Annotated in this window: 41 protein-coding genes, 1 pseudogene and 2 CRISPR repeat arrays (1 of these 44 running past the window's edge); of the genes and pseudogenes, 26 read left to right on the top strand and 16 right to left on the bottom strand. The window is 44.6% G+C overall.

Annotation, left to right across the window (positions count from 1 at the left end; genetic code table 11):
- From QUA02_RS11195 to QUA02_RS11180, 4 genes are all read left to right on the top strand, one after another.
- On the top strand, positions 1-1908 hold the 3' portion of the coding sequence (locus QUA02_RS11195; protein ID WP_333027559.1) for a hybrid sensor histidine kinase/response regulator. Its footprint begins 219 nt before the window's first position; the window shows 1908 of its 2127 coding nt (coding positions 220-2127); its start codon lies beyond the left edge, outside the window; the stop codon is at positions 1906-1908.
- Positions 1909-2110: 202 nt separating this feature from the next.
- The gene (map, locus tag QUA02_RS11190; RefSeq protein WP_333027633.1) at positions 2111-2938 is read left to right on the top strand and encodes a type I methionyl aminopeptidase; all 828 of its coding nucleotides are present in this window, start codon (positions 2111-2113) and stop codon (positions 2936-2938) included.
- Between the two features lie 206 nt (positions 2939-3144).
- On the top strand, positions 3145-3837 hold the full coding sequence (locus QUA02_RS11185) for a response regulator transcription factor (RefSeq protein WP_332980088.1): 693 nt from the start codon (positions 3145-3147) through the stop codon (positions 3835-3837).
- Between the two features lie 611 nt (positions 3838-4448).
- Positions 4449-4808, top strand: a complete 360-nt coding sequence (locus tag QUA02_RS11180) for a hypothetical protein (RefSeq protein ID WP_333027555.1) — start codon at positions 4449-4451, stop codon at positions 4806-4808.
- Positions 4809-5166: 358 nt separating this feature from the next.
- On the opposite strand, the gene QUA02_RS11175 is transcribed toward QUA02_RS11180, so the two are convergent.
- Positions 5167-5442: a hypothetical protein gene (locus tag QUA02_RS11175; RefSeq protein WP_333027551.1), complete on the bottom strand. Its 276-nt coding sequence runs from the start codon at positions 5440-5442 to the stop codon at positions 5167-5169.
- Positions 5443-5450: 8 nt separating this feature from the next.
- Here QUA02_RS11175 and QUA02_RS11170 point away from each other — a divergent pair, with 8 nt between their 5' ends.
- Positions 5451-10658 (top strand): WD40 domain-containing protein, encoded by a 5208-nt coding sequence (locus QUA02_RS11170; RefSeq protein WP_333027548.1) that lies wholly within the window; start codon positions 5451-5453, stop codon positions 10656-10658.
- Between the two features lie 671 nt (positions 10659-11329).
- Entirely contained in the window at positions 11330-13603 is a 2274-nt protein-coding gene (locus QUA02_RS11165) for an FdhF/YdeP family oxidoreductase (RefSeq protein ID WP_333027545.1), read from the top strand.
- A gap of 31 nt (positions 13604-13634) precedes the next feature.
- On the opposite strand, the gene QUA02_RS11160 is transcribed toward QUA02_RS11165, so the two are convergent.
- The 3 genes from QUA02_RS11160 to QUA02_RS11150 form a co-directional block, all read right to left on the bottom strand.
- Positions 13635-14282, bottom strand: coding sequence for a hypothetical protein (locus QUA02_RS11160; RefSeq protein ID WP_333027542.1), 648 nt, complete (start codon positions 14280-14282; stop codon positions 13635-13637).
- 140 nt (positions 14283-14422) lie between these two features.
- Entirely contained in the window at positions 14423-14941 is a 519-nt protein-coding gene (locus tag QUA02_RS11155; RefSeq protein WP_333027539.1) for a deaminase domain-containing protein, read from the bottom strand.
- A gap of 327 nt (positions 14942-15268) precedes the next feature.
- Positions 15269-16498: a glycosyltransferase family 2 protein gene (locus QUA02_RS11150; RefSeq protein WP_333027536.1), complete on the bottom strand. Its 1230-nt coding sequence runs from the start codon at positions 16496-16498 to the stop codon at positions 15269-15271.
- Positions 16499-17034: 536 nt separating this feature from the next.
- On the opposite strand from QUA02_RS11150, the gene QUA02_RS11145 reads away from it, so the two are divergent.
- Positions 17035-19557, top strand: a complete 2523-nt coding sequence (locus tag QUA02_RS11145; protein WP_333027534.1) for a protein kinase domain-containing protein — start codon at positions 17035-17037, stop codon at positions 19555-19557.
- A 336-nt stretch (positions 19558-19893) separates the two neighbouring features.
- Here QUA02_RS11145 and QUA02_RS11140 read toward each other — a convergent pair whose 3' ends face one another.
- The gene (locus QUA02_RS11140) at positions 19894-20217 is read right to left on the bottom strand and encodes a TMEM14 family protein (protein WP_333027531.1); all 324 of its coding nucleotides are present in this window, start codon (positions 20215-20217) and stop codon (positions 19894-19896) included.
- A gap of 126 nt (positions 20218-20343) precedes the next feature.
- On the opposite strand from QUA02_RS11140, the gene QUA02_RS11135 reads away from it, so the two are divergent.
- The 4 genes from QUA02_RS11135 (at position 20344) to QUA02_RS11120 (ending at position 24109) form a co-directional block, all read left to right on the top strand.
- Positions 20344-21648, top strand: a complete 1305-nt coding sequence (locus tag QUA02_RS11135) for an ATP-binding protein (RefSeq protein ID WP_333027530.1) — start codon at positions 20344-20346, stop codon at positions 21646-21648.
- A gap of 237 nt (positions 21649-21885) precedes the next feature.
- A complete protein-coding gene (locus tag QUA02_RS11130; RefSeq protein ID WP_333027527.1) occupies positions 21886-22332 on the top strand; it encodes a tellurite resistance TerB family protein in 447 nt (148 codons plus the stop codon).
- Positions 22333-22485: 153 nt separating this feature from the next.
- The gene (locus tag QUA02_RS11125) at positions 22486-22905 is read left to right on the top strand and encodes an acyl-CoA thioesterase (protein WP_333027524.1); all 420 of its coding nucleotides are present in this window, start codon (positions 22486-22488) and stop codon (positions 22903-22905) included.
- Positions 22906-23137: 232 nt separating this feature from the next.
- Entirely contained in the window at positions 23138-24109 is a 972-nt protein-coding gene (locus QUA02_RS11120; protein ID WP_333027521.1) for a putative 2-dehydropantoate 2-reductase, read from the top strand.
- Positions 24110-24224: 115 nt separating this feature from the next.
- Here QUA02_RS11120 and QUA02_RS11115 read toward each other — a convergent pair whose 3' ends face one another.
- From QUA02_RS11115 to menA, 6 genes are all read right to left on the bottom strand, one after another.
- A complete protein-coding gene (locus QUA02_RS11115) occupies positions 24225-25658 on the bottom strand; it encodes a 2-succinylbenzoate--CoA ligase (protein WP_333027520.1) in 1434 nt (477 codons plus the stop codon).
- A 76-nt stretch (positions 25659-25734) separates the two neighbouring features.
- Positions 25735-26769: an o-succinylbenzoate synthase gene (locus tag QUA02_RS11110; RefSeq protein ID WP_333027518.1), complete on the bottom strand. Its 1035-nt coding sequence runs from the start codon at positions 26767-26769 to the stop codon at positions 25735-25737.
- Positions 26770-26921: 152 nt separating this feature from the next.
- Positions 26922-27722 (bottom strand): 2-succinyl-6-hydroxy-2,4-cyclohexadiene-1-carboxylate synthase, encoded by an 801-nt coding sequence (gene menH / locus QUA02_RS11105; RefSeq protein WP_333027516.1) that lies wholly within the window; start codon positions 27720-27722, stop codon positions 26922-26924.
- A 27-nt stretch (positions 27723-27749) separates the two neighbouring features.
- Complete coding sequence (locus QUA02_RS11100) at positions 27750-28157, bottom strand: retropepsin-like aspartic protease family protein (protein WP_333027514.1); 408 nt, start codon at positions 28155-28157, stop codon at positions 27750-27752.
- Between the two features lie 5 nt (positions 28158-28162).
- Positions 28163-28408 (bottom strand): hypothetical protein, encoded by a 246-nt coding sequence (locus tag QUA02_RS11095; protein ID WP_333027512.1) that lies wholly within the window; start codon positions 28406-28408, stop codon positions 28163-28165.
- Between the two features lie 142 nt (positions 28409-28550).
- Positions 28551-29447: a 2-carboxy-1,4-naphthoquinone phytyltransferase gene (gene menA, locus QUA02_RS11090; RefSeq protein ID WP_333027510.1), complete on the bottom strand. Its 897-nt coding sequence runs from the start codon at positions 29445-29447 to the stop codon at positions 28551-28553.
- A 381-nt stretch (positions 29448-29828) separates the two neighbouring features.
- Between menA and QUA02_RS11085 the strand changes: the two genes are divergently transcribed.
- Positions 29829-31265, top strand: a complete 1437-nt coding sequence (locus QUA02_RS11085; protein ID WP_333027508.1) for an isochorismate synthase — start codon at positions 29829-29831, stop codon at positions 31263-31265.
- A 70-nt stretch (positions 31266-31335) separates the two neighbouring features.
- On the opposite strand, the gene QUA02_RS11080 is transcribed toward QUA02_RS11085, so the two are convergent.
- On the bottom strand, positions 31336-31635 hold the full coding sequence (locus QUA02_RS11080; RefSeq protein WP_333027507.1) for an antibiotic biosynthesis monooxygenase family protein: 300 nt from the start codon (positions 31633-31635) through the stop codon (positions 31336-31338).
- Between the two features lie 73 nt (positions 31636-31708).
- Here QUA02_RS11080 and menD point away from each other — a divergent pair, with 73 nt between their 5' ends.
- Entirely contained in the window at positions 31709-33694 is a 1986-nt protein-coding gene (gene menD, locus QUA02_RS11075; protein WP_333027506.1) for a 2-succinyl-5-enolpyruvyl-6-hydroxy-3-cyclohexene-1-carboxylic-acid synthase, read from the top strand.
- Positions 33695-33807: 113 nt separating this feature from the next.
- On the opposite strand, the gene grxC is transcribed toward menD, so the two are convergent.
- Positions 33808-34122 carry a glutaredoxin 3 gene (gene grxC, locus QUA02_RS11070; protein WP_333027503.1) on the bottom strand — a complete coding sequence of 105 codons (315 nt, stop codon included), beginning with the start codon at positions 34120-34122 and terminating at the stop codon, positions 33808-33810.
- A 264-nt stretch (positions 34123-34386) separates the two neighbouring features.
- Here grxC and QUA02_RS11065 point away from each other — a divergent pair, with 264 nt between their 5' ends.
- A complete protein-coding gene (locus QUA02_RS11065) occupies positions 34387-34602 on the top strand; it encodes a hypothetical protein (RefSeq protein ID WP_333027501.1) in 216 nt (71 codons plus the stop codon).
- A gap of 173 nt (positions 34603-34775) precedes the next feature.
- Here QUA02_RS11065 and QUA02_RS11060 read toward each other — a convergent pair whose 3' ends face one another.
- Positions 34776-35651: a helix-turn-helix transcriptional regulator gene (locus QUA02_RS11060; RefSeq protein WP_333027498.1), complete on the bottom strand. Its 876-nt coding sequence runs from the start codon at positions 35649-35651 to the stop codon at positions 34776-34778.
- An 88-nt stretch (positions 35652-35739) separates the two neighbouring features.
- Here QUA02_RS11060 and cas3 point away from each other — a divergent pair, with 88 nt between their 5' ends.
- The 12 genes from cas3 (at position 35740) to sipA (ending at position 53563) form a co-directional block, all read left to right on the top strand.
- Complete coding sequence (gene cas3, locus QUA02_RS11055; protein WP_333027496.1) at positions 35740-37845, top strand: type I-D CRISPR-associated helicase Cas3'; 2106 nt, start codon at positions 35740-35742, stop codon at positions 37843-37845.
- A 28-nt stretch (positions 37846-37873) separates the two neighbouring features.
- Positions 37874-38134 (top strand): DUF433 domain-containing protein, encoded by a 261-nt coding sequence (locus QUA02_RS11050; RefSeq protein WP_333027494.1) that lies wholly within the window; start codon positions 37874-37876, stop codon positions 38132-38134.
- Entirely contained in the window at positions 38131-38514 is a 384-nt protein-coding gene (locus tag QUA02_RS11045; protein WP_333027491.1) for a DUF5615 family PIN-like protein, read from the top strand. The genes QUA02_RS11050 and QUA02_RS11045 overlap by 4 nt, the downstream gene beginning before the upstream one ends.
- Complete coding sequence (cas10d, locus tag QUA02_RS11040) at positions 38511-41780, top strand: type I-D CRISPR-associated protein Cas10d/Csc3 (protein WP_333027489.1); 3270 nt, start codon at positions 38511-38513, stop codon at positions 41778-41780. Before QUA02_RS11045 ends, cas10d begins: the two co-directional genes overlap by 4 nt.
- Before the next feature lie 45 nt (positions 41781-41825).
- Positions 41826-42839, top strand: a complete 1014-nt coding sequence (gene cas7d, locus QUA02_RS11035) for a type I-D CRISPR-associated protein Cas7/Csc2 (protein WP_333027487.1) — start codon at positions 41826-41828, stop codon at positions 42837-42839.
- A gap of 5 nt (positions 42840-42844) precedes the next feature.
- Positions 42845-43552 (top strand): type I-D CRISPR-associated protein Cas5/Csc1, encoded by a 708-nt coding sequence (gene cas5d, locus QUA02_RS11030; protein ID WP_333027485.1) that lies wholly within the window; start codon positions 42845-42847, stop codon positions 43550-43552.
- A gap of 126 nt (positions 43553-43678) precedes the next feature.
- Entirely contained in the window at positions 43679-44515 is an 837-nt protein-coding gene (cas6, locus tag QUA02_RS11025) for a CRISPR-associated endoribonuclease Cas6 (RefSeq protein ID WP_333027483.1), read from the top strand.
- A gap of 85 nt (positions 44516-44600) precedes the next feature.
- Positions 44601-44840, top strand: coding sequence for a hypothetical protein (locus QUA02_RS11020; RefSeq protein ID WP_333027480.1), 240 nt, complete (start codon positions 44601-44603; stop codon positions 44838-44840).
- 36 nt (positions 44841-44876) lie between these two features.
- On the top strand, positions 44877-45470 hold the full coding sequence (gene cas4, locus QUA02_RS11015; RefSeq protein WP_333027478.1) for a CRISPR-associated protein Cas4: 594 nt from the start codon (positions 44877-44879) through the stop codon (positions 45468-45470).
- A gap of 27 nt (positions 45471-45497) precedes the next feature.
- Positions 45498-46499 (top strand): type I-D CRISPR-associated endonuclease Cas1d, encoded by a 1002-nt coding sequence (gene cas1d, locus QUA02_RS11010; RefSeq protein WP_333027475.1) that lies wholly within the window; start codon positions 45498-45500, stop codon positions 46497-46499.
- Between the two features lie 2 nt (positions 46500-46501).
- Complete coding sequence (cas2, locus tag QUA02_RS11005) at positions 46502-46777, top strand: CRISPR-associated endonuclease Cas2 (protein WP_333027474.1); 276 nt, start codon at positions 46502-46504, stop codon at positions 46775-46777.
- Positions 46778-47028: 251 nt separating this feature from the next.
- Positions 47029-51157: direct repeats of the CRISPR family, unit length 36 nt; unit sequence CCGAAAAATACCTAAAACCCTATCAGGGATTGAAAC.
- A gap of 104 nt (positions 51158-51261) precedes the next feature.
- A CRISPR array of direct repeats spans positions 51262-52946; the repeat unit is 36 nt; unit sequence CCGAAAAATACCTAAAACCCTATCAGGGATTGAAAC.
- 377 nt (positions 52947-53323) lie between these two features.
- Positions 53324-53563: a regulatory protein SipA gene (sipA, locus tag QUA02_RS11000; RefSeq protein WP_333027473.1), complete on the top strand. Its 240-nt coding sequence runs from the start codon at positions 53324-53326 to the stop codon at positions 53561-53563.
- Between the two features lie 130 nt (positions 53564-53693).
- Here sipA and QUA02_RS10995 read toward each other — a convergent pair whose 3' ends face one another.
- Together QUA02_RS10995 and QUA02_RS10990 are read right to left on the bottom strand one after the other, a co-directional pair.
- Positions 53694-57047, bottom strand: a complete 3354-nt coding sequence (locus tag QUA02_RS10995) for an EAL domain-containing protein (RefSeq protein WP_333111908.1) — start codon at positions 57045-57047, stop codon at positions 53694-53696.
- A 354-nt stretch (positions 57048-57401) separates the two neighbouring features.
- A pseudogene (locus QUA02_RS10990) lies at positions 57402-57671 on the bottom strand (hypothetical protein); the annotation flags it as partial.

The raw sequence follows: 57671 nt of genomic DNA, 5'->3' as shown, positions 1-57671 counted from the left end.
ATTCGGTCTAGAGATCGATCGCGATCGACTCCGATTATTTTTATCACAGCATTCAGCAGTAATGACACCCACGTGTTTAAAGGTTATTCTCTGGGTGCGGTGGATTACCTCTTCAAACCCTTGGAACCGGAAATATTGACATCGAAGGTGCAGGTATTTGTGGAATTGTTCCAAAAAACAGTCGAGGTGAAGCGGCAAGCAACACAGTTAGCTGCTGTTAATAGTGAACTAACTAAAAGTGAAGAGCGGTTTCGCACTTTGTGTGCTTGTTCGCCGCTGGGAATTTACTTAGCTGACGTTGAAGGCCGCTGTACTTACATGAATCCCCGCTGTGAAGCGATTTCCGGGTTAATTTTGGAGTCAAGTTTGGCAGAGGTTTGGCAGCGATCGGTTCATCCAGACGATCGCGATCGCGTAGTGGCACATTTGTCAGCATGGATAGAAGAAGGGCAGGAATATTCTAACGAGTTTCGATTAGCTGTTAGCGAAACTGTGCGTTGGATTAACGTGCACTCGTCGCCAATGTTTTCGGATTTGGGAACATTGATCGGTCACGTGGGCACGGTTAGAGATGTCACTGACCGCAAGCAAGCAGAGGAAGAGCGGGGTCGGCTAATCCACGAGCAGGTGGCGCGGCAAGAAGCTGAGAGAGCCAACCAGATGAAGGATGAATTTCTAGCCATTCTTTCTCACGAACTCCGCACTCCTTTAAATGCAATTCTCGGCTGGTCCAGGCTGCTTCGCGCGAAAAAATTTGACGGAGAAACTATTGATAAAGCTCTCGAAACAATTGAGCGCAATGCTAAATCTCAAGCTCAACTTATCGAAGATATTTTAGATGTTTCGCGGATTCTGCGAGGCAAACTAAATTTAAACAAGCATCCGATTCGGTTGGAATATATAATTGAGATGGCAATTGATTCTTTGCGGCCGCTGGCTGAGGAAAAATCAATACTCCTAGAATTAACGTACAGTCCAAATGTAGGTGAAGTTATCGGCGATTTCGATCGCTTGCAGCAAATTGTGTGGAATTTGCTGTCAAATGCGATTAAGTTTACTCCCCAAGACGGTAAAGTAGAGGTGCGGTTGGAGTCCGTTGGCGATCGGGCTCAAATTCAGATAATTGATAGCGGAATTGGTATCGCTCCTGATTTTTTGCCTTATGTTTTCGATCGCTTCCGCCAAGCTGATAGCAGCACAACTAGGTCTTACGGGGGTTTGGGACTGGGATTGGCGATCGTCCATCACTTGGTGGAACTGCACGGCGGTAAGGTTGGCGCAGAGAATAATCCGGGCGAGGGTGCGAAATTTACGGTTTCTCTGCCAGTTGCTGAGCGGAACGCGCAAGGTGCAGGGGATGATTGGTCTATCGTCAATGAGGCGACAGAGGAGCTCCCAACTCTTGTTAATTTGCAATTGCTGGTGGTGGATGATGAAGATGACACGCGGGAGTTTTTGATTACTTTACTGGAACAGGAAGGAGCTACGGTGCGATCCGCGACATCGGTGGCCGAGGCTCTAGCTGCACTGGAGAGTTATTGGCCGGATGTGCTGCTGAGCGACATTGGAATGCCTGGAGCAGACGGCTATCAGTTGATCGCGCGGGTGAGAGAAATGGAAGTGCTCAAGGGTAGACAGATGCCTGCGATCGCCCTGACGGCCTACGCGAGAGAGTCCGAGCGCCAGCAAGCGCTGGAAGCTGGTTTCCAGATGCACTTATCTAAACCTGTTGAGGCAACTGAGTTAATTGCCTCAATTGCTAACCTCGCAGGAACGCTCAAAAATACAGTTAGGCTAAAACCTGTTGAATCATTCAACTTAGGAGGCGAGAGCGAGAGGGAGGGGGCTCCAAGCGACTCGGCGGTTGAAACCGCGTCTTGTCATACGAAGTCTGTCTCCGCAGACTAACAGATCGAGGGAGGCTCACGCACTCAAAACTATTTCTATCCCCCTAATCCCGTGCCGAGTTGTGAGAAAAATATTAAGCTAGCTAAAGGACTAGCGATCGACAGTTCGGAACAAGACACCCGTTTTGACCCAAAAAGCCGGATATTTGCCGTTTTTTGCTTCAACCTCCCGTCAAAGTACAAAATTACCCGCCAATCAATACATGAATATTTTTAGCAGTCTGCTTTCTGGGCCAACTCAAGCACCCCAAGTCAAAAAACAGCGTCGAGGCATTGAAATTAAGTCGGAACGCGAAATCGAAATTATGCGGCAAGCAGCGAAAATCGTTGCAACGGTACTCAAAGAAATTTCCCTGATGGTGAAACCGGGAATGACTACTGCTGATTTGGATGCTTATGCGGAAAAACGCATCCGCTCGATGGGGGCAACTCCGAGTTTTAAAGGCTATCACGGTTTCCCCGGATCGATTTGCTCTAGCATTAATAACGAAGTTGTTCACGGCATCCCCAGCGGCAAAAAAGTAATTCGGGCCGGAGATGTTCTCAAGGTAGATACGGGGGCATATTACCAAGGTTTTCACGGCGATTCTTGCATCACGATCGCAGTTGTGGAAGTCACTCCCGAAGCGGCAAAATTAATCCGAGTAGCAGAAGAAGCTCTCTACAAAGGTATCGAACAAGTGAAAGCAGGAGCTTATTTGTTGGATCTGGCGGGTGCGATCGAAGATCATGTCAAAAGCAACGGTTTTAGCATCGTTGAGGAGTTTACCGGCCACGGTGTCGGGCGAAATTTGCACGAGGAACCGTCGGTTTTCAATTTCCGTACCCGCGAAATGCCGAACGTGAAATTGCGATCGGGTATGACATTGGCGATCGAACCGATTCTGAATGCGGGTTCTAAGTACACTCGGACGCTTTCTGACAAGTGGACTGCTGTAACGGTTGACAATGCTATGTCGGCTCAGTTTGAGCATACTGTGTTGGTGACCCAAACCGGTTACGAAATTTTGACCGATCGTTCAAAAGTTTAAGTCGGAACGGTTCAAGAATAATTTTGAGTTTTGAGTTGTAAGTTGGGAATTAAAGATTTAATCAGTTTTTAATCGTTCGATCGAAACAAAACTCAAAACTCTTGAGTTTAACAACAATTTTTTGAGTCCCTTCGATGGATGGAGTGACAAGAATAGTTAAATTCGGCTAAGTTAAAAGATAGTGGTAAAGCGTAAGGGTAACAGATATGTCAGCACGATTACTATTGGTAGATGACGAACCGGGCTTGCGGGAAGCGGTACAAGCTTATTTGGAAGATAGCAATTTTGCGGTTGAGGTTGCCAGTAATGCTCGGGATGGGTGGGAACTCTTGCAGCAGACTAATCCCGATTTGGTGATTTCAGATATTATGATGCCGCAGGTGGACGGTTATCAATTTCTCAAGCAAGTGCGGGAAGATCCTCGCTACAAGGCTTTACCCGTGGTGTTTTTGACGGCTAAGGGCATGACGGGCGATCGCATTCAAGGCTATCAAGCAGGTTGCGATGCTTATCTTTCTAAGCCTTTCGATCCCGATGAGTTGGTGGCAATTGTCACAAATTTGCTGGCCCGCCGCGCGGCTGCTAAGGAGCTCGGCGAAAATGCTGAAAGTCCCGATATTGCTGCTTTAGCAAGCCAAATGGCGAGAATTGAGTCTTTGCTGAGCGGGCGGAGTTCGATCGCCCAAAGTCCTTCGCCGATTAAAATTGATTTGACTCCCCGAGAACAAAGTGTTTTGGATTTGGTTGCTCAAGGTTTGATGAATAAAGAAATTGCTCGCCGCTTGGAAACTAGCGTGCGGAATGTGGAAAAGTACGTCAGCCGTTTGTTTAGCAAGACGGGTACTAACAGCCGTACAGAGTTGGTTCGCTTCGCTCTCGAACACGGCTTGACTAAGTAGGAGCCCTCTCGACTTTGCTGGAGGCTCTTCCTCGCCGATCTGCGTTACCGGGTTCTTCCTGGTAACGAGAATTCTGCAAAAAATTAGAAATGTTAAGATAAAAGTATTGACAGATATCCGGTGACTGTGGTAGAGGACATCAGCTTGCTGGCAGCGCGGGAGTGCGAAAACTAATGCGCGATTCTCTACGGGATAGCTACGCTCGCGGGTACTTCTCAGCGCTTTGGTTCTGAGATGGACACTCGCAAAAGCTCGGGAATTACTTAACGGAAATACCTGACGGTTTAAGAGTTTTCACGTAGTAAAGAGAAAGGAAAACAGTTGGCCGGATACCCTCTGTCAAGCAAAGTTGTCGCGAAGTGTCACAGATGGGGTTATATTTTGTCAGCAAAGAAACCACTATCAATTAATGACTCTGCTCAAAAACGGATACAAGCCCCCGACAGGAGTCGCAAGCAGCCCCAAATTTTAGACCAAAGTTCAACTTCTCAGATTCATCTGTGGAGTAAATCTCAAATCTAAAATCTAAAATCGGCTGACAGCGCTCTAAAGTAGCGGCGGATGTTGAATTTATAGCAGCACCAAAGTTTAGTTTATACCAGGAGGATAGCATGAGGAAAATCAGGGCGCTACAAAGGATAAGTGCCATAGTAGCACTGCCGATCGTACTAATGGCAAATACAGCTCAAGCTTTTGCCGCCGATACCGGTCAGAAAATAGAGCCAATTAAGAAAGTTTCGGATTTCGGCGATGAGCTTGATTTTGAGATTGCGACACCAACAACAATCAGCATTGAAGAAAGCGAGGATTGGGATGAACCTGATTTTGCAGCTAATTTAGATATGGAGATTAGTAAATTTATGACAAACAATCTTCAAGCTGTAATTGATGAGCCACCGCCCGTAGTTTATCTCAGCGCGGCGAGGGGTCAGTCAACCAAGGAATGCCGGATTTCAGCGATCTGCGAATAACTGGGATTTGTGCGATTTGTGCGATGGCTGGCGAGCTTGCAGCCCGTGCTACGACTCTTTTTCTCGGTACAATTCTCGCTGTGCGATGGTAAAAAATTCAGTAAAATCCAGTAGATTTTGCTGCGAATATGCGAATAACAGAGTATGTATTTTTTCGGGTATGCTTTAATTCGATCGGCTACAACAATAAGTATGCAGGCTGAAATCAACTTAACTAATTGATGGTTCCCTGTGATGGGAAATTGCCAAAACGGGCAGAAATCAACTTAACCATGTGATTGTTTGCTGTGATTTGCGATCGCAAAAACTGGTACAACTAAGCTTATAGCAACCGCAAAAACGGTTAGTTATGAAGTTCTTAATTGCACTTTGTCCCGGCGGTCGATTCCTTTTTCCTGACATCCGTTACATCCGTTACAGAATCCGTTGCCGAACTTCCATCCGTTACATCCGTTACATCCGTTACATCCGTTACAGAATCCGTTGCCGAACTTCCATCCGTTACCTCCGTTACATCCGCCCTTACGAATCCGTTGCCGAACTTCCCTCCATCCGTTACATCCCGTACATTGCCCGTTGCCGAACTTCCTTCTCTCGGCAATTTACAGCATCTATTCTGAGAATAATTTTCCAATATTAATTATGATTAATTCGCACTGCAACCAAGACACCGCAGCACAGCAAAACAAAAGTTCGCTGCAAACTCTCTCCCGGACTTTGAGAATGTCTCAGGGGCAATTTTCCCTGATTTTGGTTCGATGTAATTACAGTGCGATGAGAGAAGAAACTGTACGGCAATTGCGGGAAGATTCTGGTATCGAGATTCGAGAAATTGTCCTCCCGACATCTGTTAAAACTCTTTACACGACGATAGAAACCGAACTTACTGACAGCCAGCCGCCAGCTTTAATGGTGTTTGGATTGGAATCGGTAAGCGCGATCGATCGGGTGCTGACTTCTACCAACTACGTGAGGGAAGAATTTAGGAATAATTTTCCCTTCCCGGTGGTGCTGTGGGTGACAGACAAAATTTTAAAAAAACTGATTCGGTTAGTAACAGATATCGAGACTTGGACGACAACTGTTGAATTTGTGCTGGGTCCAGACGAGTTGGTGGATTTCCTGGGCAAAAGTGCCGATCGCATTTTTTCCGACATTTTAGAAAACGGCAATTGGCGTTTAAGTAATTCTGCCATTATCGGAGCCAATTCTTTGACTGAATTAGAGTCTGCCAGCCAAGACTTGCAAACTTGCAACATCAGGTTAGAACCAGCTATTGAAGCGAGTTTGCAATTTATTCGCGGTCGGCACGAATATGCTTGTCACCGCATCCCTGCTGCTGTTGAATTGTATCAAAAAAGTCTCACTTTTTGGAAGTATCAAGTACCATTTATTGGAGCGAAAACAGAATTTAGCGATTTGTTATTTACCGTTCATCCTGCACCGGTATTAGAGGGAATTATGCTATTCCACATCGGCCTTTGCTACCGCTTCCAAGCAGAACACCACCGCAACGGCAACCGTCCTTACTGGACAGAAGCTAAGAATTATTTTCAGCAATGTATTGATGTTTTAGAGGGCGCGAGACAGTCGGATGCCGTTGGTATATTCATCAATCAACTCGGCGAAGTATTGCAGCATTTAGAAGATTGGGATGCACTCTGGAATTTAGCTATCAAAGCTCGGAGGTTACATCAAAACATGGAAAATTCAGCAGTTAATTTGGCTCAAGATTACGGCTTTTTGGCTAGAGTAGCCTTAGAGCAGAAGAACTGGCAAGGGGCGAAAGAATGGGCTTTAGTCGCTCTAGAGGTTCTCAACTCAAATTTAGAAGCGACGGGACAGGGAACGCCTGTAAAGTCGCAGCATCAAGGCTTGTATCTGTTAATTTTAGCAGAGGCCCAGAGCCAGTTGGGTGAGATTGAGGAGGCGATCGCGCATTTAGAGCTTGCTCGCTCGGAAACCGAAGCTTGCTACAACCCGCAACTGTATTTGCGGGTTTTAGAAATGCTGCGATCGCTCTATTTTCAGCGAGGAGAATATCTCGAAGCATTTCAAATTAAGCAAGATTATCGAGCGGTGGAACACACGTATCGGTTCCGAGCTTTTATTGGAGCCGGAAAGTTGCAGCCGCACAGAGAAGCGATTAATCCCGCCGCCGAAACTGTTGCCACCTCTGCTACTATTGCTGACGAAATTACTGCTTCGGGCAGAGAAGAAGACCTCAACCGCTTGATATATAGGATGAACAATACCCCAGACAAACTGACAGTAATTTACGGTCAGTCTGGAGTTGGCAAAAGTTCAATAGTCACCGGGGGATTAGTGCCGGCTCTCAAAGAAAAAAAAATAGAAATGCGTACTGTTTTGCCGGTAGTGCTGCAAGTTTACAACAACTGGCCGCGGGAATTGACCAGACAGTTATCTGCTGGTAAAGCTGAAATATTCGATCGGGAAATTTCCGAAGCAGTACCGGGAGCGGAGGAGGTAGATTTTCCAGTAGAAGCAGGCGCAGTCAAGGGAAATCTTGTTTCGGGATTTAACGGCGGCTCTGCTGGGAAAAATGAGGATAAAATTGAGCAGTCACAGCCTGTAGAATTAATCTTAGAACAACAGGCGATCGAATACGAAAAAATTATCAAGGAACTGCAAACAAATTCAGAACATCTAGTGACTGTTCTGATATTTGACCAATTTGAAGAATTCTTTTTCGTGTGGAAAGAGCCAGCGGCAAGGCAGATATTTTTTGATTTTTTGCGGAAATGCTTGAAAATCAAATATTTAAAAGTCGTCCTGTCTTTGCGGGAAGATTACCTGCACTATTTGCTGGAATTTTCCCGACCGAAAAATCAGACACAATTTATCAACAATGATATTTTGGCGGACATTCTCAGCAAAGATATTCTGTTTTATTTGGGAAATTTTTCGCTGGGCGATGCGCGATCGGTAATTCGCACTTTAACTGAACGATCGCAGTTTTACTTAGAACCGGAGCTGATCGAAGAATTAGTCAAAGATTTAGCTGGAGAATTGGGAGAAGTCCGCCCGATCGAACTACAACTTGTCGGCGCTCAACTGCAACAAGAGGACATTAGAACTTTAACTCACTATCAGGAACTAGGCAACAATCCGCAACAAAAATTAGTCGAAAGATTTCTCGAAGAAGTCATCAAAGATTGCGGCCCAGAAAATGAAGTAGCGGCGCGCCGAGTTTTGTATTTGCTGACAGATGAAGATGAGATCCGTCCCCTAAAAACCCGCGCCGAATTAGCCTCTAATTTAGCGACATTTGCCGAAGCTGAGAAATTAGATTTAGTCTTAGAACTGTTAGTAAAATCCGGTTTAGTTTTTCGGTGGACGGAACTACCGGCAGAGCTTTACCAGCTCGTTCACGACTATCTAGTTAGTTTCATCCGCCAGCAGCAGGAATCAGATAAAAAGGCAGAATTCGACGAACTGCGAAAGCAAAACCAAATTAACCGAGATGAAATTGACCAAATTCGCAAAGACAGAGAGCGAGATGCTTTGCTGTCGGAATCTAGAGACAAACAGCGTCAAGCTAGAGACAAACAGCACGAAGCGGAAGCTCAACTTTATCAAGCTCGGAGATGGCAATTGCGGGCGGCGGTTCTAGGAGTGCTTGTACTCGGAGGTGTTTCGGCGATGGCATTCGAGCAAGCAAAATTAGCAGAAAGCGCGCGGCAAGAAGCAGAAAAAAGTCGGACTGATGCCCTAAATTCGGCGTCGCAAGCTTTGGTGCTTTCTAATGAAAAAAATCAATTAGGAGTGTTGGGAAATAGTATCAAAATCGGCCGCGATTCTCTGAAAAGTACAGCGCTGCCTGCGGACACTAAAAATCAAATTGCTGAAAGACTCAGACAAGCAGTTTCTGGGGTGCAAGAACGCAACCGTTTCGAGCAGCACAGCAAGTTTGTTTTAGATGTGAGTGTCAGTCCCGACGGCAATTCAGTTGCTTCGGCAAGTGCTGACAAAACTGTTAAATTGTGGAGCAAAGAAGGTAAGTTATTAAAGACTTTCAATCACGGCGATAGCGTGACGAGTGTTAGTCTTAGCCCGGATGGTAAAACGATCGCAACTGGTTGTGCCGATCGTAAAATCCGAATTTGGCAAGCGGATAATGACAAAAGTCCGATCGCAACTTTAGAAGGTCACCAAGATATCGTCACCAGCGTTAGTTTCAGCCCCGATGGCAAAACCCTCGCTTCCTCAAGTCACGACAAGACTGTCAAAATCTGGAACATTACCAGCAAAAAATTGCTGCAAACTTTGAAGGGACACAAAGATTGGGTACTCGGTGTCAAATTCAGTCCCGACGGCAAAACAATTGCCTCAGCAAGTGCTGACAAAACTGTCAAACTTTGGAACCGAGAAGGTAAAACTCAAAAATTTCAAATTAATCCCAAAACTTTAAACAAGCATTCTGACATCGTTTACAGCGTAAGTTTCAGTCCGAACAATCAAGAAATCGTCACCGCAAGTGCCGATACTACAGTCAAAATCTGGAACCGAAAAGGTGAGGAAATTAGAACTCTCAAAGGACACAACGATGAAGTTGTCAGTGCTAGTTTCAGTCGCGACGGCGAAAAAATTGTCACGGGCAGTGCAGATGATACGGTGAAAGTTTGGAACCGCAGCGGCACTTTGTTGAGCACTTTTCGAGGACACCAAGATGATGTGAGGGCCGTAACTTTCAGCCGCGATGGCACTATTGCTTCGGCAAGCAAAGACAAAATGGTGAAAATTTGGAATCCTGACAGGACTCCTTTGAATAAGATTTTATCGGGACACGGTGACTGGGTTTATAAAGTCAGTTTTAGTGCTGACGGAAAAACAATTGCTTCTGCTAGCGGGGACAAAACGGTGAGACTTTGGCGCGCTGAAGGCAGTTTATTCAAAACCTTAGCAGGTCACAAGGATTCTGTTACCTGGGTGAGCATTTCACCTGATGATAAAACTGTTGCTTCGGCCAGCGATGACAAAACGGTGAAAGTCTGGAGTTTAGACGGGAAACTGTTAGATACTCTGAACCACAGCGGCATTGTTAGAAGCGTCAGTTTTAGTCCAGACGGCAAGACTATTGCTGCCGCAAGTGCCGATCGCAATTTGTACCTCTGGCGCTGGAACGGTTCTAAAGCAACTTTGCTGGCCAAACTCGACCACAGCAACCCGGTAATTAGTGTTAGTTTCAGCCCAGACGGCAAAACTATCGCTGTGGCTACGGCTACTGATGATAAATCAACTGCGAACAAAAATGCTTTTGAAAGTGCGGGAGCAAATAAGGTTTACCTGTGGCAATTTAATGGTTCCGAGGCGAAGATTCTAAAAACTCTCGCTCACCCAGATAGCGTTAAAGATGTGAGTTTCAGTCCTGACGGTAAGACAATTGCTACTGCTTGTGCTGACAAAAAAGTTTACTTGTGGCGGTTTGATGGAAAAGGCGCAACAATAGCGGAAAAACTCGACCACAGCGATACTGTGGAAAGCGTGAGTTTCAGTCCCGACGGCAAGTTGATTGCGGCGGCGAGTGGGGGAAATACTGTTAAGCTGTGGAATTTTGACGGCCAAAAGGCTATTCTATCTAAGACTTTGGAATCGAGCGATCGGGTGTTGAGTGTTAGTTTTAGTTCTGACAGCAAAACTCTGGCTTTTGCTAGTAGGGATAGGACTGTAATTCTCTGGCCTTTGGAGAATTTGGAACTGAATAATATTATTGCTCGGAGTTGCGAATGGGTGGAAAATTATTTGCAGAATGACCCAAATGTCGCTGAGGGCGATCGAATGCTTTGTCTGGGGTTTGGGAAGCAGGCGTTAAATAAGGGGAAGCGGTAATCGGTGACAGCAAAATGATCGTTATGGGAAACTCAGTCCGCTGTGATTGGATAGATTACTTTTTCAGTTTGAGAACCATCTTCATTGTCGGTTATAAAAGAATGAAATTCTAACATAGGCACATCATTTTTTCTCTGCAACCTCAAGATTTCCCAAATAGGAGGGTTATCTTGTATCTTAATTGTCATGACCATTAGCCAATCTGGTATTTCTAAACCTTTAATTATCCGCTCAGCTATGTGATTTTCACCTTGATTCCAGAATGTCGTTGTGATTACTTTGGTGACACTTGCCTCATCATCAATTATCCTTACTCTGGTATTTAATACCAGTTTGCGATCGACATCTAAGTAATCAATTTCTTTATCGTATTCGGAAACACAATTCCATGCAACTTTCTCGTCTGGCTCTAGATCGAAATAATCCTCTGGTGAGATTTCAATAGTATGCCACTCAGTATCATTAATGAACCTGTAGTCTATAAAAATACAGACTGAAATAAGTTAACTCCCAATATGTTTTCGCTTGTTTAACGTGTAAAATTGGAGGCAGAGCCTCGTAACGAGTAAAAATTCCCAATTCCAATTTAAAAAATCTATCTCTTGGCTAATTTTATGATAGTACATTTAGGGTAAAATTTCAGTAATAAAATCAACTCCGAGGTAAACCGCATGGACACCAACTCCCAAAATGTGCAACCAATCCCGCCATTCAGCGAGACAAACGAGGAAACGCCAGAGATAGGCGGCGGTTTACCCGTAATTGAGTTTTGGGCAGAGCATACTTTGTCTCCCGAAGGCCCGAAACTTTGGAAAACTTTGCTGCACAAAAGTGCTTGTTTGTCCTGTTCTTGGGGCACTGGCGGACAGAAAGGAGGCTTTACCAATGAAGAGGGCGAAAAACTTCAGCGCTGCATGAAAAGCGTGGAAGCAATCTCTGCTGAAATTAAGCCGGCTATCTCAACTCACTACTTTGAACAGCAGAGTATTAATCAACTCCAGCAGTTAACTTCGATGGAAGCAGACAGGCTGGGAAGGTTGAGTTTTCCGATGATTTTGCGGGCTGGTTCGTCTCATTACGATCGCATTTCTTGGCAAGAAGTTTATCAGATTGCCGAAGCTGCCTTTCGCAAAACCCCCGAACGAGTCGCATCTTACAGTTCCGGCCGCTCTTCCAACGAAGCGGCTTTTCTGCTGCAATTGATGATGCGGGCGATGGGTTCTAATAACTTAGCAGATTGTTCGGATCTCTGCCACGCTCCCTCGACAACCGGGCTAAACGAAATGTTTGCCACCCGCACCTCGGTAGTGAGTCTAGAAAACTTAAAGCAAGCAGATTGCGTCGTGCTCGCGGGTGCGAATTCTTCCTACAACCATCCCCGTTTGATGAACGAATTGATTAAAATTCGCGACAAAGGCGGTAAAATAATTGTAATTAACCCGGTGATGGAAATCGGGTTAGTCAAGTTTGGTTCTCCAGCATTTCCCGTCAAGTCGCTCATCCCCGGTTCCGATATTTCTTCCCTATACTTGCAACCAATTCCCGGCAGCGACACGGCGCTTTTTCTCGGCATTCAAAAAGCTGTAATCGAACAAGGATTGCTGGAAGAAAAATACTTGCAAGCTTATACAGAAGGCTGGGAAGCAGCAGTCCAACACGCCCGCGAAACTTCTTGGGAAACTATTACTGAAACCTGCGGAGTTTCCCGCGCAGAAATAGAGGCAGCAGCCAAAATTATCGGCAGTTCAAAGCGGGTTGTCTTCGGTTGGGCGATGGGAATTACCCAACACTATAACGGCGTAGATAATGTTTTCAGCATTGCCAATACTGCCTTAATGACAGGAAATGTCGGCAAAGAAGGGGCGGGATTAATGCCCGTGAGAGGGCACTCAAACGTCCAAGGATTCGGCTCTATGGGCGTCACTGTGAAGCTGAAAAAAGAAATCCAGGCCGCTCTAGAAAAATTGTTAGGGCGTCCCCTCAGCCCTGTTAAGGGTTACGAAACTCGATCGCTAATTGAAGCAGCAGATGCAGGCAAAGTCGATACGCTGATCTGTCTTGGCGGCAACTTGTATGGGGCAAATCCAGATTCAAATCAGGCAAAACGCGCTTTAGGTAAAATTGAAACTATTATTTACCTCGCAACTAAACCGAACTTAGGGCATTTTAGCGGGTTAGCAAAGCACAATACAATTGTGATTCCCGTGCTTAATCGCTTTGAAAATCCCCACAAAACAACCGTGGAATCTGGTAATAATTTTGTGCGTTTCAATGACGAGGGAGAAACTCATCTCAAAAATGCCGATCTGATTTCAGAGGTAGAATTCTTGACGGAATTAGCTAGCAGAATTCACGGCGAGTTTCCGGTTCATTGGCGCCTACTTCAAGACACAAAATACGTGCGCCAACTAATTGCTCAAACTATTCCGGGCTATGAAAAATTAGGGACAATTGATAAAACAAAAGAGGAATTTACGATCGCAGGTCGCATTTTTACGGAACCTAAATTTCCTACAGAGTCTGGGAAAGCGCAGATGTTTGTTACACCTTTACCAGTCCTGAAACTACCCGCAGCCCAAGAGTTTGGAGCATCAGAATCGGTGCGGGGTTTAGTTGTAGCATTGATGACGGGACGCAGCTACTCTCAGCACAATACTGTCGTCTACAAAATTGATGATAAGTACCGGGGAATGCCGCACCGCAACTGCATTTTGATGAACAGTGCGGATGCTGAAAGTGCGGGTTTGAAGGAACATCAGCGGGTTACGGTGCAGGGAAATGTGGGGAAAATGGAAAATGTCGAGGTGATTTACGGGGCGGTGCGTGCGGGTGCTGCTTTGATGTTTTATCCTGAAGTTAATGTGATTTTTCACCCGGAGATTGAAAAGCGATCGGGCACGCCTGCTTACAAGCGCGTACCTGCTTTTGTTTATGCAGAAAGGTAAAAACAGAATACTATTGATTGCCTCATCGCAATTACGCACACTGACTCAACGGCGGAAATTCCCATTTTCCCGAATATAAAGTAGATGGCAGCTTTAAACAATAGGCAGCAGGAATTACCTCGATCAACCACCAATTAAACATATCTCGTCGGGCAGCAGCAAAACCAGAAATTGCATCTCCGGTAATGGCATCATACATAATATCTAAGATGGCATTATAGGCTGTTTTGGTGTTGAGTGTTTGCAGCAAGCCGTAGAAAATATTATAAGCTTCGTTACTAGCTTGATATTTTCCAATTTTGTCGATATGAGGAAACAATGTATCTGCCCAAGTTTCTGGAATTTCACCACCATCCTTCAACCAACAAAATATAATTCCTTCAACAATATCAGTCTTGTTTTCTTCAGGAAAGTAATGTTTAATGGTCGGTTTAGCTGCTAATGCTATTCCATAAGCCATGTAGACATATCGCTGATGGGATATTGCATCATTAGGCATTCCAAAGGCCGTCATTACTTCTACAAAAGCTTCTTCTACATCGCTGTTTCCGCCTCTTTCATATAAATCGTCATATTTTCTGTCCCAAACCGTGCGAAGTGTTTGCTGTAATTGAACGGGAATATCGGAGTTGCTGGGCAATCTAAAATCGGTGTAGTGGCCTATGTCAAACTGTATCATTGACTTTTCATCCTTATATTTTTCATTTGATCGTATACTAAGATAAAGCTTATTTTAAGCTTCAGATCACTTCCATTCTACCTTACCCAGAGAAGCCAGTAAAGCCTTGCTTGGCTCTACTGGCTTTTGATCCTATATTTCTACGGATATGGCTCCTTGTAGAAGATAATCACTTCAATGTTCGGGAACAATCTACCAAAGTCTTCATCGCAAGTAGTGTTACAGCCAGAACACATCTCTATCTCCGTGTAGAGGTAAAGCCTTCCTGTCGCATCCGAAGGTACACTATCTCCTTCCAAGTCTTCTGCAAGTGCATTGAAGAGCTTGTACTCGGCGTGTTCTTGGTTGTAATTATTATTGAGCGATCCTCTGTCAATTCTTTGCTCAAAAAACAACTTTGGCCCATTGTCTTTGCCTGGAATATTCAGAGGGTTTTTCTTGCTAGTAGCTTCTTTTCTATAAACTCTACCCGTTGGGAGTTCTAGTTTGGCAACAGCAACATTACCAGAACTGGCTTTTTTAATATGAGTCGATCGAACTTCTTGAGCCTTAGTCCGCAATTCCTCTACGATGTCCGCATGGCACTCAGGTATGCCTTGGGGATACTCGTAATGAGGTGTGTTTCTATAGGGGTTTCCTGTAGTTAAGTTGTTTGTCACACGATTAATTTTAATTTTACCAATAATTTTATATATAACCTGACTTAGACATAAGCTTAAAGCCTCGTGTGATATCAATTCCGGCTGCGTTGGAATGATATAGAGGACACGGCAGTGCCGTTTCCCTACTCCAGATTAATTGTAGGGACGGCACTGCCGTGTCCTGATTTCGGGTTATATTAATTCCGATGCAACCGGAATTGATATGACTCAGGTATTTTGATTCTACCGTACTATATAGAACTTGTCACAATCTAAGTTGTTAGCCAATTCTTCAAAAAAGCGATCGCTCTGGGATATCTCGAAATGCGATCGCTACAATTTCTATTAAGTATTCGGATTTTGTAAGGCTCTACCGCGCCAAGTCCACCCCCAACCTGTTTCGGTTTTAATCGCAGAACCGATCGCAATCGCCGCCACTAACGCACCTCCCAAACCTCCAAACCACCAGTATTTCGTGGGACAGTCGGAAATCTCGGCACCCAAACGTCGCAAATTGTAATGCTGCAAAATTACGATTGCGGATAAACAGATCGTTAACAAGGTAATTGGCAATTGGTAATTGGTAATCGGTAATTGGTAATTGGTAATTATGTTTGCAACTTCGCCATTTGCCAGCAAAATAGCTAATGCCAACCACGGCATAGGATAAAGAAATAACATAATTGCGGCCATGTAAACCATCATCCCCCAACTGCGGTTAGCGCCGAGATACAGATTCTTTGTCCAGCCTTCCCACAATGCGTTCCAAGACCGATACATTTGCACGGATGCCAAATTTGACCCGGCATAAAGTCCGAGCTTTAAACCCGCACGTTTGATGCGCCTAGCTAATTCCACATCTTCCACAATTTCGCTTGCAACTGCTTCGTGACCGCCGATTTTTTCGTAGGCCGATCGCCTAAATAGCATAAACGGGCCGCCGGCAAAAGCGCTGTCTGTTGTCGGATCGTTGACTGCGGTGAAGTCGAAGCAAACTGCTAGGTGATTGAACATTATCGGCTGCACCAACCACTCGGCAAAACACTCGCAAACCAGCGCTGGCATACAGGTGAACAAGTCTATTTTCTCGGTTTCTGCTGTGGCGATAGCGGTTTCGATCGCCCCCGGTTTGAGCCGCACGTCGGCATCGATAAATAATAAGAAGTCTCCGGTTGCTACTTGAACAGCTTGGGCGCAGGCCCAGTTTTTGCCCGCCCAATATTGGTTCGCAGGTCGCGGCTGACCTGCTAATATTTTTAGGCGGGGGTCGCCCGGCTGCTGTTGCAGGGTTTGGGCGATCGCTAGCGTGTCGTCTGTCGATCGATCGTCTACAATTAAAACCTCTAGGTTGTCCGCAGACAGCGGTGTACTCTCCAAAATGGCGATCGCGCAATCCCGAATATTCTCGGCTTCGTTGTATGCTGGTACGATTACCGAAACTTTTGGCATCCGAGAGGGCTCCGGCGGAGCCGAACTTCTGTCGGTTCTAGGCGCATTTTTGACCGATCGGCGCAAATTCTTAGTGTAAGCTCTACTTACTATGAGAGAAAAAATTAGCAGGGTTAACAATATCAAAGCGAACTGACCTCAAAATTTCGGTGCACAATTTGTCTCCTTAAATATTAAAAAATATTAAAACAAAAAGCTAGTCGATCGCCCGAAAAGTTATTTTGACCGCCTCTTTTGCTATAATTTGTGAGCATCTTTCGGCTCGCCCGCAGCAAGGGGCAAGACCCCTCACCCGGTCAGCGACCGAAAAGCCGAGGATAGATATCACTCAAGAGAGGAGATTGCAATGGGCGAATTTTTTACAGTGGATGTGTTTGCGGACACGATAGCGGTACTCGGCGCTTTGGGTTTTTTCTTTTTGGGATATCAAGCTTTGCAGATGTTGAAAAGATAAAGTATTAGTAAATTGAGCCTGCTGACAAACGATTAGCTCCTCGATCCCCCCTAGCCCCCCTTAAAAAGGGGGGACAATAGCATTCAAAGTCACCCTTTTTAAGGGGGATTTAGGGGGATCGAGGCTGCGAAGAAAAAAAATAGCAATTCCTGCCGGCTGTGAAACTGTTTCTTGCGAAAATCAACCAAAAAAAGGCTGCGTTATTATCATGGTGAGCCAACTTTTAGATGGACGCTATCAAATCATTGAAGTCATAGAAACAGGAGAATTTGGACAAACCTATCTGGCCAAAGATATTCGCCGTCCGGGAGAACCGCAGTGCTTTGTCAAGCACCTGCGTCCCGGTACCACCGAACCAAAATTAATTAATACTACGCGCCGTCTTTTCCAAAAAGAAGCAGAAGTTCTAGAAAAGCTCGGTCAACACGACCAAATTCCTCAGCTATTCGCTTATTTTGAAGAAAACGAAGAATTTTTCTTAGTTGAATCCTTTGTTGCCGGTCACTCGCTATCAACCGAGATTGTACCCGGTAAGCCAGTTAGCGAAGAAAAAATGATTTCTTTGCTGAGAGAATTGTTAGAAATTTTAGTATTTGTACACGGACATGGAGTAATTCACCGAGATATTAAACCAGCGAATTTAATCCGCCGCTATTCAGACAACAAGTTAGTTTTGATCGACTTTGGCTCGGTGAAAGAGATTCACATCGCTCAAAGACAAGCGCCGGTAACTGTGCGGATTGGCACGCTGGAATATATGCCGATCGAACAATTTCAATACAACCCGCAACTCAACAGCGATATCTACGCTTTGGGAATGATTGGCATCCAAGCAATGACGGGTTTGCCGGCTTACGATTTGCCTAAACTGCGGGATTTGAAAAATTCTAATAAAGGCGAAATTGTTTGGCGGCATTTAGCCGCGTGTTCCCAAGCGCTGGCCGATGTTTTGGACAATATGGTGCGCTACGATTTTCGGGAAAGGTATCAGTCGGCGACGGAAGCTTTAGCCGATTTGAGGAAAATTGGCGATCGCTCGCGGGCGCGGATTCCCAAGCTCACAATATATCGCGAAGAAGTCGATCGGCGCAGCAGCAGCCGCGGTGACATTACAGTCGTCGGTCGGAGAATATTAGAAGAATTGCGCATGAGTTTGGAATTGCTGCCAGAAGAAGCAGAGGCGATCGAAGATGAGGTATTGAACCCTTACCGCAAATACAGGGAAAAAGGCGAACGCTACGAACAATCACTGCAAGAAGCAATGCAGCAAGAATATCCCTTTACTTTGGAAACTCGCGAGGAGTTAAAACGCTTGCAGCAAGTTTTAGGGCTTACCGACGAAGATGCCGCGAAAATCGAAGAATTAGTCATTCCTAAATCTTTATTCGCTAAATTGTACAAGGCGATATCCACAGTTTTGGAGGGACACCGCAACCCCAATGGGCCAGCAGCCAGCAGCAGCGCTCAACTCGAAGTGCAGCCAAGTTCGGCGCTATCCCCGCAGGTAAATCTGAACGGAAAAACCGATTTGTCGTTAGCGCAGCCCTCGGAGAGGATCGCCCCTACCGCAGCGATTGTCCCCAAAGAACCTCGCAAATTCAATCCTTATCTCGCCGGAGCAACAATTGCGGCTATCCTAGCTGCGATCGGCGGAATTTATGGATATCTCAAGTGGCAAGACTGGCAGCAGCGAGTCCAGAAAGAATCCCAACAGTTCAGTCAAATTGAAGCTCTTTATACAGCCAGCAATTATGAAGACTGCATCACCAAAATACCAACAATTGCCAACACTTCCACCAGCTATTCGTCAGCTCAGAAGTTACAGGAACAGTGCCAAGCAGGTCTGCTGTGGAAAAACGCTAAAGTCAAAAATTTCGCTCAGCATTCAGATGCAGTTGGGTCTGTTGCTTTCAGTCCAGACGGCTTAATGTTAGCAAGCGGTTCTAAAGACAAAACCATCCAAATTTGGGATTTAGCTACAGGCAAGTCGATCCGCAGTTTTGCAGGAGATTCCTCCACCATTTGGTCGGTTGCTTTTGACTCAAACGGTACGAGACTTGCGACGGGAACCGGTTTTTGGAGAGTCATGCTGTGGGATTTGAAAACAGGGCAAGTAATTCCCAATCTCGACCACACTGCTTCTGTTTGGTCTGTCGCTGTTAGCCCCGACGGACAACTGATTGCTAGCGGCAGCGGAGACAAAACCACAAAGATTTCAGATGCAGCAACTGGCAGTTTGATTCTGAATTTGCCAGACCATACAGATTTTGTTTATTCTGTTGCTTTCACTCCCGATGGCAAAAGTTTGGTTAGCGCTTCTAAGGATAAAAAAATTACAATTGTTGATGTAGCAACTGGAAAGTTGCTCAAAACTCTTGAAGGACACGGCGACCCGGTGAGGTCGGTTGCTGTTAGCCCGGATGGCAAGACAATAGTTAGCGGTTCCTACGATGAAAGTATTAAAATCTGGAATCTCGAAACAGGAGATTTAATTCGCTCGCTCAAGGGACATTCTGACGATATTGTCTCGGTTGCTATCAGCCCGGATGGGAAATTTATTGCGAGCGGGAGCAAGGATAAAACTATTAAAGTTTGGGATTTGGCTACCGGAGAATTGCTGAATACTTTGACGGGACATACCGATGAGGTTTATGTGGTCACTTTTAGTCCTGACGGCAAAACTATTGCTAGCGGTTCTAAAGACAATACTATTAAGTTGTGGCTGAGGTAATTAGTCATATCGTTTCCGGTAGCATCGGAATTATTAGCCAAAATTAGGACACGGCAGTGCCGTGTCCCTACAATATTATTTTCGGTAGGGACACGGCACTGCCGTGTCCTCTATATCATTCCGGTTCAACCGGAATTGATATGATTCCTGATAATTATATTAATTATTAAAAGTCGCATATCCCCGCACCGGAGACGGCAATGCCGCCTCCCTACTCGCGTACTTTTCAGAATTGGTATAAGTCAGGGAAATAAAAAATTAGACCTTAGTTCAAGCTGCCACTAAAGGCTGTGGAGTCAATCTAAAATCTAAAATCTCAAAGCTAAAATCGAATGATTATTGATATTGACCGCTGATTTCGTAAACGATCGCGCCCAAAGATGCCAAACTAGCTAGAATCAGCATCCCGGCCGGCATGAACTTGCGAGTTTTTACAAGCCGTAAAATAAAAACTACTACTAAAACAGCGGAGATGGCTGCTGCTAATGTTAAACCCCAACTTTGTCCCATGAGTTGTGCGGTGCCGGCAAAAATTAGCAGCGAACCGCTAATCAGGCCAGAAATGAGCGAGGCTTGGCTTTTGGCCTTGATGTAACCCATGATGCCGCCAACCAGTGTTAAAATGCCGTAGCCGATCGCCGCTGCTGTACCTAAATTCATTTTTAATCCTCAAATTTTCACTCTTTGCATCTAAATTTATACAGCGCGACCTGCAATTCCGGTCACAAATTGTTAGAAAATTTATTAAACCCAGTCAGAATATCTAACTGTTATACAATTGCCATTATGTCAGCCCTAACTTCTAGTGCGATCGCCCAAATCCGTTACCTCCAGCGCCTCGCAGCATCCCTGCTGCTGTATCAATCGGTTCTCAAAAGCCCCGCAGGTCAAGCTTTTCTCGATTTGCTGCAAGCTCTCCACCACAGCGAAGTCAGCGGTTTGGACTGTCAGGTAGCTTACGGGAACTGGTTCAAAGTTCAGGCTGCTAAAAATCAGAGCTGGAAAGATTCTCTGATTTCCGAAATTCTCAAAGACGAAAACCCCTTTTCTCGCCGAGCTCAGCAAACAGATTTTGCGAGTTTGCCCCCCGCTTTGGTGGAGGCCGCCCGACATGATTTACAAGTGCTGCAAAATATTTACGAATGCAGCAGCGATGAGTTGAGCAAGTGGGTGCGGGTAGCGGGTCAACTTGTCGCTGTGCCTCCGATTTGGCATTCAGAAAGTGAAGCAGAACACGGAGATTTGCCGCTGCACGGGAAATTGGAAAAATGGTCTAGCGCTGCGGAATCTTTGGCAGTTTATTACCGACAGTTTGGCACGGGTTTGTTTGCCGAATATCGCGCTTTTGGGTGGCGGGGAGGGCAGTTGGCGAGTATTTCGCATCCCGATCGCATAAATTTGAAAGAGTTGGTTTGCTGCGATTGGCAGCGGGATGCTCTGGTGAAAAATACGGAGTTTTTGCTGGCAGGCTATCCGGCTTTGCACGTCTTGCTGTACGGGAGCCGCGGTTCGGGGAAGTCTTCTTTGGTGAAGTCGCTGTTAAATGAATTTAGCGATCGCAATCTGCGCTTGATTGAAGTATCTAAATCTGATTTGCAAGATTTGCCGCTAATTGTCGAACAGTTGCGGGGAGTTCCTCAAAAGTTTATTATTTTTGTGGATGACCTATCTTTTGAGGAAGATGATGAGGCTTTTAAATCCTTGAAAGTGGTTTTAGAGGGAAATGTCACCGCCCGACCTCAAAATGTAGTTGTTTACGCCACATCTAACAGGCGACATTTAATTCGAGAGTTTTTTGACGACAGGCCCCGCCCCCGCGACGGGGATGAAGTTCACGCTTGGGATACTGTGCAGGAAAAACTTTCATTTAGCGATCGATTTGGCTTGACTTTAACTTTTGAACCGGCAGATCAAAACACTTATTTAAAAATTGTCAGACATCTGGCAGAACTTGCTGGAATCAAACTCGCTGCTGAGGATTTGGATCACCGCGCTAAAGAATGGGCAACTCGCCGCAACGGTCGATCGGGCAGGACTGCGCGGCAGTTTGTTGATTTCCTGAAAGCAGATTTAGCCCTTTTTGACAAGTAGATCGGCTGCGATCGAGGGCGGGTTTTAGCCGATATATGGGAAGGCAATTCAGGAGATGAATAAACCCGCCATTGCCGCGCCGAAGGGCGAAATAAAAATTCTTAATTTTTTCATAATTTTATTGATAATAAATAACTAACAAGATTTGATATAATTGTCGAAATCCCCAAAGAAACCTCCCGAGCCAGAACCCATCCTGACTCCATGAATCCACCACTAAATAATGAGGAAAATATCATGGGTTTATTTGATAAAGTATCGCGTACTCGCCAACAAACCGACGTAGCGTTAGGGCCGGCCGAAGCATTTGCGGCGATCGCGCTAATTGCCGTAGCAGCCGACGGTTACATCAATGACAGCGAAAGTAAAGCGATTAGCATGACGCTATCTCGGATGCAACTGTTCCGCAGCTATCCCGATGACGTGATGAGAAAAATGCTCGATCGCCTGCTGATGATTCTGCAACGGCAAGGAGTTGACGTACTGTTTAATGCGGCTTTGGCAACGCTTCCCGACGAACTTAAAGAAACAGTTTTTGCTGTGACAACTGATATCGCTTTAGCAGATGGCGAGGTTTCAGAAGAAGAAGAAGAACTGTTGAACGATCTTTACGGTGCATTGGGGCTTTCCGAAGATGTTGCCCTCAAGATTATAGACGTGATGTTGATTAAGAACAAAGGTTAAGAAATCAGGGGAAGGAGTGAGGAGGGCGAGTTTTACAATATAAGAAATTAGCGCCTACTTACTTAGCTGATAACTTCTCCAAAAGTGCGGGTTTACGGATATGATGGTTGGTAAAATTCAGATCCAATTTGCGATCGCCCGCTACTACCTCAAATGTCTTTCACTTACACCCGCACTGTTCGCTTTCAAGATACCGATGCTGCCGGAGTCGTTTACTTTGCTAACGTTTTGGCGATGTGCCACGAAGCTTACGAGGCATCTCTAGCAGCATCGGGAATCAATCTCAAAGCCTTTTTCAGCAATCCCGAGGTTGCCTTTCCCATAATTCATGCTAGTGTAGATTTTTATCGCCCAATGTTTGCGGGCGATCGGCTGATGATTCAATTGACGCCCAAACAGGTTGCTGGCGATGAATTTGAAATTGCCTATCAAGTATTTTTGGCGGCGGAGGAACTTGCAGGAAGAAGCGCTGCTAAAGCTCTGACTAAGCACGTCTGCATCGATGCAGTTAGCCGAAATAGAAAACAGCTATCTGAAGACTTGATGCAGTGGATGAGGAAATTTGAGATTTGAGATTTCAGATTAGTTCTATCTTTAAAGAATAGCAGGGAATGACAGTCAGTCGATTTTAGATTTTAGATTTTAGATTTTAGATTTTAGATTTACTTGCAGCATTGAATCTGGGAGTTTCAACTTTGGTCTAAAGTTTTGGACCGATCGCGACTTAAGTACGTGGCACGGTATCCGTTTTTGAGCGGGGTCTAATTTCTTTTAGGTTGAGAATTTTTTCGGAGTTTTTGATATTATGTCAAATCGCAATTATGCCATCGTCGGCACGGGAGCTTTAGGGGGATTCTACGGTGCTAGACTGCAACAAGCAGGTTTAGAAGTCAATTTTTTGCTTCGCAGTGATTACGATCGCGTCAAAAAACACGGTTTGATTGTCGAGTCTCCCGAAGGCGACTTCACCCTCCCCCACGTCCGCGCCTACCGCGACGCGCACAAAATGCCTCAGTGCGACGTAGTAATTGTAGCGCTGAAAACAACTCAAAATCACTTGTTGCCCAAAATTTTGCCTCCTTTATTAAAGGATAACGGCGCGGTTTTAGTATTGCAAAACGGATTGAATACAGAACCGGAAGTAGCTAAAATTGTCGGTGCAGAACGAGTGGTTGGCGGTCTGTGTTTTCTCTGTTCTTATAAAGTTGGGCCAGGTCACATCTGCCACCTAGATTACGGCACTATCACGCTGGGAGAATATGCCCAAGACTACAAAGCAATCGGTATTACTAATAGAATGCACCAAATTGCTGGGGATTTTAAACTTGCTAATATCCATATTAAAATGAGCGAAGATTTGTTATTATCAAGGTGGAAAAAGCTGGTTTGGAATATTCCTTATAACGGGCTGTCTGTAGTGTTGGATGCAAGAACTGACCAACTGATGGCTAATCCCGATACTCGGATTTTAGTTGAGGAAATCATGGGGGAAGTGATAGCCGGAGCCAAAAGTGGCGATCGCATTATTCCCGATGACTTTATCCCACATATGCTCGAATACACTGAGAAAATGAAGCCTTACCGCACGAGCATGAAAATCGATTACGATGAATCGCGACCCCTGGAAGTTGAGGCGATTTTTGGTAATCCGATACGGGTGGCTGAACAAGCAGGTATTAAGTTGGGGCAAATAGAGGTACTTTACCGAATGTTGAAGTTTGTGGATGTTCAAAGGCAAGAAGCAGAGAGGAGGAGAAGGCTGTTAGGTTTGTCGTAATTAGTCAGTTGACTGTCAACAGTTAACTGTTAACTGTTGACAGTTGACAGTTGTCAGGAGTCAGAAATAAGCATGAAAAATTCTGCCTTCTGCATTGATTGCGATCGCCTAATAATTATTGATATTTTAGCCCAATTTCTTGCAATTGTTCTCGATTGACTTTGCCTTGAGAATTGCGCGGCAATTGTTCGACGATTACCCAATATTTCGGTCGCTTAAACTTGCTCAACTTATCTTCTATTGCCGCTTGCAGATTTTTGACAGTAACTTCGGCATTAGCGGGAACGTAGATAGCCGTGACGACTTGACCCCAATTTTTGTCTGGCAAGCCAATTACAGCAACATCCGCAACTAAATTAGTCGATCGCACAACGGCTTCAACTTCCGCCGGAAATACATTTTCTCCGCCTGTGATAATTTTGTCGCTGCTGCGTCCGACGATATTTAAGCAGTTATTTTTATCAAAAAATCCCAGATCGTCTAATTGGAAATATTCGCGATCGGCAAAATTTTCAGGATAATAACCCAACGCCAAAGATTTAGCATTTACCGCAATATTTCCTATCTGATTATCGCACAAAATATCGCCTTTTGCACTGCGAATAGTTATTTGAGCGTGCGGTAAAGTTTGACCGGAACTGTTATTGCCTGCGAGAAAATCTTCGGGTTTTAGTGTAGCAATTTGCGAGGCAGTTTCTGTCATGCCGTAACTGGGGGCTAATTTGATTTGATAATTTCTAGCTGTTTCTAAAAGTTCCGGCCAAGCGGGAGCACCGCCCAAAAGTACAGCACGAAACCGTCCAAGCCAATTAGCTGTATCTGGGTTTTGCAGCAGCCGTTGCAGTTGAGTTGGAACTAAAGAAATGAAAAATTCTTCGGGTTCGATATTGCATTTTTCGCCAGCTTCCAGTGCTTTGAACGACCCTATTGCCAGTTTTCCAGCCGTCGTAAACGATCGCATGAATTGCATTAAACCGCTGACGTGGTATAAGGGCAAAACGCAGAACGAGTTGATTTTGTCAACTTGAAAATATTGTTGAAAACCTTGTACTGATGCTGTTAGCGTTTCCCAAGTGTGGATTGCAAAACGGATTTTTCCCGACGAACCGCCGGTGGAAATCATAATAGTATCAAAACCGTTTTTACCGGGGGAATAGAATTCGGGCGAATGGAATTCGCTTCTACACGAACGAAGTCCGCCTTCGCGGACTGGGATATGGGGATTGTTGGGAAGCGGGTATTGTCCTAAAAATATGTCTGGTTGGACTAAATCAAAGACTTGTTGCCATTCTTGTTTTACCCAGTTAGGATTGCAGAGAAAAATCGGGCATTTGGCGGCACGGGCGGCGGTGAAACTGGCAAGAAATTGCACGGGTTCGGGTTCTGCGAGGCAAATTTTTGGGGGTTTTTCCTGTACTTGATTTTGGGTGATTTCTTGAAATAGCCGATCGACAATTCGGGCAAATTCGCGACTGTCACAACCGATAAGCCAATTATCGGGCAAGCGATCCGCGAGATCCAGAATATTTACTGTTAGATTTGTTGCCATAGATGCTTTCACCAAGTTTCTCGATTCAAAACAATTACCTAACCTGCCTGATTGAGTCGTGGGAGTAATCTAAAATCTAAAATCTAAAATCTAAAATCGAATGATTGTCGTCGAACCAGCAATCGGTGCCGAAACCGAGTGCTCTCTTATTTAAAGATAATTCTGTTGCTAAATTTAATGCTGCTTGTCTGCCGATTTCGGTTTCAAATACTGATGAGAAAACAGCGTCTATATTGTGAGTTTGACAAAATGTTCGCAGTTGGGATGGAGAACCGCAGATCGCAGGTTTAATGACGAAAATGCCCCGCCAGCCTTGGCTGTAGCACTCTTGGATGCGATCGAGGTTGGCGGCGGATTCGTCTAGGGCGATCGGAGTTGCATAAATAGCATTCAATTCTACCATTTCCTGAAACTGTGTTACAGGCAGCGGCTGTTCCAAAAATTCAATGTCTGCGGAAAAATCGGGAGTTGCTTTTACCTTGTCGCAAGCTTCCAGCCATGTTTTAGCCTGCGAGTAACTGAGTCCCCCGTTGGCATCTAGCCGCAAAAATGCCGGTTGTCGATCGCACAAATTGTGCATTGCCTTAATTAGCTGCTGAAAAATCTTTAATTCTCGTTCAATTGCAGCAACGCCAATCTTCCATTTAAACGTGCGATATCCCTCTAACCAAAGCACTTGCAAAGCCTGCAAAGCTGTTTCTCCTGCTGGCAATAAACCGCTGAACCGATTTTTTTCTTCCTCATTCCCAGCCTGTATCCAGGGAACTTTGAGAATATTTCTTGTCCCCCCCTTATTAAGGGGGGTTAGGGGGGATCTAGAGTTTGATAGTGCCGACTCAAAGCCAAATTGACAAGCAGGCAATTCAGCGGAAATAGCGAAAATCATCTCTCCTGAAAGATTAGCTGGCAACGAGTTACAAAAATCTAAAGCTTGCTCAAAACTTTCGGAACCAAACCAACTCAAAGGAGCAATTTCTCCCCAACCAATTCGACCATTTTCGCCAACAATTCGCAGGATAATTCCTTCGCGAATATCCCAAATGCCGTGACTTGTTTGCAGTGGACGCTTAAACTTTCGCTGATAAGTGCGAAACTCGAATTGATAAAGCATTTTTTTAAATCATAAAATTATCTCAGTTTATCAATTGTAAGGTGCGCATTGCGCACCCGATCGTTACAGAATGTGCGCGTTGTTGTTACATAGGATTAAAGAATGTGCGCAGTGCGCACCCTACAACATTGATATTTTTTGTGCAAGTCTTATTAATCATAAAATTCTCTCACAAGTGCGACAAACTGATCGAGATTTTCCAAATGGATGTTGTGACCAGCTTTTGGTACAATTTCCAGACTAGAGGCCGGACACAAGCTGGCAATTTCTGTATTTATAGTTGTAAATTTATCATCATATTCTCCCGCTAGCAAGAGGATGGGGATTTGATTTTGTGGGAGTTTTTCCCAGAGAGAGGGCTGGTTGCCGGTTCCTATGTTGCGGAGGGATTTGGCTAATTCTAAGGGATTATTTGCTAAGCGGGTTTCTATGAGTTTGTCGAAGTTGGGAGAGTTTTTTAAAGATTTGAATAAAGGGCGATCGTACCAGTTTAATAAAAAATCTTTAATGTTGCTATTTTCCAGGTTTTGTGCTATCTGTGAATCGGCTTGCAGGCGGCGCGCTCGCTCTTTTTCTGTCTTCAATCCCGGAGAAGCTGACTCTAACACTACTTTCTCGAATCTTTCAGGAAAATGTAATGTCATGTACAGTGCCAATCGCCCGCCCATTGAATAGCCCAACAACAAACATTTGTCTATTTGTAAATCATTTAATAACTCTATCAATGCTTGGGCTGTATTTGGCATATTGTAGCAACTTTCGTCGCCGATCACTATGGTTTCTCCGTGACCGGGAAGGTCAACTGCTAGACAGCAATAACTTTTAGAAAGTAAGGAAATGATGGGATTAAAGTCTTGACAATCGCAGGTAAAACCGTGGAGTAATAAAATTATTGGCTGATTTTTGTGGCCCGTTAAGGAATAGTGAAATTGATATTTTTTAAAGTTATCCATATACAATTATTACTATAAGTGCCGTATTTACTGAAATCTAATTTCCGCATCGCTAACAGAGATGATGGCCTGAAAACGAGTTAGAAAGTCCATACCAATAAGACCATCTATACGAAGATTTGGCGGTATATCGTGGGCAACTATGTCAAATTTTTCTATTAGTTGACCCACGCAATTAAACCAAGATACATTAATTACAGGAGCATAAATTCTTCCTTGACCAGTAACTAATTCTTGCCTGCGTAAAGGATTGCGTGTATCGTAACCCAGATTTTGTAATACTTGAACTGGCAATATTGTGAAGCTATATCCCGTATCTACCAATAAACGCACCCGCACAAAATCGCCCCCTTCTCTACTGCCAACAGTTGCTGGCACGGCTAGCAAATTTTGTCCATAACGCAACAAGCGGTAAACTTTCTGATAAGCTGGCATTTTCGTTACAACATCACTGCTATGTTATCAGGTATCGAGCCAGTATACTCTATTGCGACAGATTTTCCATCCCTTAATGAAAGCTTACTGTAAATTTCATCGCGTTCTGTTGCATGGGCTAAAACTTCACCTCGAATCACGTTTAATTCTTCATCTAATTCAGGATTGACGATGAGTACCCACTCATCAGGATATAGGCTAAAAATTTCTTCTAAACTCATAATTTGACCGATTTCAGTTTGCGTACTCATGCTTTGATTCTCCTTTTTTACGATTCAATATGAGGTACGGATTGCTGAATTAAAGAAGATTTTGAGAAGTCACCCAACTCTGCCAACTCCCTCAACTTAGCAAACCATACCTCCATTTTACCGAAATTCCCGATCGCCCGATCTACAAAGCAAACCCCAACGCCAGCAGCAATCCGCTCGAAAAATGCAGCGTGACTGCGATAAACTTAGAGTTGCTGACCTTTGCCGGTTGGTCGTGATAGTCTGTGACATGGCGGCAAAGGTCGATCGCAAATGACACACTCCCAAAAATCAACAGCGTCCAAATTGGGAACATTCCCAAAGTCACAAATAGCACAGTCAAAGCATAAACGCTGCCGCACAACCACTGCAACAACTGAGCACCTTTTTTCGTACCGAGTCGAACAATCGGCGATTTTTTGCCTGCAGCCAAATCGTCCTCAACTTGGTGAAAATGGGAACAAAATAAGATGATACTCGTAGTAATTCCCACGATTGCCGAAGCCGCAAAATTAGTAGCAGACCAAGTTTGAGTTTGACTGTAATAAGCAGCGGCGAAGGCTAGCGGTCCGAAGGTGAAAAAGCAGATGATTTCCCCTAAACCCTGATAGCCAAGACGAAATGGAGGCCCTTGATAAGTGTAGCCGAGAGCACAGGACAAAACTACCAGCAAAATTACTGTTGGGTCTTTTTGCCACCAGCTTATGGCGCAGATTCCCGACACTCCGACTGCTAAAAACAGATTTGCCAGCCCGAAAATTAAAGCTTTATTTCCGGTTAAGTTAACTAGGGAATGCGCTTTGTTTTTATCGATTCCTGTTTCTGAGTCAAACACATCATTGCTGAGATTCAGCCATGCTATAATCAAAATGGCTGAAATTAAAAATGTCGAAAAATTTGACGAATTAATCGTTTGATTTTCGGCAAAAGCAATTGCAGTTCCTACTGAAATAGGAATCACCGCAACGCTGTACATGGGCGGCTTGATTGCCGCCAGCCACAATTTACTATTTGGACGTTCAATTAACTTTGTTGTCATCACACAAACTTGATTCAATTGATAGCAGCTTAGTAATTTTACAATTCTTGGTGAAGAAAGTGTACTCTGTATCCGGTTGAGTGCGCGGGGGGCATCCATTGAGAGGCTTTGCGGGCGATCGCACGCCCGGTAATGCCCGTCTGCAAACCTCTGCGGGGTCGATCGCCTTGTGTCGAGATTTAGCCGCTCAATCTTAAAGTTTTATGTCTAAATGTTTCGATCGATCGCGCGATAGTCTGTTTTCTGCCCCAAGCGAGCTCAAACTTTCCGGGAAACTCGAAAGGTCATGTTTTGCGATCGCCCTCCCGTGCTTAGATCGAAATAGGGGTTCTAGCGGGACAAAACCGCACTCTTTCTGACAAATCTGCTATTCTCGCTTTCATGACAGTAATACCGCACCGCGCTAATCTTTTACAAGACCGCAATCAACTGCATCAGTTTCTGTTAGATTGCCAGCAGTCTTTAACCGAAAAAGATCAAACAAAAATAGTTAGTATTTCTCAGGAGATTGCCCCCGTCGATCCGCTAGCTGTACTGCAAGATATTTCCGAACCTTGTCAGCGGCACTTTTATTTTGAAAAAAGAGACCCAATTGGCGGCAAAAGTTTTGCGATCGCAGCCCTTGATTCGGCAATCCATCTCACAGTAGCAGGAACCGATCGGTTTGCCTTAGCTCAAAATTTTATTCGTTCAACACTTGCCAATACAATTACCATTGGTGCCGAACGCTTGCCATTTAGCGGGCCTCACTTTTTTTGTAGTTTTGCTTTTTTTGATGAGAACCTTGCCCCTAATTCTTACTTTCCACCCGCTACCATATTTTTACCCAAATGGCAAATTACTCGACAAAAAGATAGCTGCATTCTAGTTGCGAATGCGCTAGTAGAAAAAGATATAAACGTAAAAAAAATAGCCGAAAATATCTGGCAAACATTTGATAAAATTGCCTCTCGTAAATACCCAAAATTAACTACTGCGCTCGACCGTTCGAGATATTTGAAACAACAAATCCCCGTCAATGATGCCAGTCAATTTAAAACATCAGTAAAATCGGCTTTAGAATTGATAAAATCTCAATATTTTAGTAAAATTGTTTTATCCCAAGCAATCAATGTAATTTCTCAAACCCCTTTCAGTTTGATAGATTCCTTAAACAACTTGCGCCTTAGCTATCCAGATTGCTATGTATTTTCAACCAGTAACGGCAAAGGTCAAAAATTTATCGGTGCCAGTCCAGAACGCTTAATTAGCATTCACAACAATCAGTTATCAACAGATGCTTTAGCAGGTTCAGCACCGAGGGGGAAAACTGAAGCAGAAGATGCGAAACTAGCCCAGGGATTGCTAGAGAGTGAGAAGGATATTCGAGAACATCGAGTTGTAATTGACTTTATTGTCGATCGCCTGTCTCAACTCGGCATAACCCCCAATTTTTCCCCAATTCCCAGACTGCTGCAACTATCAAACATTCAGCATTTGTGGACGCCGATAACGGCTCGAATTCCCGCAGATATTCATTTATTAAAGATTTTAGCTCAACTGCATCCAACCCCAGCGGTAGCGGGCGTGCCGAGAGATATTGCCCTAGAACAAATTCGCCGCTGCGAAAGCTGCGATCGCTCTTTGTACGCAGCACCCCTGGGCTGGATCGATCGCACCGGCAACGGCGAATTTGCCGTCGGCATTCGATCGGCATTAATCGACGGCGATCGGGCTATACTGTATGCTGGAGCCGGTATTGTCGCCGGTTCGGAACCAGAGAAAGAACTAGCAGAAATTCAGCTCAAATTGCAGGCACTTTTAAATGCTTTAGTCTAATTCAGCTAATTTATATGTAGTAAGGTGTGCAAGGCGCACCCTACAAATAGGGCTTCTGCGTCCAGGACTATTAATGTTTAATTTTTACCTCCTCAAAATGTTCTACTATGGGAAAAGGATCGTAAAAATGGTGAAGCATTCTTTTCCACTCTTGATATTCAGGAGAACTCCTAAATCTAATTGTATGAGCTTCTAAATTTTCCCATCTAACCAATAATAGATATTTTCCTTTAACTTCTGTGCAGCGATGAAGTTCGTGAGATAAATATCCATCTATAGATGCTATCAGACGGGAGGCTTCTTTAAAAGCGATCTCAAAATCACCCTCACAGCCAGATTTAACATTAAGCACAACCGCCTCAAGAATCATAAAAATGTATCCTGACAATTATTTGGGTATAATATCATAGCACAATACAGAGTTGAGATACTCAGATTTAGCAATGCCTATAGATTTCCGCAATACAAATACCCTCTGGTCTTCGATATTAGCAGAGACTTTGCAGCGTCTGGGATTAACTACCGCCGTCATTTGTCCAGGTTCGCGATCGGCACCGCTAACAATAGCCTTTGCTCAAAACAAAAAAATAGAAACTATTCCCATACTTGACGAACGTTCAGCCAGTTTTTTTGCATTAGGAATTGCCAAAAAAGCATATTTGCCAACCGCACTAATTTGCACATCTGGAACCGCCGCAGCCAACTTTTATCCGGCGATAATAGAAGCCAGAGAAAGTCGAATTCCCCTGCTAATATTCACCGCCGATCGACCTCCAGAATTGCGGGACTGTCACGCCGGACAAGCGATCGACCAAGTGAAAATATACGGCAATTATCCCAACTGGCAAGCCGAATTAGCTATACCTTCTGCGTCCAGAGGAATGCTAGACTATCTGCGGCAGACGATCGCGTATGCTTGGGAGCGATCGCAATTTCCAACACCCGGCCCCGTTCACCTCAACATCCCCTTTCGCGACCCGCTTGTACCCGTTCCCGACATAGCTGTAGAAGTTTTAGAAACACAATTTAATCCCGAAGAATTCTTTGCAGGATTAGAACCCATTTTCGCAGGAGAAAGCTCTACCCCCCCCAGCCCCCCCTTGTTAAGGGGGGGAGAAGAAAGTACAATGCAACAATGGCAGAAGTGCGATCGAGGGATTATTATTGCAGGCGTTGCACAGCCTCAATTTCCCGAAAAATACTGTAGTGCGATCGCCCAAATTTCCCAACTATTAAACTGGCCAGTTTTAGCAGAAGGATTGTCCCCACTCAGAAACCACGCCCAACTCAATCCTTATCTAATTTCCACCTACGATTTAATCCTGCGGAACCGCGAACTAGCAGATAAATTAACCCCAGAAATCGCCATTCAAATCGGAGACTTACCCACAAGCAAAGAACTGCGAAACTGGCTAGATAAAACCCAACCCAAACGCTACATAATCGACCCCAGCCACCACAATTTCGATCCCCTACACGGCAAAACAATTCACCTGCGAACCTCCGTAGAAAATCTCGCAACTAATCTCGCAACTATATTAACTCTTGTCCCCCCCCTTATTAAGGGGGGGTTAGGGGGGGATCGATCCCCTGCTACCACTGCTATTTCCCCTCAAATCCCTCCCCTGAACAATGGGGAATCAACTCTTGTCCCCCCCCTTATTAAGGGGGGGTTAGGGGGGGATCAAGCCACTGCTGCCACTGCTATCTCCCGTCCAGTCCCCCCCCTTAGCAAGGGGGGGTTAGGGGGGGTTCTAACCTCGCCATCAAACGAATATCTCCAACTTTGGCACAACACCGAAATCCAAGTCAGACAAACAATAGACCAAAAAATATCAGCAATTAACAACATAATCGAACCCAAAGTTTCCTGGCTGCTTTCCCAAATTTTGCCACCCGGAACACCGATATTTATTGCTAACAGTATGCCCGTCCGAGATGTTGAGTTTTTCTGGAAGCCGAACAACTTAGAAATAAAACCTTTTGTCAATCGCGGCGCTAACGGCATAGACGGCACATTGTCAACAGCTTTAGGAGTGGCTCACTGCTATCAAAGCAGTATTTTATTAACAGGTGATTTAACACTTTTGCACGATACGAACGGTTTTTTAATTAAAAATAAATTTATAGGTCATCTGACAATTATATTAATCAATAACAACGGTGGCGGGATTTTTGAAATGTTGCCCGTTGCCAAATTTGACCCACCCTTTGAAGAGTTTTTTGCCACGCCGCAGCATATCAATTTTGCTCAGTTGTGTGCAACTTACGGCGTGGAACACGAGATAATAGACGATTGGGAACAGTTCAAACAAAAATTAAGTTTTTTGCCAAATAGCGGGATTCGCGTCTTAGAATTGCAAACAGACAGGCGATCGGATGCTAAATGGCGGCAAGATAATCTAAGTAAATTTGCCAAAGGTTTGTAGTAAGGACTTTAGTTAATAAGCGGGAGGGCAAGATGCCCGCCCCACAAGCAGAAAATTCACTCTTCGCTTCACAGGCATCTTGCCTGTTCCGGGAAATGGTGCAATATCTCAGTTTAAACTGCTGGTTGAGCTAGCAGCGGATCTAACTGTCCTTCTGTATCAAGTTTGTGAATGTCATCGCAGCCGCCTACGTGTTGGTTATTAATGAAAATTTGGGGTACGCTGCGGCGTCCGTTAGCGCGATCGGCCATTGCATTTCTAGCCGCTTCATCGCCATCAATTTTGTATTCCGTGAAATTTACGCCTTTCCACCACAGCAAAGTTTTGGCGCGGATGCAGTAGGGACAGGTTTGCCAAGTATAGATTTCCACATTGGCTTTGATGCGATCGGGCTTGCGGCCCAAGAGAGGATTGAGAAAATCAAGCATTTTGGGTACTGGGGTAAAAATTAAACGGGTTGAGGGATTAACGATCATTTTAGCGAAATGCCGTCAGCCCCGCGTCCTACCCAAAGGTTAGGGTGGGATAGAATTGCCCGCCGCCACCTGTGGCGCTGTGATTGCCGTCACATATTGACTCTACTCGGATCACTTACGTACACCCAAAATAATCACGTTCGGAACCTCATTAATATCACCGATCTTTTCGGGAAACCACGGGATGATGAACATATCGAATTCAACCGCACTGCCATGAACCCCGTACAACTCCTCCCCGGCGCTATCTCTGAAATCCTCGCTTCTGTAAGCGACACAGGTGTTTTGACATTGGCCGATCGCTACGGGTTGATGGCCGCCACCTTCGACGAGTCGCTGAATGACGAAGACAGAGGCTGTGTCAACCGCTTGCTGCGGGCGGTGATCAGAGGCCGAGTGAAAATGGTCAACGAACTTTCAGCAGCATTCTAATCGGGATTTGAAGTTTTGTTCTGAAGGCAAGGTAAGTCAGCGGTAGATAAAAATAGTGGAAACTCAGGCAGGAGTTGAAACAGCGGTAATTTGAATTCGATTTAAAGTTTTCTCCTCTAACTCAACAACGGTTTTTTTCTCAAAGCAGCCTGTACGGGCTGCTTTTTTTTGATTTAATCGCGGATTTCCAGGTTGTACTGGCGGCAGAGGTCGATCAGTTCTTGTTGGAAGCGATCGCGCACATTCTGGGGCGAGACAATCACGCAGTCTTTGCCGTACCGAAACACCTCTCGAATCAACCAAAAGGGATTAGAGAGGCGCCGCACAACTTGTCGCACCTTGGTTTTTCCCTCTCCTAAGACTTCATCCTGAATATCCTTGTCCACTCTGCGTTCATAGGCTTTGATCAGTCCGCCCCGAAAGTGTAAGTACACTACTAGATAATCTAAGCCTTCGCACCGCCAGTGTCCACTTATAGGGACGATCGCTTTGATGTTGTCGAAGCGCAGACAGCGGTTGTGGATGAGTTCGGGAAAGTCGGGATTTTTGATGTCATCAGTCTCTTCGCACCAGATGTTGAGGTAGAAGCGTTTTTCTTCAAAAGACACCTCGGCGTATCGCACGGTGTACTCTAAGTCCTCTCCTTGGTTATTGCGGTAGAGGAGGTGAAATGGCTGTTGAGCCTTCCTGAGCTGATCGACGCGGGGCCGCCATCCCTCGCTGGGTTGACTAACCAGTTGCAGAATTGATTGACGCAGGGGAGCATCAAGGTTGCCCCGATCTAACATTAATGCTGCCAGGACTTCCGCGTCTCGAAGATGGCCTGAATCAACAAGGAGTTTAGCAGCTTGCTGCAAGGCTGCGACTTCGGTGGAGTTGAGGGTGAAGGGTTCACCAACTTCTAACTTGTGCTGGGCGATCGCCACCAGCAACCCAGATACGCTGGGATTTTTGCCCCAGAAGATGCCGAGGCGAAGGGCGATCGCCTCTAGCTGTTCTTTGGTTTCCGGCGGGACTGAAAGGGTGAGTGCTTCTTTTTTTCGCGACATTTGTTAAATATACTTGCACTTTTGAATAAACTGTGTCATTGTAGGTTTAGTTTAAATACAGATTACCTCAAACTACAGGCAGATCGCCATGACAGCCTACACTATCCTGCTAAAACCCGTGTATTCACATCCCGCCCAGACGCTTCCATCAGGCATTACCTTACCTCCGGCCTGGGATGGGCTCTCGCAGCATCAAGTCGAAACCTACGAAGCACTGCAAGACCCAACCATTGATGTTGTCTTCAATACAGCGATGACAGGGGACGGTAAAAGTTTAGCAGCTTACCTGGCAGCGATGACAAATCGCACGTACACATTAGCAATGTACCCGACAAACGAACTCGCAAGAGATCAGGAAAAACAGGTAAAAGGCTACAAAGCACTGTTTAAACCGGAAAACGACCCGCAAATTTATCGTTTGAATGCAGCAATCCTGGAAGATTTTATTGCCACAAATAAACTTTCTTCTAAATTAGCAGGATTGGGCGATCGCGCCGACAACTCAGAGATTTTGCTAACAAACCCCGACATCTTTCACTACATCCACGACTTCCGCTACCTGCGGCGAAACAAAGCAGGGAAAGGAGACAACCCCGATCGCCTATTTGCCAAGATTGACGACAGCTACAAACTATTCATCTTTGACGAATTCCACATTTTCTCATCTCCCCAAATTGCCAGCGTCATCAATGCCATCCTGCTAATCAAGCATACACTCCCCGGCAAAAAGTTTTTATTCCTTTCTGCTACGCCCAACGATTTATTGGAAGAGGGGTTTTCCAAAGCAGGGTTAAAATATCGCATTATAGATCCAGTCAAGCAGGGAGGTTATCAATTTGCAGCAGGCGACAACTGGCGGCAGATTAGTTATCCGATTAACTTGACTTTTCCGCAAAAGTTAGAACCAAACCTGCGTTCCAGTTATAACTGGATTCTCGAAAATGCCGAAACAACAATTTTAAAATTCTTTCAAGATAATCCTGGGAGTAAAGGCGCAATTATCCTGAACTCGATCGCCGCTGTTAAAACCTTAATTCCCAAATTTAAGGCAATTTTTGAGCCGCTGGGATTGAAAGTCCGAGAAAATACTGGATTGACTGGCGAGACAGAAAAGTCTAAATCGGTTGAAGATGCTGACTTACTTTTAGGAACATCAACAATTGATGTGGGAGTTGACTTTCGGATTAATTTTTTAGTATTTGAGGCGGCGGATGCCGGGAACTTTATTCAGCGTTTCGGGAGGTTGGGGAGACATCCAGGTTTTGAAACTTATCAAGCTTATGCTTTGCTGCCCAACTTTATTGTCGAGAGGCTATTTGAGGTTGACAACCACCCGCTGCAACATGGCGAAACGCGCGATCGCATTAGTTTATCCGACGCTATCCGCCAGCATTACGGCTATGTCAACGAGTTTAAGCAATATCCCAAACGCTGGGGCGGAATTCAGTCAGCTTGCGTGCATTTTGAGTTAGAAAAAAATTATCAGATGAAAACCAAGTATCCCGAAGCAGCGGATAATTTTGCAGCCGATATTGAGCAAGCTTTGGGAGTTACGATTAAACAGATGCGAGCGCAGCTTTTCCGCTGTATGGAAAAGGAGAAAAAGAAAATTATTGAGGAGGCTCGAAGTTTTCGGGGAATCAGCCAGTTAGATTGCGGGATTTATGACATGACTAATCCAGATGAGCCTGAGAAAGAACGGTTTAAAACTTACAATCTTCCCAGCTTGCTCAGTAACTTTCATTTTGAGTTGATAGCCAAAAAAAAATTTATAGAGCAAGCTAAGAAAGCCGGGTTAGCAGTCAGTCGTTTTGAGAAAGCTTTGTGTTATTTGAAATTGACGGGGTATCGGGAATTGCGAGAAGATTGGCAGTTTTATTGCTTGCGAGATGATATCACCGAGATTGCTAAATCCGGCAAAGTCCAAATTCTCAAAGATTTGGAAGTCACAGGAGGAACTAATGAGATTAGCGACAAATTATCTAGTCGAGGGTTGGTGTGTTTTGTCTCCGATCGCGATCGGGCTACTTTACGTGCCAAATGCGGATTGCCCGTGCATTTCCAAGCCTATGGTTTGAGCGATGGATTTCATGGTAAACCAAATTACACCATCGCGTTTGGGCGATCGGCGCTGTTGCTGGAGACGCTGATTTGGCACTGGAAACCGCAGCAGGATGAAGGGTGGATATGCTAAAGATGTACGCTACTGGAGAAAAATTACCGTGACTAGAGATAATTTACTGTCCCGAATATTGATCGATCCAAATATCTGTTTTGGAAAACCCTGCATTCGCGGCCACCGGATTTGGGTTTCCCTAATCCTTGACTACCTAGCTGGAGGAATGACTGTTGAGGAAATCCTAGAAGCATATCCAAGCATAGAAAGAGAAGATGTATTCGCTTGTATTGCTTACGCTGCTGAAGTAACGCGAGATTATTATGCCGAGATTCCATTAGAAAAAAAGGAGGCAGCAACAACGTGAAGTTAAAGCTAGATGAAAATGTCGATGTTCGCGTTATCACTTTTTTACGTTTGGCAGGGCATGACGTAGAAACAGTGTCAAGTCAAGGTTTGACTTCAGCACCCGATGTGGAACTAATTAATGTTTGCCGTCAAGAGGAAAGATGTTTGGTTACTGCCGATCGCGGATTTGGCAATCGGATGCGGTTTAATCCATCTGAGTATGCGGGGATTGTTGTAATTCGGCTAACATCTCGTGCCAATTTTACAGAGTGGAGAGAAGCAATAGAAACGTTAATCCTCGGATTAGAGAAAGCAGAAGTTTTTGGGAAACTGTGGATTATTCGACAGGGTACGATTCAGGAATATCAACCCATTAGACCAGAGGAAACAGAATCATGAACGAAGACGATATTCTCTATAAATGGCTGCATTCTCCCGATGATGATGACAGTGAAACGCCCGCGAAGTACGAACTTTTAACAGTTCGACTGTTTAAAGAAGCAATTCGAGAAACGGCAGGAAATCAGGGCGATCGCCTTTTAGCATCCTTCGCCGAAAACGTCCTGCCCAACTTGATCCAGCAGCTAGTTGGAGCCACAGCCAAAGGCGGTCAATTTACCGAAGACAGGCGCGCAGAAGGCAAAAATGTCGATCGCAGCAAACACGATCAATCCTTTACTTCTCACCTGCTTAACGGCTTATTCCCAACTTACCGAATTCTCAAAAAACTCAAGACAGAGACACCTGAAACTAATCCAGTTAAACGCAACTGCGGTGAAACAGAAACAGCTTTGTTCGTAGCATCATATATCCTGCACGACTTTGATAAATTTCCAGATTATGGTGAATGGCTGAAAACTAACGATTCAGAGGGAAAATTTGCCGATCGAGATTGGCGAAAAGACCCACCTCACAAACACGAAGCTGGCAATTTCGGACGCGATTATGTGGCTGTCAAAATTCAACAACTTGGATTAGATAGTTTATTAGGTGAAAATTGGCGATCGCACATCGACGATCTCGTCTGGATGAGCAACAATGCCGGAGTCAAACACGATAGCGATCGCGGTATGGAGATTCGCGGATTGCAGCCTAAACTCGATGGTAGAATCAGAGGAACTATAGCCAATTTAGTCAGACTCTCAGACTTATTCGCCTCAGTCGTGAAACATCCCAGCGATGCAGAAGCTAACGGTTTATCTGAAGTTTTGAATTCCCTTAGCAACGGACAATTTAAATTTAGCTATCACTCCCTCTCAGACAATCGCGGAGTATTGACAAATATCATTAACAATGCTCTGATGGACGCTCATCCCAGCGAGTTTTATGCACCGCTGCTGTACTTACCAGACGGTGCTGTTTATCTAGCTAAAGCCGATGCACCGGCCATCGAAACTGCTGAAATTCCCGATCGAGTAATCGCCAAAATTAAAAACCTTTGTGCCGACAGACTGAAGCTCAAAACAACAGGATTTAGCCGAGATGGAAAAGGCTTTAAATTTGGTGAATTCTACTGGCTGTTTTTTGAGATCATCGAACTCATGGGAGTCACCATCGAAGCAGCTTGCAAACTCATTACCAGCACCAAAGTATCCTCTGCCAAAAAACGCAGCGATAGCTTGTTAAGTTTCCAAAAAGATGGAGATTTGCTCGGTGAATTGAATCTGGAATTTCCCGAAGATTATCGGATTGACAGGCTAGCAGAATTTGGGGATATCCTCTGTCGGGGCATTTGGAATAAATGGCAGGAACGCTTGAGTAATTCTCAGAAAGAACTGCCCAAAGCTAAACGCCAAAGCCCGCCCGAATTAGATTTAACTCAAAAACTTGCCGAACATTTAGGTTTAGCTGACGAAATCCCCGCTTTGAAAGCAATCCAATCTCTGAAAAAAACAGGCGGCGTTCCTCTGGATTGGTATTACTTAGCTGCACAGTATGTTGAACGAAATAAAGGACTAGATGAAGCTCAAATTCGTGCCGTTTTAACCGATATGGTTGAATGTGCCACCACTCTCATCAAACCCATCGTCGAAAAGTTTGAAATTCCCGACGGCTGGAACGATTTGCGGACTTATGTCAACCGCATTGTTTCCTTACCAACAGGGGCAGTTGTCAAACCAGAAACCGATCCGTTTTTACTAGAATTGGCGCGGTACAGTGCAGCAAAAATCACGGGGAGAGGACGCGAAAATGTTTGTGCGATGTCGAGTTCGGCTTACACTGTGACGGAACAAATGGAGGCGGCGACTTTATTTACTCCCCAAGTTTACAGCAACCGCCAAATTTTGTTTAACGCGCAAGCTGCCAAGCGTCAGATTTGCTCGATTTGGTCGATCGAGATTATGTTGAGACAAATTTTGATGAATCAAACCAATGCCACGGGAGGAGACTTTGAAGGGCGCAAATATCGCTATCTCTATCTTTACCCAGCTTACTTCTTTACTCCAGAAACCAACAAGTTTCTTCAGAAAGCTTACAGTTGGATTGCCAGAACGCGATTTGATGCTGATATTCGCAAGCATTTAATTACGGACAAACAAATTGCTAATTTTACCCTTGACAATTATCAACAAGTTGATTCATTATTGATTCAGGAGAATTTGCAATCAGAAGACGATCGCACTTTCAAGATCAGCTATCCCGACAATCAACCGCTGACCTTTTTCTTCCTAGCATTACCACCGGGAAAAGATGCCACAGATACCGAATCTTGGGTAATGCCGACTTGGTTAGCCTTTGCTTTACCGCTAATTCTCGATGTCAAAACCGTTGCATCCGAGTCGCCAGTACCGCCATTCATTAGCGGTGCAGATTTTGAAAAAACCGTTGTGATTGATGGCGAACATCAAGCAATTCGTTCTCTGATTAAGCAAGATGAATATCGCTTAGACGGCATTTTGCCTCCGCCATCAAATCCGCCTAAAATTTCACCGCTAAATGCTCTAAGTGCGGCTTACTGCATTCACTTAGAAGTCAACCGCAAAAAAGATGGCAATCCCGACTGGGGGAAATTGTCAGATTTAGCACGCGATTTAGAAACCAGTCCTCTTTATGTCTTTCACTACCTGAATAAATGGCTGCGGAAACAAGACAAACTTGAGTCCGTACCCATTGCCAAAATCCGCCTGTATCTCGATTTTTACTACTACTTTGAACCGGAGGGAAAAACCGTGAATCAAATGCGAGAATTGACCGAACTTTACCGCCGCTTTTATCGGGCAAAAAGTCAATATGCGAAAGCTAATGCTGTGCTGAAACCTATTGACGAAGCTGCTGACGTTATTCTGAAATTTGACAAAGCTTTAGCCAACAATACTGAATCTTTAACAGATATTGTGGGGGGACGTTTATCAAAGCTGATGAATAACGTGCGGCGGCGGGCGGCGGAAGGCAAACCGACACTTGTTTGCATTGACGGTAAGTGGAAACCTGCTTTGACTTCTGAAGAGGAACGGCAAGCAATTTATGATTTTGCTAAGTATTTTGTGGAGGTGATTTTTGAGGGAAGTTTAAAAGGCGATCGCGCGCGTTTAGCAGGCACTCAACTCAACTTAATCCGGGATACTTGCGATTACATTTATCGCTTGGAAGATGACAAAGAACGCAGGGAGCGCAAGCAGGAAGAACCTGATGAAGTTCCCGAAACAGAAACAGAATTAGCCTAAATTGTCCACATTTTTTCAATTACTTTGTACTGGATAAACCAAACCATGAAATTCCTGAAAACCCTCGATTCTAAATTTTTTCACGATGAAATTCCCGCAAAACCGATGGGAAAATACGCTCATTTTATCACCATCCGCGTCACCGAATCTTATCCGCTGTTTCAGACTGATGGGGAATTGAATAAGGCAAGGGTAAGTGCTGGAATTGAAGACAAAACCCACATCAGCCGTTTAGCAATGTTTAAGCGGAAACAGTCTACACCCGAACGTTTAACTGGACGAGAATTGCTGCGAAACTACAAAATTGGCGACTGGGAAAAGTGCGACTACAACGTTGATTTCAGCAAAACTACTCCTGATTGTATTTTGTACGGTTTTGCGATCGGCGATTCGGGTTCTGAGAAATCTAAAGTAGTCGTAGACACCGCTTATTCAATTACTCCCTTCGACGATTCTCACCTCAATTTCACCCTCAATGCACCGTTTGAAAGTGGAACAATGAGCCGTCAGGGGGAAGTTACCAGCCGCATTAACAGTCAAGATCACATTTTGCCTCAAGTCTTTTTTCCCAGCATTGTAACGTTGAAAGACCCGACAGAAACAGGTTTTATCTACGTTTTTAATAACATTCTCCGAACGCGGCACTACGGAGCGCAAACTACTCGCACTGGTCGAGTTCGCAATGAATTGATTGGAGTGATTTTTGCTGATGGCGAGATTGTTAGCAATCTGCGGTGGACGCAAAAAATCTACGATTTGATGAGCAGTGCGGGCAAAATTAATCCCCCTGATCCTCTCAATGAAGATGATGTTTTGACTCATGCCGATCGAGCAATTACTGAACTGATGGATGGAGAGTGCATCTCGCACCGCGATTTTCTCGGCGAAGCTTTTAATAGCCTTTTGGCAGAGGTTAAATCGATTTCCAGCGATGAAACTAAACTGCAAGCAATGCTGAGTCAAGCTAATACTGAATCAACAGCTTATGCTCAGAAACATATCTTAAAGAGTTCTGAAAAAGGCAAGAAAGGTAAAAAAGCAGTTGCACCTACGGAGTAAAAATCGTGGCGTTTATTTACCGCTGTCAAATCGAGTTGCACGATAGCCTTTATTTTGCAACTCGCGAGATAGGAAGACTTTACGAAACTGAGCCTGTAATTCACAATTACGCGCTTTGTTACGCCCTCGGTTTGGTGGATAGCGAAATCTATTCTACCACCGTTTCTGAAGAACATTCCTATCGCTATTTCTGTCCAGAACAAGTCCCTAAATACGAGCCGCATTTAACGGCGCTCAACCAACAGGGGATTTATGTTACTCCGGGGCGATCTATTTCTCACTCCTCCACTCTCAACACTTGGAAATATGCCAATAACAACTATCACGTTGAGATGGAAAAAACCCAGAAAAATATCCCCGGTTTTGGGAGAACTAAAGAAATTGCACCGGAAAGCAAATTTGAGTTTTTCATAATCTCAGAAAAGTCTCTGAAACTGGCGAAATGGATACGTTTGGGAAAGTGGATGAGCAAAGCAGCAGTCGAAATTGTAGAACAGAAGGAAGTGAAGCGATCGACTTCTGAAGCTAACTTAATTTTTCCCTATCTGCTAAATCCTTTAGATGTGATGTTTTCCCATCAAGTGATTAGCTACGATGTGGTTAATATGCCTCCGGTTAGCCTCATCCAAAATGTCAAAATGCTAGGGCGATATTACGAGTTTGACCAACTCAAAATTCCAGCTTGTATGGAATACCGCTTTCGGGCCGATTAATAGGAGGCAGATCCTCTATCAATGCGTTCCCAGGTTCTACCTGGGAACGAGAAACGAGAAATGAGAAAACGAGAAACCAGGGAAAACCTCTCGGCTAATTCAAACCTCTTTTAACCATTAACCAATATGCCGCACAGCCTTGTCCTAAACATCCTGCCCCTGGCCCCGATTCCCCCCGGATACCTCACCGGAAGACACCTGCACGCCCTCTTCCTCACCCTCGTGAGCTCAGTTGACAAACAACTCGGCGATCGCCTCCACGATGCCACCGCCCAAAAATCATTCACTCTCAGCCCTTTACAAACTAAAAAATGCCCTTTCAAAAAACACCATTTCCTGCAATGGGAACACACAGAACCGATTCCAGAACATACCCTCTGTTGGTGGCGAATTACCCTGCTTGATGACACTTTATTCAGCAAATTAACTAATCTTTGGCTGAATCTCAATCCGTCGAAGCCGTGGCATCTCGGGCCCGCCGATTTGATGATTACTAAGATTCTCGGAACGCCCCAAGTAGATCAGCCTTGGGCTAATGCTTGCGATTACTCTCAATTGTACGATCGCGCTTCTGAAACTAATCGCTTAATTGCCTTCAGTTTTGCGACTCCTACTACCTTTAGGCAGGGCAAATTCGATTCGGTGATTCCTACTAGAGAATGCGTTTTTAACAGTCTCCTCAGTCGGTGGAACAAGTACAGCCCGATCGCAATTGTCGATCTTTCCTTCGATGCACTTTTTTCGACATTTGTAAATATCAAAAGCGAAAGATTGACTAACTATCAAAGCGATTTTGTCGGCATGGTTGGGGAGGTTAGTTATCGGATTCTAGGAGATGTGGAACCTTTGGTTATCAAGCAAATTAATGCTTTGGCTGATTTTGCTGTTTACTGCGGGGTTGGGAGGAAAACTCCGATGGGGATGGGAATGACTCGGCGGATTGTTGTTAATAAGAGTTCTTGATAACTTAACGTAAAACCCATAGTCCGGCAAGGGTTGAAACCCCTGCCTCAAAGCTCAAGTCCTCTTAAGAGGACTGCAAGTATGAATGATTAAATCACTTCTTCAGTTGGTTTCAACCTTTGCGCTTACTGTTACCGATAAGCTCAAAATATCATCAATGATTAAATTACTTCTTCAGTCGGTTTCAACCGACTTTAGCTATGAGACAGGGGTTTCAACCCCTGGCGGACTGGCGGATAACTGGCGGATAACTAATTCCTCAAATCTTTTCGCCCCCACGGATAAATTAAATGTTTCAACCCCTGGGGGACTGGCAGATCACTAATTTCCAATTACCAATCTCTTACAAACCATCAAAGTTATGAACGATTCTGATTACATTTCGATCGCATCTCTCAACCAGTATTCCTATTGCGCTCACCGCTGCTGGCGGATGTTTTGTGCGGGCGAATTCGCGGACAATCAGTATACCATTGAAGGGACAAGTTTGCACGATCGCGTTCACACGATGGGCGAGATTAACCGCGATGAAACTTGGCAGGTTCGGGCAATTTGGCTGAAGTCTGAGCGCTACAAACTGATTGGTAAATCGGATTTGATTGAGTCGGCTGAGGGTGAGATTTATCCCGTGGAATACAAGCGGGGACGGAAGGGGGAATGGGATAACGACGAGTTGCAAGTTTGCGCCCAAGCGCTTTGTTTGGAGGAGATGACGGGGAAAACTATTGCGACTGGATATGTGTATTACGCGCAGTCGCATCAGCGGCAATTAGTGGAGATTTCTGAGGGGTTGAGACAGGAGGCGATCGCAACTATCACCGCTATCCAATTTTTGCTGCAAACAGGCACAATGCCTCAAGCTAATTATAGCAAACGCTGTCAGGGTTGCAGCCTTTATCAGCAATGTTTGCCGCAAGCTGCTGATAAAGTCCTGCGCTATCAAGAAGCTAATTAATCCAAACTACAAATTTAGGAGTAGATCGTGGGAACACTTTATATCAATCAAGATGATGTGTTTATCGGGAAAACAGATGAACGGCTGAATGTCAAGGCAAAGAATCAAACGTTACAAGATGTGCCTTTGATTCATTTAGATGGAGTGGTTATTTTGGGACGGGCGACTATTTCCCCAGCGGCGATCGCAGAATTGCTCCAACGGAAAATTCCTCTGACTTTTCTCACGGATACCGGTCACTATTTGGGTAAGCTGGAACCGGAATTAAGTAAAAATATTTTTGTTCGCAATGCTCAGTGGAAAGCTGCTGGGGAAACTCCCCAAGCTATTCATGTTGTCCGGGGTTTTATTCGGGGGAAATTGAAGAACTATCGCACCAGTTTATCTCAAACTCAGCGGGAACATTCGGAACTAAATTTAGGTTCGGCAATTATGCAGATTTCAAATGCGATCGCCAAACTTGACAAAACTGACAATATTGACTCCTTGCGCGCACAGGAAGGTGCTGGTAGCGCGGCATATTTCAGAGTTTTCAACCAATTAATTCGCGCGGAAGGCTTTGTGTTTCAACCGCGACACCGCCCTGCTACCGATCCGGTGAATTCTTTGATGAATTTTGGTTACACGCTGCTGCGTCACGATGTCCAAAGCGCGATTAATATTGTGGGATTTGACCCTTATTTAGGATACCTTCATATGCAGCGCTACGGCCGCGTGGGTTTAGCGTTTGATTTGATGGAAGAGTTTCGCCCGTTGGTAGCAGACAGTATAATTTTGAACGCGATTAACCGCCGGATTCTGACGCCTAATGATTTTACTGTGGAACCTTTGAGTAATGTGGTGCGACTGTCGGAAACGGGACGGAAAGAGTTTCTGAAGTTGTATGAAAAGAAAAAGCAATCTGAGTTTAAGCATCCTGTTTTGAAACGCAAGTGCACTTATCAAGAAGCTTTTGAAATTCAAGGGCGGCTGTTGGCGAAATATTTGATGGGCGAAATTGACAAATATCCACCTTTAGTTTTGTACTAAATATGCACGTTCTGATTTCTTACGATATTTCGGAAGACAAGCGCCGGACAAAGATTCACAAAATGCTCAAGTCTTACGGGCAGTGGATGCAGTACAGTGTGTTTGAGTGTGCTGATTTGACTGAGACTCAGTATGCTAAGTTGCGATCGCGCCTGAACAAAGTCATCAAACCCAACGAAGACAGTATTTTGTTTTTCCCGCTGTGCGCTTGCTGTCAGGGTAAGATTGAACGCATTGGTGGGGTAGTGCCTGCCGATCGCACAATATTTTTTGCTTAGTTTCCGTGAATCGGTAGGTGTTAAAATAGGGGTATCAAATTTTTCGGCTCAAACCCATGTTCCGCAAGAGTTTGATGCCCCCAGTCTGAAAAAACGATTCACGGAAAGTCTGAAAGCTTTACAGGATAACGTTTTGGAGTGAGTATGGAAAATTGGGTATTGACAAGCCGAAGGCTGGAATGGTACTTTTGTTTTAGATTCACGGAACTGCACCTTGAAAACCAAATACAGCAAGGCTTCTGGAACGGGCGCCGAAAAATACCTAAAACCCTATCAGGGATTGAAACTTTGTGGCGACGAATCCGTATAGCTCGGAAAAACCGAAAAATACCTAAAACCCTATCAGGGATTGAAACCACTTTTACTATTTTGTTTACTTTTCTTCATATTACCGAAAAATACCTAAAACCCTATCAGGGATTGAAACCTTAGTTGCTGCATATAATTAAAAAGGAATTGGATCGTACCGAAAAATACCTAAAACCCTATCAGGGATTGAAACTAATTGGACTTACTCAAGAGAATATTCGAGGTTTGCCCGAAAAATACCTAAAACCCTATCAGGGATTGAAACTTCTGATGCTTCGAGCCACAGTGCGATGCCCCCAGTTGGCCGAAAAATACCTAAAACCCTATCAGGGATTGAAACGCTGCCGCAAGCGAACAAGCGTGCAAAGTTTTCATAACCGAAAAATACCTAAAACCCTATCAGGGATTGAAACTTCAAATAACTGTAGAGGGTTTGTACAGGAATATCAGCCGAAAAATACCTAAAACCCTATCAGGGATTGAAACTACTCAAATTCGATTATCAAAATGGAGCTAAAACCGAAAAATACCTAAAACCCTATCAGGGATTGAAACTAGTTACCCGCTCAGTTAACAGCCGTTTTGTCCAACCGAAAAATACCTAAAACCCTATCAGGGATTGAAACTCGGCGGGGGGATTTAGAGCGATTTAGAGCATAACCGAAAAATACCTAAAACCCTATCAGGGATTGAAACGCTTCTGATATGGCCAGGGGAACGCTTGAGAATTAACCGAAAAATACCTAAAACCCTATCAGGGATTGAAACGCCGTAGTGCGGCTAGACGCTTGACAGGGGTATACCGAAAAATACCTAAAACCCTATCAGGGATTGAAACGTTTTACCCCGTTAACCCATAACGAGAACTCGCACTTGACCGAAAAATACCTAAAACCCTATCAGGGATTGAAACGAGGGTGATACAGAATCAAATTGCCAACCTGAGACCGAAAAATACCTAAAACCCTATCAGGGATTGAAACCAATTGTCGGCCGCAGTAACGCAGCGGAAGATTTTACCGAAAAATACCTAAAACCCTATCAGGGATTGAAACCTGCTACACGGTGGTTTGCTCTGGCACACAGCACGTTCGGTACCGAAAAATACCTAAAACCCTATCAGGGATTGAAACAGACTCTAACCTTCTCAGCCATTAGCTTCTGTTCCCGAAAAATACCTAAAACCCTATCAGGGATTGAAACTTATTCAATCTAAATGAAGGGGTATTAGGCGGACGGCCGAAAAATACCTAAAACCCTATCAGGGATTGAAACTAACTGGACTTATTCGAGAGATTTCTCAAGATTTCCCGAAAAATACCTAAAACCCTATCAGGGATTGAAACCTATCTACCTGCTTATATGCCTGTTTGGAGGATTTTGGCCGAAAAATACCTAAAACCCTATCAGGGATTGAAACATTATGCCACGTGCTACAGAATGTCCTCTTGGCCGAAAAATACCTAAAACCCTATCAGGGATTGAAACTTAAAACTTCCATTTTTTTGACCAGGCGAAGGGCTGCCGAAAAATACCTAAAACCCTATCAGGGATTGAAACATCAAATAATTAATTTAAGGAAAAGAGTGCTATCACCGAAAAATACCTAAAACCCTATCAGGGATTGAAACGGAGTGATACCCGGTATAACTCATAAAAAAACACAACCGAAAAATACCTAAAACCCTATCAGGGATTGAAACGACCTAAAACTTCAGGAGAAGGTAAACCCAAATCAACCGAAAAATACCTAAAACCCTATCAGGGATTGAAACAGGCAAGGGGGGCGATTATTGGTACGGTTACAGCCGAAAAATACCTAAAACCCTATCAGGGATTGAAACGAAGAAGGGGGGGAACATCAAAAAATATTAAAACCGAAAAATACCTAAAACCCTATCAGGGATTGAAACGCTGAATAAAATCAGCAAGTCCCCTCAGTAAATCTCCCGAAAAATACCTAAAACCCTATCAGGGATTGAAACCGATTACGAAAAAAAGCAACGCTTAAATCTATCCCCGAAAAATACCTAAAACCCTATCAGGGATTGAAACTGCAATTGGCGCTTTTAATGCCAGCGCGTTAGTTACGAAAAATACCTAAAACCCTATCAGGGATTGAAACGATCGATAATCGGGGTCAATAGCTGAAGCAAACCAAGCCGAAAAATACCTAAAACCCTATCAGGGATTGAAACTTGTGGGGAATAGCGAATCTAACGGCGGGTGCATTGTGCCCGAAAAATACCTAAAACCCTATCAGGGATTGAAACCTCAATAGGCGTTTCTATCCGTTCGGTTTCTTCTCCCGAAAAATACCTAAAACCCTATCAGGGATTGAAACTTCATCAATAATTGCTGTCTCATTGGTGCTGAAACCGAAAAATACCTAAAACCCTATCAGGGATTGAAACTATCTGCTAGAAGCCTATGCCGTACTTACCTCGCAAACCGAAAAATACCTAAAACCCTATCAGGGATTGAAACCGGCGCTGAGCTAACCTATTCCAACCCTCAGTCATCTCAGCCGAAAAATACCTAAAACCCTATCAGGGATTGAAACAGAATGTAGAGGCAGCGAACCGGGGCAGCACCGGCGGAGGGGCCGAAAAATACCTAAAACCCTATCAGGGATTGAAACATGGCCCGCCCCCCCGGCCGCGCCGATAAGATTTAAGCCGAAAAATACCTAAAACCCTATCAGGGATTGAAACAAAAGTGGAAGCAGACAAATCGGTGCGGGATTCGCGAAAAATACCTAAAACCCTATCAGGGATTGAAACTTGTTCGGCTTGAATGAGGGGGTGCTTGGTGGTCGCGAAAAATACCTAAAACCCTATCAGGGATTGAAACTAGTGCTGCTAGTGGAACCAACCACAACACTACAGACCGAAAAATACCTAAAACCCTATCAGGGATTGAAACGAACTGTACAACAAACTTATCGAACAGCAAGGGGGGAAACCGAAAAATACCTAAAACCCTATCAGGGATTGAAACTGGAAGGTCATTTTCTCCGGCTAGTTTTTCTAATGCCGAAAAATACCTAAAACCCTATCAGGGATTGAAACCCGGTTGATTCAATTTGGGTAAAGTTTGCTAAAATCCGAAAAATACCTAAAACCCTATCAGGGATTGAAACTTAGCCGCAAGTAGTAGCTTCCTGATGTGCCCAGGCCGAAAAATACCTAAAACCCTATCAGGGATTGAAACGGCCGCAAGATGGCGTTCCACGTCCCGCTTCCTCCCCGAAAAATACCTAAAACCCTATCAGGGATTGAAACCCCTTGCTTGGAGGATTTCACATTTTTTGCCAGCTCCGCCGAAAAATACCTAAAACCCTATCAGGGATTGAAACCCTGTTGATAGCCTCTCAAATCTCAATATTCTCGCCCGAAAAATACCTAAAACCCTATCAGGGATTGAAACAAAGAACGCCGCCAAGTATTAGCAAGCCAAAAAGCATCCGAAAAATACCTAAAACCCTATCAGGGATTGAAACATAAGGCTTAGGAGAAGCCACGACCGGAGCGATCGGCCGAAAAATACCTAAAACCCTATCAGGGATTGAAACATTATACCCCCCCAATGCGCCCAAGTCATATAAACCGAAAAATACCTAAAACCCTATCAGGGATTGAAACTTAGTACCGACTTTGTAAGAAATTTTTACACTACCCGAAAAATACCTAAAACCCTATCAGGGATTGAAACGAAGTGTCGGAAATAATTACACACTTTCTGAAACCGAAAAATACCTAAAACCCTATCAGGGATTGAAACGCATGTCAAATATCTTAAGCGATGGGTTGACTTTGCCGAAAAATACCTAAAACCCTATCAGGGATTGAAACGGGTTGGCTTTGCTGTGATGGTTTTGGGAATGTTTCCCCCGAAAAATACCTAAAACCCTATCAGGGATTGAAACGCGATTTTTCGCCCCGTTGAAGCTCGACCCCGTGCGCCGAAAAATACCTAAAACCCTATCAGGGATTGAAACTCCAAAACTCGATCGCCCGCTTCACTTTCCACGGCCCGAAAAATACCTAAAACCCTATCAGGGATTGAAACGCTGCCAGACGATCGAACTGTTCGCAAGGCAATGGACTATTAGTAAAGGTGTATTGGAGGTACTCAAGTACTGCCAGACGATCGAACTGTTCGCAAGGCAATGGACCGAAAAATACCTAAAACCCTATCAGGGATTGAAACTGAATGTTTTGCAGTTGATTTCTTCCATTAAAACCGAAAAATACCTAAAACCCTATCAGGGATTGAAACTTCTCTTGATGGAACGGACACAAACCCTTAAGATTGCCACCGAAAAATACCTAAAACCCTATCAGGGATTGAAACAATTCTTGAGAGCGATGAGGCTTACGGAAGTAACCCGAAAAATACCTAAAACCCTATCAGGGATTGAAACTTTATCAAAGTTCTAAGTCAAGTCCACAGAAAGCATTACCCGAAAAATACCTAAAACCCTATCAGGGATTGAAACTCAGGCTTCATGAGGAAAGGAGACATTGAATTGCCGAAAAATACCTAAAACCCTATCAGGGATTGAAACTTACGGTGAAGCGAAAGGCAGACTCAACCTGAGTCTGACCGAAAAATACCTAAAACCCTATCAGGGATTGAAACTAATCTGATGCCTGTTTCTCTTATCTCGTTATTTCCCGAAAAATACCTAAAACCCTATCAGGGATTGAAACACACCCAAGTGTTCCGCAACTTCGCCCTGACTGGCTCCACCGAAAAATACCTAAAACCCTATCAGGGATTGAAACGGAAACTATCAAGTCGCCAAAATACCAGATTACAGTACCGAAAAATACCTAAAACCCTATCAGGGATTGAAACTTCTTGAGCGATGGAAAGGAATAATTAATCCGAACTCGAAAAATACCTAAAACCCTATCAGGGATTGAAACTTCTTTAACCGTATCCATGCCAGCCTTGCGGGGCTTTATACCGAAAAATACCTAAAACCCTATCAGGGATTGAAACTTCAGGCTCATCCTCAGAAAAGAATTCTTTTAGCCGAAAAATACCTAAAACCCTATCAGGGATTGAAACGAGCAACCCGTCTCGAAAAAATCAATCCGAACGCCGAAAAATACCTAAAACCCTATCAGGGATTGAAACACGCCATCGGAGCGGACTTACGCGCTCGAAAGCCCGAAAAATACCTAAAACCCTATCAGGGATTGAAACGGTTGGCAATTGTAGCAACTTTAGTTTCTATTACTGCCGAAAAATACCTAAAACCCTATCAGGGATTGAAACCCGCTGCCGTCATCGAAAAATGCGACAGAAAAAAGCCGAAAAATACCTAAAACCCTATCAGGGATTGAAACAAAAGCAGAATCCTTATCGAACCGAATAGGACTTCGAGCCGAAAAATACCTAAAACCCTATCAGGGATTGAAACGTATTACGCAAATGCCAGTAATGAATAAATTAAGCCGAAAAATACCTAAAACCCTATCAGGGATTGAAACAAGCAGTCGGGGGGAGACCGAGGAAATAAATATCGCCGAAAAATACCTAAAACCCTATCAGGGATTGAAACTGTCATCATTCCTCCTTATCCGCTAAATCCGCCAAGGCCGAAAAATACCTAAAACCCTATCAGGGATTGAAACTGTTGATGCAGAATTCCGTGACTATATATATAAGCCGAAAAATACCTAAAACCCTATCAGGGATTGAAACTGTAGCAAAAGCTCCCCCCAGAGTCAAGAAAAAGCCGAAAAATACCTAAAACCCTATCAGGGATTGAAACTAATTGGACGTATTCACGCGATTTCTCTCGCTTCCGCCGAAAAATACCTAAAACCCTATCAAGGATTGAAACTTTTCACTACGTAGAAATAAGATCGCAATGCGATCGTACTGTATTCACAACCAGGATTACATCACTCAGGAGTCGCCTGCGGTGAAAGTCCCTCTTCCCGGTTTTGTAGGAGAGATGGTGGAGGACACCCTGCCATCGACTCTCTAACTGCATCGGAATTATATATTTGGATCGCGATCGCCAGCGAGATCGCGGGGACGCTCGTACTACATACAGCGTATCCCAGGTTTATGAAGTGCAGCTTTAGACACGGCAATGCCGTGTCCCTACGGGGATCGATCCGAAGTGTACTTTATAAACGTGGAATCTGCTGTAATTCCGATGCCACCGGATTTGATATGACTAGGTTATGCCGATCGCCAAAAGGAATAAAACTCATGGAAAAAGAATTCACAGTCGGTCAAAAAGTCCGAGTTGTGGCGATGCCGCCTTACATCAAAACTGCCGAACCGATGCCGGTGCTGCGGCCTGCGAATGTAATTGCCATCGGCGCTGAAGGTGTTGTGATCGATCGGCGTCCCGGCAATTATTGGGGCATTCGCTTTGAAAAAGGTGCTTTTCTGTTAGACAGTCAGTACCTTGAAGCGGCGGAAACTACTGTAGAAGGTAATGGGTAATCGGGAATGGGGGAATGGGGAATGGGGAATTGATATCACAACTTAAAATCTCCCTTTTCCTTCTCCCTTTTCCTTCTTTCCTCAATATCCATCGGTTAAATCCGTTAAATCCGTTGCCGAACTTCCCTCTTTAAGAAGCCAGCTTTGCCTCAAAAGCCAAAGAATTAACAGGCGATTCCCCCAACAATCCCTCTAAATTAGGAGAACTGAAATTACAAGGTTGAGGCTTTCCCAAATAATAACCTTGAGCGTAATCTACCCCAAGTTCCTTGAGTTTATCGATAACTGTTTGACTTTCCACATACTCGGCAACAGTTTTAATTCCCATAACGTGAGCAATTTTGGTAATAGCTTCCACCATTGCGATATCAATAGCATTGTCGGCAAGATTCTTAATAAAATTGCCGTCAATTTTGATATAGTCAACCGGCAAGCTTTTCAGGTAAGCAAAAGAAGACATCCCGCTGCCGAAGTCGTCCAAGGCAAACTGGCAGCCGAGTTCCTTGAGTTGCCGAATCAAGCTGGCTGCCTTGCTGAGATTAGCGATCGCCACGGTTTCGGTAATTTCAAAACAAATTATTTCCGGCGGTATTTGATGGATGGAAAACTGCTCCTGAATAAACTCGATAAACTTTTCTTCGTTGATGCTGTCTCCAGAAAGGTTGATTGCATAAAGGCTGGGATATTTGCCAACTGAGGATTGCGAATTAGACAAAAGAGAGCAAGCAGGCAAAGTCACTATTTTATCGCTATCTGCACCGGGGTTTTGGACTAATAAATTTGCCGTGAACATTTTAGATAAATTGCTAAATAAAGTGCGAATTACCCAGCGGTCGATCGCGTGCATCAAGTTGTAGCGTTCGGCTGCCGGAATAAACGCCATCGGCGACACCAACTGACCCGTTGCAAGTTGTAGGCGCAGCAGGATTTCGCAGTGGGTTCCGGTAGTTGGAGAGTTGAGCAAATGTACGATCGGCTGAGAGTACAAGCAAAAGCGATTCTCTTCTAAAGCTTGATTAATTTGCACCACCCACTGAGTTTCGCCGTGCTGTTTGATTAATTCCCGATCGCCCGCTTGATAAACCTGCACCCGGTTGCGGCCTTTATTTTTAGCAGCGTAGCAAGCAATATCGGCCGCGCTCAAAACCGCAGATGTCGATGCTGTTTTGGGATTAATTGCCACCAAACCGATACTGACGCCGATCGAAAAAGTTTTGTCCTGCCACCCAAACCGGAATCCCTGAATGCTTTGCAGCAGCGATTCTGCAACATCCAATCCCCGTTCGGGGGAACAATCGTACATGAGTACGGCAAACTCATCACCGCCCAGACGCGCCAAAATATCGGTTTTGCCGATATTGCTTTTAAATAGCAGGCTGACTTGCCGCAGCAACTCGTCGCCTGCAACGTGACCGGAAGTGTCGTTAACTATTTTGAAACGATCGAGATCCAGGTAAAGCATAACGTGTTGTTGACCGTAACCTTGAGCGCTGTGCAGGGCGTGTTCTAACTGGTATTCAAATTCGCAGCGGTTGACTAATTGCGTCAGGGCATCGTGAGTTGCTTGCCAGGTTAATTGCCGCGCTTGAGTTCGCACTTTGGTGACATCTCGGAACACAACGACGGCCCCGACAATTTCGCCGTTGCTGGCGTGGATGGGCGCGACGCAGTGGTCGATCGCAAATTCGCGGTTGTTGCGGGCAATCAGCAAGCTGTTGTGCCCTTGGTCAACAATCCGACCTTCGTACAAAGCGATTTGGGCGATATTTTCGATCGGCATCCTGCTGGTTTCGTCAACTATTCTGAGTACGCTGGCCAGGGGCAAACCTTGAGCTTCCGAGGTTGACCAACCCGTGAGTTTTTCGGCAACTGGATTGAGGGTAGAAATGCAGCCGCCGGCATCAGTAGCAATTACTGCGTCGCCGATCGATTGTAGAGTAACCTGAGCGAGTTCTTTTTCCTCAAAAAATGCTTGTTCCATGCGCTTGCGATCGCTAATATCCCGCTGCACGGACACCCAGTGAGTGACGTTCCCCAACTCGTCAGCAACCGGTACGCTGTTGAGTTCCACCCAATAAGTTGAACCGTCTTTGCGGTAGTTGATCAATTCCAAGCGCAGCGGTTCTCGGCGAGAAAAAGCGCGGCGAATTTTGGCAACTTGAGCGCCATCGCTGTCGGGCCCGCGCAGACAACTGGGTGTTTGGCCGATAATTTCTTCGGGCCGATAACCCGTCATTTGGGTAAAAGCTTCGTTGACGTAGATGATGGCGGGATCGGAGATATTGCTGTCTCCCGCATCCATAATTACGATCGCGTCGTTAGCGTTGACTACGACAGATTCTAACAGTTGCAGCCGCACCTCGGCCTGCACGCGGGTAGCGATTTCGCTTTCTAGTCGGGCGTTAGTCAAGCTGAGGGATGCGATGGCTTTTTGCAATTCGCTAGTCCTTTCTGCGACTGAATCGTGCAGAACATCAATTGCCCCAGACATTTCCATCGGGTCAAGTACGCGCAGCAAGCTGCTTTGAGTAACTATTCCCAGCAGTTCTCCCCTAACCCCCGTTACTACCAACCTGCGGATTAAACGCTGCTGCATTTCCTGATGAGCTACCCACAGCGAGTCTTCTAGCTTGAGACTAAATAAGGGGGTACTCATGACAGTTTGGGCGATCGTTTGCGACAAATCTATATCTAAAGCTTGAAATTCCACAATATCCCGTTCTGTGACTATACCTACGGGAATTGGAAACGGCAAATTAATCGATAATTCTGTTGATTCTGTAATTACCACGCAGCTAACGCGGTGCTGCGCCATCAACTCAGCTAAACTCATCACCGACGCGGTGACAGGCGCTTGAATGACTTGTGCGGTCATTACTTCTTTCACGCTGCGCATTTTTAAGATATTTGCAGGTAGCAGCATCACTTGGCGAATGCTTTCCGGCGTAATTACTCCTAGGAGTTGACCGCCATTATCCAATATTGGCAGGTGGTGAATTCTTTGTTGGCCCAGCAGAATTAGGGCACTAAAAATGTCTTGCTCTTCACCTTTGGTGAGAGTTGTCGCAGGCTGCTTCATGACTTCTGCGATTTTGACATTTTTTAAGTTTTTGCCCGACGCAATCAAATCGACGAGATCCCTCTCGGTGAAGATTCCTTGCAATTGAGAATTTTGAGCAGATTGCGAGGAGGATTTTTCCACGACAAAGACGCAGATACCTGTCGCGTCTCTGAGCGCGCTTGAGGTGGGGGGATTGGCGATTTCTGTTAGTTGCTGGTAAATATCGGTTGGTGGAATGTCTGCGTTTAGAGAGCAACTTGGGCGCCGTTGACCCATCAGGGTAATTACTTCGGATAGTGGGGTATCGGGCGCAACTGTCAAGGGGGAGCGGTCAATTACTTGATCTAAAGTCGGCAGATACTTGGAGGAATCGTTTTTTATCATAATTAATTCATTTTTGCGATCGCGTTGACTCTGCGACATTCCAAAAAAAGCGCTGTTTTCCAAGCATTAGGTGGATTTTTACAGCGCTGCTGAGACCTAATTAAAATTAGTTGTTAAAAATGCACCGCTATCTTTGGCTGGGGATCGGGCCGGTGACGGCTCTCCCTCTACCTATAAAGTTATAATTGTATCTTTATTTTAAGTGTAAATTTTCTGTCCCGTGACAGTTTTATTAAAAATAATGTATTTGTTTGGAATTTTTGGCAATAAAATTAACTTATAAATATCATCCACCGCAGCGCTAATGAGATCCATCTTCCGAAATACACATCTGTTGGCTGTCCTAGCTAACCTAGAAAAGGTTAGGGAGCATGTCACTTTTGCGATAAGTATTTATACTTGTGCAGTTTTTCGAGGTCTACCAATTAAGCCATTTAAGTAAGCACATCGATGAGCCAATACCTGCCCAATATGGTCTAATTTCCAACTTGCTCCAGATATTTTAACCCGTCTAGCTATTTGCTTGATTCCTGATTCTACTGCTCCAGAACCAATCGAACAGATTCCATCTCTCTGGAAAAGTTCGTAATTAATAATTCTTTCTTTATGCTTTTCTAAATACTTACAAAAATTAACTGCTGGCTTTTTCTTCAATCCTATGAA

Source organism: Microcoleus pseudofavosus SVA1_A4 (assembly GCF_036700565.1).
GTDB lineage: Bacteria > Cyanobacteriota > Cyanobacteriia > Cyanobacteriales > Microcoleaceae > Microcoleus.
This window is presented reverse-complemented; position numbering and strand designations above follow the sequence as displayed.

Excerpts from the sequence above, each read along its gene's own strand:
- map (WP_333027633.1), top strand. The coding sequence starts at position 2,111 with ATGAATATTTTTAGCAGTCTGCTTTCTGGGCCAACTCAAGCACCCCAA.
- QUA02_RS11185 (WP_332980088.1), top strand. The coding sequence starts at position 3,145 with ATGTCAGCACGATTACTATTGGTAGATGACGAACCGGGCTTGCGGGAA.
- QUA02_RS11180 (WP_333027555.1), top strand. The coding sequence starts at position 4,449 with ATGAGGAAAATCAGGGCGCTACAAAGGATAAGTGCCATAGTAGCACTG.
- QUA02_RS11170 (WP_333027548.1), top strand. The coding sequence starts at position 5,451 with ATGATTAATTCGCACTGCAACCAAGACACCGCAGCACAGCAAAACAAA.
- QUA02_RS11165 (WP_333027545.1), top strand. The coding sequence starts at position 11,330 with ATGGACACCAACTCCCAAAATGTGCAACCAATCCCGCCATTCAGCGAG.
- QUA02_RS11160 (WP_333027542.1), bottom strand. The coding sequence starts at position 14,282 with ATGATACAGTTTGACATAGGCCACTACACCGATTTTAGATTGCCCAGC.
- QUA02_RS11145 (WP_333027534.1), top strand. The coding sequence starts at position 17,035 with ATGGTGAGCCAACTTTTAGATGGACGCTATCAAATCATTGAAGTCATA.
- QUA02_RS11140 (WP_333027531.1), bottom strand. The coding sequence starts at position 20,217 with ATGAATTTAGGTACAGCAGCGGCGATCGGCTACGGCATTTTAACACTG.
- QUA02_RS11135 (WP_333027530.1), top strand. The coding sequence starts at position 20,344 with ATGTCAGCCCTAACTTCTAGTGCGATCGCCCAAATCCGTTACCTCCAG.
- QUA02_RS11130 (WP_333027527.1), top strand. The coding sequence starts at position 21,886 with ATGGGTTTATTTGATAAAGTATCGCGTACTCGCCAACAAACCGACGTA.
- QUA02_RS11125 (WP_333027524.1), top strand. The coding sequence starts at position 22,486 with ATGTCTTTCACTTACACCCGCACTGTTCGCTTTCAAGATACCGATGCT.
- QUA02_RS11120 (WP_333027521.1), top strand. The coding sequence starts at position 23,138 with ATGTCAAATCGCAATTATGCCATCGTCGGCACGGGAGCTTTAGGGGGA.
- QUA02_RS11115 (WP_333027520.1), bottom strand. The coding sequence starts at position 25,658 with ATGGCAACAAATCTAACAGTAAATATTCTGGATCTCGCGGATCGCTTG.
- QUA02_RS11110 (WP_333027518.1), bottom strand. The coding sequence starts at position 26,769 with ATGCTTTATCAATTCGAGTTTCGCACTTATCAGCGAAAGTTTAAGCGT.
- menH (WP_333027516.1), bottom strand. The coding sequence starts at position 27,722 with ATGGATAACTTTAAAAAATATCAATTTCACTATTCCTTAACGGGCCAC.
- QUA02_RS11100 (WP_333027514.1), bottom strand. The coding sequence starts at position 28,157 with ATGCCAGCTTATCAGAAAGTTTACCGCTTGTTGCGTTATGGACAAAAT.
- QUA02_RS11095 (WP_333027512.1), bottom strand. The coding sequence starts at position 28,408 with ATGAGTACGCAAACTGAAATCGGTCAAATTATGAGTTTAGAAGAAATT.
- menA (WP_333027510.1), bottom strand. The coding sequence starts at position 29,447 with ATGACAACAAAGTTAATTGAACGTCCAAATAGTAAATTGTGGCTGGCG.
- QUA02_RS11085 (WP_333027508.1), top strand. The coding sequence starts at position 29,829 with ATGACAGTAATACCGCACCGCGCTAATCTTTTACAAGACCGCAATCAA.
- QUA02_RS11080 (WP_333027507.1), bottom strand. The coding sequence starts at position 31,635 with ATGATTCTTGAGGCGGTTGTGCTTAATGTTAAATCTGGCTGTGAGGGT.
- menD (WP_333027506.1), top strand. The coding sequence starts at position 31,709 with ATGCCTATAGATTTCCGCAATACAAATACCCTCTGGTCTTCGATATTA.
- grxC (WP_333027503.1), bottom strand. The coding sequence starts at position 34,122 with ATGCTTGATTTTCTCAATCCTCTCTTGGGCCGCAAGCCCGATCGCATC.
- QUA02_RS11065 (WP_333027501.1), top strand. The coding sequence starts at position 34,387 with ATGAACCCCGTACAACTCCTCCCCGGCGCTATCTCTGAAATCCTCGCT.
- QUA02_RS11060 (WP_333027498.1), bottom strand. The coding sequence starts at position 35,651 with ATGTCGCGAAAAAAAGAAGCACTCACCCTTTCAGTCCCGCCGGAAACC.
- cas3 (WP_333027496.1), top strand. The coding sequence starts at position 35,740 with ATGACAGCCTACACTATCCTGCTAAAACCCGTGTATTCACATCCCGCC.
- cas10d (WP_333027489.1), top strand. The coding sequence starts at position 38,511 with ATGAACGAAGACGATATTCTCTATAAATGGCTGCATTCTCCCGATGAT.
- cas7d (WP_333027487.1), top strand. The coding sequence starts at position 41,826 with ATGAAATTCCTGAAAACCCTCGATTCTAAATTTTTTCACGATGAAATT.
- cas6 (WP_333027483.1), top strand. The coding sequence starts at position 43,679 with ATGCCGCACAGCCTTGTCCTAAACATCCTGCCCCTGGCCCCGATTCCC.
- QUA02_RS11020 (WP_333027480.1), top strand. The coding sequence starts at position 44,601 with ATGATTAAATCACTTCTTCAGTTGGTTTCAACCTTTGCGCTTACTGTT.
- cas4 (WP_333027478.1), top strand. The coding sequence starts at position 44,877 with ATGAACGATTCTGATTACATTTCGATCGCATCTCTCAACCAGTATTCC.
- cas2 (WP_333027474.1), top strand. The coding sequence starts at position 46,502 with ATGCACGTTCTGATTTCTTACGATATTTCGGAAGACAAGCGCCGGACA.
- sipA (WP_333027473.1), top strand. The coding sequence starts at position 53,324 with ATGGAAAAAGAATTCACAGTCGGTCAAAAAGTCCGAGTTGTGGCGATG.
- QUA02_RS10995 (WP_333111908.1), bottom strand. The coding sequence starts at position 57,047 with ATGTCGCAGAGTCAACGCGATCGCAAAAATGAATTAATTATGATAAAA.